The sequence below is a fragment of the Cellulomonas aerilata genome (genome assembly GCF_007991755.1).
GTDB classification, from domain to species: domain Bacteria; phylum Actinomycetota; class Actinomycetes; order Actinomycetales; family Cellulomonadaceae; genus Pengzhenrongella; species Pengzhenrongella aerilata.
The window spans coordinates 1-57,671 of record NZ_BJYY01000022.1 but is presented as its reverse complement, the minus strand read 5'-3'; the positions used below and the strand labels follow the sequence as shown (position 1 = coordinate 57,671).

Below are 57,671 nucleotides of genomic sequence, written 5' to 3'. Positions count from 1 at the left end.
CCGGGGATCGACAGGATGCCCGCGATGTAGATCAGCAGGGCCGACGGGATGCCCTGCCAGGCGGTGACGAACACGATCGTCAGCCAGGCGAGGTCGGGGTTGGCGAGCAGGCTCGAGGCGAGGGGCTCGATGCCGATCCACGCCCCGAGCTGCGGCAGGGAGTTGGCGAAGAGGAAGCTGAAGACGTACGCGATGATGATTCCCGAGATCACCATGGGCAGCACGAAGATCGCTCGCAGCACGACCTTTCCGCGGATCTTGGAGGTCAGCAGGACCGCGAGCAGGAACGCGACGACGTTCACGACCAGGACCGTGACGAGCGCGAACCCGATCGTGAAGGTGTACGCGCTGAGGATCGCCGGGTCCGAGAACATCGCGACGTAGTTGGTCAGCCCGACCCAGGAGAACTCACCGAACCCGACCGAGTCGGTGAAGCTGAGCGTGATCCCCATGATCGCCGGCACGGTGATCGCGAGGGTGAAGAGCACCAGCGAAGGCACGAGCATGAGCCAGAACGTCCCGTTGACCCGGGAGCGACCGGCCCTGACGTTCCTCGGCGCCGCGTCCGCGCGGGACCGGGCACCGGTGGTGGGTGCTGTGGCTGTGGCCATGAGAGATCTCCGGTGTGAGCAGGGGTCCGAGGGTCATTCAGGGACGGGAGCACGGAAGGCCAGACGCGCCCAGTCGGCGTCGAGCCTTCGCAGGATCGGCTCCGGCTGGTCGCCGGTGGCCAGGGACTGCGTGTAGTTCTGCAGCGGGATCGACTGCGGGACGAGCTGGGACGCACCGAGGTAGAAGTCCGCGCGGTCGTAGTACTCCTTGAGCTCCACGAGGGTCGTGTTCGTGACCGGTGCCGCGTCCTCGGTGACCCCGAAGCCGAGCGCCTCGGCGTTGTAGGCGTCGATGACGTCGGGCCGCATGAGGAACGACAGGAACTCCCGCGCCGCCTCCTTCTTGGCCGACCCCTCGGGGATCCACAGCGCGAGGTCGATGTTCACCCGGACCTTGCGGTCGTCGGGGTCCTCGGTCACCGGCAGCGGGAACGCACCGACGTTGATGTCGGGGTTGGACTTGGCGATCTCGGTCAGCGCCCAGGGCCCCTGCAGGTACATGGCGGCCTCGCCGTTGGCGAAGGCGAGGTTGCCGTCGCCGTAGCCCCGGCTCTCGGCGTCCTCGTTGGTGTACTGGACCAGCTGCTTCATCCGCTCGACCGGCTCGACGAACTGCTTCTGGAAGGCGACCGGGGAGTCGACCCCCACGTCGGCGCCCTGCTGCTTGAGCTCGGTGAAGAACTCCGTGGTGTCGACCATGCCGCCGACCGAGTAGTCGAAGTGGCCCTGCGCGATCGTCCACGGGTCCCGGAACGTGCTGTAGATCGGGGTGACGCCGGCGGCGGTGAGCGTGTCGCACACGGCGACGAACTCCGACCACGTCGTCGGTGGCTCGACACCGACCTGCTCGAAGATGTCCCGGTTGTACAGGACGGCTGCCGCCATCAGGGAGTACGGGATGACGCTGGTGCGCCCGGGGTACGTTGCGGTCACGTCGATCAGCGGCTGCAGCTCGTCGAGGATCCGGTCGGCCTCCGGCATGTCGCCGAGGTCGCTCAGGACCCCGCGCTCGACGTAGCGCGAGACCTCGAAGTTGTAGTTGAGGCAGCCCAGGTCCGGCGGGGTCTCGCGGACGAACGACCCGGCGATGTTCGAGGTGGCGTCGTGGCGCACCCGGACGCTGGACTGCTCCTGGTGGAACCGCTCGATGAGCTGGTCGAAGTAGCCGATCACCTCCGGCTTCGACTGGTAGAAGACGATCTCGGTGACGCCCGAGCCCGGGTTCGGCGCACACGAGGCCAGGGCCGCGGTGGCGCCGGCGGCACCGACGCCCCGGAGGAACGATCGACGGGTCAGCTCCCGTGATCCGAGTGGTAGCGAGGAAGGCACGTCGTCGTCTCCTCCGTAGGACTGTCGTGCGGCGCCTGCGGCGACGGAGCGGCGCGGCGACCGTGGGGCTGGGCGGTGCTGGGCGGTGCCGACGTCGTCGGGCTCGACCGGGACCCGGGGCGAGCGGGCAGCGGCTGTGCTGCCCGACGCCACGGGCGTCGCGCCGGGAGCGTGCTAGTCGCGAGTCCCGGGCCCCGCCGCGTCCTGCGCTGGACGTGTGATCGACCGCGACGACTGTAACCGCTTCCACTACGATGTGTCGAGCGTCACAGCGTCGCCGCCGACCGCCCGTTCCTGAGGGCGCGGCGCTGACTGGGTGCCGCTGGAAGCGCTTCCAATCGACGTGGGGCCAGCAGCCCCGGAGGAGGCCAGGTGGCCAGCATCAAGGACGTCGCAGCGCTCGCGCAGGTCTCCACCGCCACGGCCTCCCGCGCCCTGAGCGGCCGCGGACCGGTGTCCCCCGACGCGCGCGAGCGCGTCCTGCGCGCGAGCGCCCAGCTCAAGTTCGTCCCGTCGGCCAACGCCGCCGGCCTCGCCTCCGGCCGCAGCCGGAACATCGGCGTCATCGTCCCCGGGGTCGACCGGTGGTTCTTCGCCAAGGTCGTCCGCGGCATCTCCGAGGAGCTGCTGGACCGGGGGTACGACCTCTCGCTCTACACCACCGGTGGCAGCCACGACCACCAGGAGAAGGTGCTCGAGGACTACCTGCTCCGGCAGCGGCTCGACGCCGTCGTCCCGGTGGCACTGGAGCTGACCCGGCGCGAGCGTGCCCACCTGCTGTCGATCGGCCGGCCGGTCGTCGGGGTCGGAGGGGCGATGGCCGGCGTCTGCACGGTCGGCATCGACCAGGAGGCGGCCGGCGCGCTGGCCACCGGGCACCTCATCGGTCTGGGGCACCGCTCCATCGCCCACATCACCGCTGGTACGGACCCGAACCGCGACTTCGCGCTCACCGGCACCCGTCGCAGCGGCTTCGAGCACGCGATGGCGCGTGCGGGGCTCGAGGTCCGGCCGTCGTGGCTGGTCGTCTCGGACTTCACCCTCAACGACGCCTACGCACGGTCGAAGCTGCTGCTCGCGAGCCCGGAGCGCCCGACCGCCGTGTTCGCCGCGTCGGACGAGATGGCCGCCGGGACGATCCTCGCGGCCCGCGACCTCGGGCTGCGGGTCCCGGCCGACCTGTCCGTGGTGGGGGTCGACGGCCACGAGCTCGGGGAGGTGTTCGGGCTCACGACGGTGCAGCAGTTCCCCGAGCGCCAGGGGGCACGCGCGGCCGCGCTGCTGATGCAGCAGCTGGGTCCCGAGGGCGCGGTCGGGGACCCGCACCACGAGACCGTCCCCACCGAGTTCGTGGTCCGGTCGAGCACCGCCGCCCCGGTGCGGCCGGGACCGGCGTGACGCGACACCGGCGCCACGGCCGGTCGCCGTGCCGTGCGGCGTCGTCGTCGGTGCCCGGTGCGGGCGTCAGCCGGCCACGCGGTGGACCCGGGCCTCCCAGGGCCGCAGCGGCGCGTCCGGAGCGGGGCTCCCGTCCAGGTTCCCCAGGAGGAGCCCGGCACCCATCCACCGGTCGGCGCCGGGAAGGTCGAGGGCCTGCTCCTCCCCCGAGACGTTGACCAGCACGAGGAGGGACGTGCGCCCCAGGCGACGGGTGAACGCGTACACCTGCTCGTGCTGCGGCAGGAGCATGGTGAAGTCCCCGAGCGCCACGGCGGGCTCGGTGTGCCGCAGCTCGATCAACCGGCGGTAGTGCGCGAGCACCGACCGGGGGTCGTCGAGCTGCGCGGCGGCGTTGATCTCCCGGTGGTTGGCGTTGACCTCGATCCAGGGCTCGCCGGTGGTGAAGCCCGCGTGCGGCGAGTCGTCCCACTGCACCGGGGTGCGCGCGTTGTCCCGGCTCATCGCCGCGAGGGACGCCAGGATCTCGTCCTCCGTGGCCCACCCGTACTCGAGCGCCTCCCGGTGGTGGTTCACCGACTCGATGTCCCGGTACTGCTCGATCCGGGTGAAGCCCGCGTTCGTCATCCCGAGCTCCTCGCCCTGGTAGACGTACGGCGTCCCCCGGTGCAGGTGGAGCAGCGTGGCGAGCGCCGTCGCGGACGCGACCCGGAAGGCGTCGTCGTCCCCGAAGCGGGACACGACGCGCGGCTGGTCATGGTTGTTCCAGTACAGGCTGTTCCAGCCGACCTCGGCGAGGCCGGCCTGCCACCGGCCGAACGTCGCCTTGAGGTCGGTCAGCCGCAGCGGGCGCACGTCCCACTTCGAGGCGCCCTGGTCCAGCGACACGTGCTCGAAGGTGAACACCATGTCGACCTCCGCGCGCCGGGGATCGGTGAACCTGACCGCCTGCTCGACGGTGGCGCCCGGCATCTCCCCCACGGTGAGCAGCCGGCCCGGCCGGCCTGCGAACACCTCGCGGTGCATCTCGGCCAGGTACTCGTGCAGGCGCGGGCCGTACCCGTAGTGCGGGTGCCCGTCGCCGTACACCCGACCCTCGCGGACGACGCCGTCGGGCAGGGCGGGGTCCTTGGAGATGAAGTTGACGACGTCCATGCGGAAGCCGTCGACCCCGCGGTCCAACCACCAGCGCATCATCGCGTGCACGGCCGCACGGACCTCGGGGTTCTCCCAGTTGAGGTCCGGCTGCTTGCGGGAGAACAGGTGGAGGTAGTACTCGCCGGTGGCCTCGTCCAGGTCCCAGGCAGGTCCGGAGAACGCCGCACCCCAGTTGTTCGGCTCGGCGCCGGGCGCGCCCGGCTCCATCCCCGCCCGCGGGCGGCGCCACCAGTACCAGTCGCGCTTGGGGTTGTCGGTCGAGCTGCGGCTCTCGACGAACCAGGGGTGCTCGTCGGAGGTGTGGTTGACGACCAGGTCCATCACGAGCTTCATCCCCCGGGCATGGATGCCCTCCACCAGCGCGTCGAAGTCCTCGAGCGAGCCGAAGGTGGGGTCGATGTCCTGGTAGTCGCTGATGTCGTAGCCGTTGTCGTCCTGCGGCGAGCGGTAGACCGGCGACAGCCACACGACGTCCACCCCCAGGTGCTGCAGGTGGTCCAGGCGGCTCGCGATGCCGCGCAGGTCGCCGACGCCGTCACCGTCGGAGTCGGCGAAGCTGCGCGGGTAGATCTGGTAGACGACTGCGCTCGTCCACCAGGGCGGGCCGTCCGGCCAGGCGCCGCCGGGGGCGTCCGGGTCGGCCGTGGGCCGTGGGGTGTCGGACAGGGGCGAGTCGGTCACGGGATGGCTCCTCGGGTGGGCCGGCGACGCGGCGGGACGGGACGGGACGGCGACGACGGCACATCGTCCTCGGATGTGGGTGGATGCTCAGTCGGTCGAGAAAGCGGCAGGTGCCGGCTGAGAGCGTGCCGAGCCAGCCCAGCGACAGCTCGGGCGGCGACGTGACCGGGACCGGCGCGTCGGTCGACCTCGGGCTCAGCGGCGACACTCGTCGCGCGCAGCGCCCGCACCGTCGGCGCACCCACCTCCCCCAGGTCGGCGCCCTGGTGCAGGACGCGGGGCAGCGGGTCGCCCGAGCAGTCCGGGACGACGCTGACGCCCGCGGCACGAGGGTGCAGGTGGACGTGAGGGTGGGCGCGCATGGTCAGACTTCCGTGTCCGCTGGGCCGGGGCGCCGGATCACGCGCCGCTCCACTTAGTGTTGTGGCGAAAGTCAGCCGACGTCAACACCGCGGCGCGGGACGCCACGACGACACTAGGCGCGGCTACTTCCATCCGGTTCGAAACTAAGAAGCCGGTGCACGAGGTCCCCACTCGGTCACCGGGGCCCGTGCCAAGATGTGGCCGCACCGCCGGAGGGAGACCCGTGACGATCGTCGAAGCCTGGAGCCCGTCCAGCGGGTCGGCGCACGGGGTGGCGCTGGAGGTGCTGCTGCACGGGCCGCTCTCGCGGGCCGAGCTCGCGCGGCGGCTCGGGCTGTCGCAGGCCAGCCTGTCGCGGCTGACCAAGCCGCTGCTCGCCTCCGGCCTGCTGGTGGAGTCCCCCACGCGGCCCGACCCGGCCACCGGCCGCCCCGCGCAGCCGCTCGACGTCGTGCCCACGTCGCACCACTTCGTGGGCGTCAAGCTCACCGGCGAGGTCGCCGCCGCGGTGCTGGTCGACCTGCGCGGCACGGTGCTCCGGGTGGTCGAGGTGCCCGTCCACGATCACGGCGTCGAGCAGGTGGTCACGGTCCTGGCCGGCGTCGTCGCGCAGGTCGCCGCCGGCACGCCGGTGACGGGTGTGGGGATCGGGCTCGGGGGACACTCCCCCGACCACCGTGAGGTGACCGCCGCGCCGTTCCTCGACTGGTCCGAGGTGCCGCTCGCTGATCTCGTGGAGCCTGCCACCGGGCTGCCCACCGTCGTCGAGAACGACGTCGCGGCGCTGACCGCCGCCGAGCACTGGTTCGGCGAGGGCCGCGGGCGCCCGAGCCTGGCGGTGATCACCATCGGCGCCGGCGTGGGCTACGGCCTCGTGCAGCACGACCAGCAGGTCGTGCACAGGGACATGGGGATCGGGCTGATCGGGCACCACCCGTTGTCCGCCCATGGTGCGGTGTGCGCCGAGGGGCACCGCGGCTGCGCGACCGCGATGCTGACGATCCCCTCCCTGACCGGCCAGGCGTCGCTCGCCCTGGGCCGTCCGGTGGGCTACGACGAGATGCTGTCCCTCGCGCACGACGGCGACGCGGCGTGCGCCCGCCTGGTCGACGACGCCGCCCGCGCGCTGGGCCGGCTCCTCGCCGCCGTGGGCAACCTGACGATGCCGGAGCGGATCGTGGTGACCGGCGAGGGGGTCGCCCTCGCCGACGCCGCGTGGGCCACGGTGCAGGCGGCGATCCGCGCCGACCGCGACCCCCGTGCCTCGGCCCTGGACGTGGTGACGCGGCCCGGCGACTCCACGCAGTGGGCGCGCGGGGCCGGGGTCGTGGCCATCCAGGACTTCGTGCTGCGGGTGCGGTGACGCGTTGCCCGACGGCCGGAACGCACCAGGGACGACGCTGCGCCCCGGCCGCTCGGGCGACCGGGGCGCAGCGGGATCGTGCGGGGCCGTGCTCGGATCAGCACGGCGCTCAGATCAGCACGGCGCTCAGATCAGCACGGCGCCCTTCGACGCGGACTGCACGAGCTTGGCGTACTTGGCCAGCACGCCTCGCGTGTAGACGGGGGGCAGCGGCTCCCAGCCCCCGGCGCGGGCGGCCAGCTCGGCCGGCTCGACGAGCAGGTCGAGGGTCGCGTTGGCGACGTCCAGCCGGATCCGGTCACCGTCGCGCACGAACGCGATCGGGCCCGCGTCGACGGCCTCGGGTGCGACGTGGCCCACGCACAGGCCGGTCGTGCCGCCGGAGAACCGGCCGTCGGTGAGCAGCAGGACGTCCTTGCCGAGGCCTGCGCCCTTGATCGCGCCGGTGATGGCGAGCATCTCGCGCATGCCCGGCCCACCCTTGGGGCCCTCGTACCGGATCACGACGACGTCGCCGGCCTGGATGGTGCCGTCCTCGAGCGCGTCCATCGCGGCGCGCTCGCGCTCGAACACCCGGGCGGTGCCCTCGAACACGTCGGAGTCGAAGCCCGCCGACTTCACCACGGCGCCCTCGGGGGCCAGGGACCCGCTGAGGATCGTGATGCCGCCGGTGCGGTGGATCGGGTTGTCCAGGGCGCGCAGGATCTTGCCGTCCGGGTCCGGCGGCTCGATGTCCGCGAGGTTCTCCGCGACGGTCTTGCCGGTCACCGTCAGGCAGTCGCCGTGCAGCAGACCCGCATCCAGCAGCGCCTTCATGACCACCGGCACACCGCCGATGCGGTCGACGTCGTTCATGACGTAGCGGCCGAACGGCTTGAGGTCGCCCAGGTGCGGGACGCGCTTCGCGACACGGGAGAAGTCCGCGAGCGTCAGGTCGACCTCGGCCTCGTGGGCGATCGCGAGCAGGTGCAGCACCGCGTTCGTCGACCCGCCGAACGCCATGACCACGGCGATGGCGTTCTCGAACGCCTCCTTGGTCATGATCTGCCGCGCCGTGATGCCCTTGCGCAGCAGCTCCACGACGGCCTCGCCGGACTTGGCGGCGTACATGTCGCGGCGGCGGTCCGCCGACGGCGGCGCGGCGGAGCCGGGCAGGGACATGCCCATGGCCTCGGCGACGGACGCCATGGTGTTGGCGGTGTACATCCCGCCGCACGCGCCCTCGCCGGGACAGATGGCGCGCTCGATGCGGCCGAGGTCCTCGGTGCTCATCAGGCCACGTGCGCACGCGCCGACGGCCTCGAAGGCGTCGATGATCGTGACGTCCTTCTCCGTGCCGTCGGAGAGCTTGACCCAGCCCGGCGCGATCGACCCGGCGTAGAGGAACACCGAGGCCAGGTCCAGGCGGGCGGCGGCCATGAGCATGCCCGGGAGCGACTTGTCGCAGCCGGCCAGCAGGACCGAGCCGTCCAGGCGCTCGGCCATCATGACCGTCTCGACGCTGTCGGCGATGATGTCGCGGGAGACCAGCGAGTAGTGCATCCCCTCGTGGCCCATCGAGATCCCGTCGGAGACGGAGATCGTCCCGAACTCCATCGGGAAGCCGCCCCCGGCGTGCACGCCGTTCTTCGCGGCGGACGCCAGGCGCTGCAGCGACAGGTTGCAGGGCGTGATCTCGTTCCACGAGCTCGCGACGCCGATCTGCGGCTTGACCCAGTCGTCGTCGCCCATGCCGACCGCGCGCAGCATGCCGCGCGAGGCGGTGGCCTCGATCCCGTCGGTGACCTGACGGCTACGGGGCTTGATGTCCACCGCCGGGTCGGTGGCGCTGCCGCGGGTGAACTGGCCGCCGGCGGACGTGCTGCTCTCGGTGGTGCTGGTCATGCGCGCGAGTCTAGGTCGGCCGCCGACGGGCGCCGGTCGCTGTTCGAACCTCGGACGGCGCTCACTCGGGCTGCCGGCCCTGCCAGGTGCAGACGCACACCTCGTTGCCCTCCGCGTCGGCCAGGATCCGGAAGGCCGGGTACCTCGCGTCGGACACCAGGTGTCCTCCGGCGGCCAGCGCGGCCTCGACCCGCGCGTCGGCGACGTCGTGCGGGACCGTCACGTCGACGTGGATGCGGTTGCGCTGCGGGCGGGGCGCGTCCATCTGCTGGAACCACACGGTCGGGCCGATGCCGGCGGGGTCGACGACCTCCTCCGCGTCCCCGCCGTCCTGGTAGCCCAGGACCGCCCGCCAGAACGGCAGCACCGCGAGGATGTCGAGCGCGTCGATCGCGATCTCCAGCGCCTGCGGTGCGGCCGGCTCCCCCTCGATCCCGAGCTCGTCGGCGATCGACGAGATGACGCCGGCGAGCGCCGTGTCGCGCTCCGTCAGCCCGCCGGCGTCGTGGCTGGTGAGCACCACGTGCACGCGCCCGTACCGCAGGTCGACGTCGGGGTGGTGGTTCGCGGCGTCGGCCGCCTCGCCGATCCGGGCGACGAGCTCGACGCCCCGCGCGAAGGACCCCGTGCGGAAGGTGGCCCGCAGGGTCCTCAGCAGGACGCGCCAGTGCCGGGCGTCGACGGACTCCTGGACGGTGCGGTGCAGCGGCAGCTCGGTCATGGGCCCACTGTGGCAGGGGCCACCGACACGGCCCAGCGCCGGCTGCGAACGGGGCCGACCGCACCCGGGCCGCGCCCCCACGCCCCGCTGTCGTGGTCCGGCTCACCGATCTGCCGTCCGGACGCGTCGGTGAACACCCACCGGTCCCGCCGTCGCTGGATCCTCACGCCTCGCGTGTGGGAGTCGACGCGGCCCACCGCGGATGAACGCCGGGCCCGTGCCGCACGGCAGCCGCCGTATCGCGTACGGCGCTCCGGCCCAGGGCCACAGCGCCCCGCAATGCACGTGGTTGCGGTTGACGTAGCGTCAACTCCTAGCGTCGTGGGCGACGGCGGAACGGCCGCCGTCGGAGCGCACGACACGGACGAGAGGGCGGGCCATGGAGGCGATCGTGCAGGCCGCGTCGGACCGGACGCCCCTGCGAGGCGGGGGCCGCCGCGACGCCTGGACGATCGGCGAGGTCGCCCGGCTCGCGGGCGTCACCACCCGCACCCTGCGGCACTACGACGCCGTCGGGCTGCTGCGACCCACCGGGGTCGCCGCGGGCGGACGGCGGCTGTACGGCCGGACGGAGCTGCTGCACCTGCAGCAGGTCCTCGTCCTGCGCGAGCTCGGCGTGGACCTGGCGACGGTCGCCGAGATCCTCGCCGACGGGGACGACGTCGTCCGACGTCGCCGGCTGCGCGAGCACCACGCCCGCCTGCTGGCCGAGCGGGACCGGTTCGACCGGCTCGCGCGCACCGTGGAGAGCACGCTCCGCTCACTGGAAGGAGGGATCGAGATGGCAGCGAAGGACCTGTACGCCGGGTTCGACAACAGCCAGTACGACGCCGAGGCGCGCGAGCGATGGGGCGACGAGGCGGTCGACCGCAGCAACGCCTCGTGGGAGAGCCTCGGCAAGGAGGGCCGCGCGGCGTTCGGGGAGGAGAGCACCGCGATCGGCCGCGGGCTCGCCGAGAGGATGGCGGAGGGCGCCGACGTCGCCGACCCGCGGGTCCAGGCACTGGTGGCGCGCCACCACCGCCAGATCGCGACGTTCTGGACGCCGGACCGGGAGGCGTACATCGGCCTGGGTCAGATGTACGTCGACGACGAGCGGTTCACCGCCACCTACGACGCGTTCGCCCCCGGCCTGGCGCCGTACCTGCGCGACGCGATGCGGGTGTTCGCCGAGTCCCACCTGGAGTGACGCGGGCGGGTGGCGCAGCCCGGCGAGCCCGGCACGACGACGGCGCGGACCTGGCCTCGGCCGGGTCCGCGCCGCCTGGCAGCCGCCGCCGGACCCTCAGGTCCGCGCGACGACGTTCTCCAGCTCGCGGCCGGCGGCGAGGCGCTCGAGCTGGTCCTGGACGAGCGTGGTCATCCGGCGCGGCGTCGCGGTGGTGTTGCCTCCCTCGTGCGGCGTGAGGATCAGCCCGGGCGCCGACCACAGCGGGTGCTCGGCCGGCAGCGGCTCGGGGTCGGTGACGTCCAGCGCCGCGCGCAGCCGGCCGGACCGCAGCTCCGCCAGGAGCGCACCGGTGTCGACGACCTTCCCGCGCGCGACGTTGACCAGCAGCGCGCCGTCGGGCATCCGTGCCAGGAAGCCGGCGTCCACGAGCCCGTCGGTCTCGTCGGTCAGCGGGACGGTGAGGATCACGACCTCCGCACCGGGCAGCAGGTCGGGCAGCTCGTCGACGCCGTGGACCTGCACGCCGTCCTCCTCGCGCGCGGTGCTGGCGACCCGGACGACGTCGACGACGAACGCCTCCAGGCGCCGCGCGACGGCGGCGCCGATCGCCCCGTGCCCGATGACGAGCGCCCGCCGGTCCGCCAGCGAGGGACGGGTCCGGGAGGTCCACTCGTGACGGTCCTGCGCCCGCAGGTAGTCGTCGAGCCCCCGCAGCGACGCGAGGGTCAGCGCGAGCGCGAGCTCGGCGGTCTCGTCGTCGTGCACGCCCCGGCCGTTGCACAGCGTGACGCCGGGCGGCAGGTGCGGCATCACGTGCTCGAAGCCGGCGCTGGGCAGCTGCACGACGGCGAGGTGCGGCACGTCCCGCAGGCGCCGCAGCGTCTCGCCGACGACGCCGTGCGGGACGACGACGACGTCGACGGTCGCCGCGACCTCGGCCGGCAGGTCCCTCGTCAGGTCCCACAGCTCCAGCTGCACGCCGTCGGGGACCGTGAGCGCGTCGCGGGAGGCGTCGTCCGGCACCGTGACGGTGACGAGCCGGCCGCCCTGGTCCTCGCGGCGCCCGACGGGCACGGCACGGTCGTCGGGCGTCCCGGGGTCGGGCCTCCGGGGCTCGGGCGTCCCGGGGTCGGGCTGGCTGGGGGCGGTCGCGGTGTCGTGGCTCATCGCGGCCATCGTGCCGGACGACGAGCCCCGGGGTCGGCGGGAGCGCGCCAGGGTTGGGCCGGAGTGCGCCGACGTCGCGGCAGCGCGCCGGCGCCGGGCACGACGACGCCCTCCCGGGTCGCGGCCCGGGAGGGCGTCGTCGTCACGGCCGGCCTAGCGGGCGCCGGCGGGGATCAGCCCCGCCACACCTGGACGACGGACGGACGCGGCCCGGCGAACTGCCCGGGACGGTTGGTGTCCGTGTAGTCGGGGAAGTGCGAGCGCTGGGCGCCCCAGGTGCCGTCCTCCCCCGGGTGCTGCACGTTGACGTAGACCATGGACTCGGCCTCGTCGATCACCGGACCGCAGGTCTCGGCGTCGATCGGCACGGCCAGGAACTGCTCGACCAGGCCGCGCTGCGCTCCCTCCAGCCGCACGCGGAACAGGGCGTCGTTGTACCCGATGGTGCCGGGCTGGCCGTCGGTGGAGATCCACAGGTTGCCGGACTCGTCGAAGGCGAGGTTGTCCGGGCAGGCGATCGGCGAGACCCGGTCACGCGGGAAGCCGGCGAAGTAGGCCGAGGCGTCCTTCGACGGGTCGCCGCAGACCAGCAGCAGCGACCAGGTGAAGGTGGTCGCCGTCGGGTCGTCGCCGGTCTCGCGCAGCTCCACCACGTGGCCGTCGCGGTTCCGGTTGCGCGGGTTGGGCTCGGTCGCGCCCTCGACCGTCGCGGAGACTCCGCGGTTGGTGTTGTTCGTGCACGCGACGTACACCCGTCCGGTCACCGGGCTCGCCTCGACGTCCTCGGGACGGTCCATCTTCGTCGCACCGACCGTGTCCGCGGCGAGGCGCGTGTACACCGCCACCTCGGCGGCGGAGAAGCCGGCGACCCGGCTCTGGCCGTCGACGAGCAGCGGGACCCACTCGCCGGTGCCGTCGAAGGCGCCGTCGGAGGGCAGCTTGCCCGTGCCGTCGATCTCCGCGACCGGGGAGTCGCCGGTGAACCGCGCGACGTACAGCGAGCCGTTCGAGAGCAGCGTCTTGTTGTGCGCGCGGTCGGCCTGCCGCGTCCCGGTGCGGATGGTGTCGGCGGACACGAACTTGTACAGGTAGTCGAAGCGCTCGTCGTCGCCCGAGTAGGCCGCCACGTGACCGGACGGCGCGACGACGATGTTGGCGGCCTCGTGCTTGAACCGGCCCAGCGCGGTGTGCTTGACCGGCGGGGCGTCGGGCTCGAACGGGTCGAGCTCGACCACCCAGCCGAAGCGGTGCGGCTCGTTCTCGTAGCCGGGGTTGGTGGCGTCGAACCGGGGGTCCTCCTGCTCCCAGCCGCGCGAGGTCGGCCGGTTCGTCAGGCCGTAGCGGGCGTCGCCACGTCCGGTGCCCGTCGTGCGGAAGTACTGGTTGAAGTTCTCCTCGCCGGACAGCACGGTGCCCCAGGGCGTCGTGCCGCCGGCGCAGTTGTTGAGCGTGCCGAGCACGACGGTGCCGGACGGGTCCGCGACCGTGCGCAGGAGTGCCGAGCCCGCCGCCGGGCCGTCCACCGTGAACGGCGTCGACACGGTGATCCGGCGGTTGTGCGCGCTGCGCCGCTGGTACTCCCACGGCTGCCCGGCACCCCGGCGGCGGACCTCGACCACGGACATGCCGTGCGCGGCCATCGCGATGCGGCGCTGCTCGGAGATCGTCGCCGGGTCGGCCGAGGGCGGGAACATGATGTTCTCGTTGGTGTACTCGTGGTTCGACACGAGCAGCGCCTTGGTGTCGCGGGTGCGCGGCGCGGTGCCGGTGTGGTGCGGGCCGCCGGTGACGCCGCGCGACCGGTTCATCGAGATGATGTCCAGGTAGTCGTTGTTGTACCCGAACTGGCCCGCCTGGGCCTGCGCCGTCTGGTTGTCCGGGTCGAACTCCGGTGCCCCGCGCAGGATCGGGTCGCCCCAGCGGATGATCGGTGCCCACCGGTACCCGGCCGGGACGGTCATCGCGTCGACCGTGGTCGGCACGGGCGGGATGACGCCGAACGCGAGGCCCTGGCCGGCGGCGGCCCGCGAGCCGGCCGCGGCCGCCGGGAGCGCCGAGGTCGCCGGGTTCACGAGCAGGGCCAGCGCGCTCAGCCCGACGCCGCCGAGGACGGCGCGACGCGTCAGCGCGGCGCCGGCGATCTCGGCGAAGTAGCCGTTCTCGCTGGTGTTCGGCACGGGCTGGGAGCAGGCGTCGCCGCACTTGAGGTGGCAGGTCACGGCGCTGCGCTTGCCGCGGGTGTGCCCGAACATGGGCAGGAGGCGACGGGAATCGGGAGCGATGGTCACAGGGAGACCTTCCACACGGGGGCGGGCGGGATCGACGCCTGCGACCGTAGGAACCCTCCGTGTCCTCCCGCCGACCGGCAGGTGACCGTGGGTTGAACACTCGCCCGACGTCACCGGTCGGCCCTCCGCCCGGCCCCGCCCTGCCCGCCCCGCCCGGCCCGGCTGGTCCGGCCCCGGCTGGTCGAACCCGGCCCGGCCGGGCCCGGCGACGCTGCCCGCGCCGGTCCGTCAGCCGCGGTCGGAGCCGCCGCGGAACTCGTCCTCGAGGATCCCCATGACGACGGCGTCCGACCAGCGGTCGCCGTCGCGGTAGGCGTCCCGCATCCGGCCCTCCACCCGGAAGCCGACGCCCTCGTACAGCGCCTGGGCACGCGGGTTGATGGCGAGCACGTCCAGGCCCACGCGGTGCAGCCCCAGCCCGTCGAACGCCAGCCCGAGCACCAGCCCGATCGCCTCGGTCCCGTACCCGCGCCCCCGCATCGCCGGACGCATCGACAGCCGCAGCGACGCCGAGCCGTTCTGCTCGTCGATGTCGTTGAGCACGATCTCGCCGAGGTAGTCGTCCGACCCGCCGGCCGTCACCGCCCAGTCGATGCGGCCGTCCGCGGCGGCGACCTCCGCGCACCACCGGTTGATCTGCGCGCGCGTGAAGGTCGCCGTCGTGCCGGTGACCCGGCGGCTCTGCGGGTCCGTGACGATCTCCCACATGCCGTCGGCGTCCCGGGCCGCGAGCGGGCGGAGCCGGACGAGCTCACCCTCCAGGGTGGGCTTGTCGGCCACCCTCCGGCGCGCGGGCATCAGCCCTCGACGCCGAGCCGGGACAGGATGAGCTCACGCACGCGGCCCGCGTCGGCCTGCCCGCGGGTCGCCTTCATGACGCCGCCGACGATCGCGCCCACGGCCTGCACGCGCCCGCCGCGGATGCGGTCGGCGACGTCCGGCTGGGCAGCCAGGACCTCGTCGATCGCCGCGAGCAGGGCGCCGTCGTCCGACACGACCCCCAGCCCGCGCGCCACGAGGACCTCCTCCGGCGACCCCTCGCCGGCGAGGACGCCGTCGAGCACCTGGCGGGCCAGCTTGTCGTTGATCCGGCCGGAGTCGACGAGCGCCTGCAGCTCGCCGACCTGCGCCGGGGTGACCGGCAGCTCCGCGAGCTCGACCTCGCGCTGCTTGGCGGTGCGGGCGAGCTCGCCCATCCACCACTTGCGCGCGGCCGCCGGGCTCGCGCCCGCGGCGACGGTCGCCTCGATGAGGTCGAGCGCGCCGGCGTTGAGCACGTCGCGCATCTCGGGCTCGGCGTAGCCCCACTCGTCGGTGAGCCGGCGGCGGCGGGCGCCGGGCAGCTCGGGCAGCGACGCGCGGATCTTCTCGACCCACTCGCGGGAGGGCGCGACCGGGACGAGGTCCGGCTCGGGGAAGTAGCGGTAGTCCTCGGCGTCGGACTTCACGCGGCCCGGGGTCGTGACGCCGGTGTCCTCGTGCCAGTGCCGGGTCTCCTGCACGACCGTCCCGCCGGCGGCGAGGATCGCGGCCTGCCGGGAGACCTCGTAGCGCACGGCCCGCTCGACCGAGCGGAAAGAGTTGACGTTCTTGGTCTCCGTCCGTGTGCCCAGCGGGGACTCCGGGGTCGGCCGGAGCGAGAGGTTGACGTCCGCCCGGACGTTGCCGCGCTCCATCCGCGCCTCGGAGACACCCAGGGTGCGGAAGATGTCCCGCAGCGCCTGCACGTACGCGCGGGCGACCTCCGGGGCGCGGGCGCCCGCGCCGGTGATCGGCTTGGTGACGATCTCCACGAGGGGGATGCCGGCGCGGTTGTAGTCGACCAGGGAGTACTCCGCGCCGTGGATCCGCCCGGTGGAGCCGCCGACGTGGGTGTTCTTGCCCGCGTCCTCCTCCATGTGGGCGCGCTCGATCTCGACCCGGAAGACCGTGCCGTCCTCCAGCTCGACGTCCAGGTACCCCTCGAAGGCGATCGGCTCGTCGTACTGCGACGTCTGGAAGTTCTTCGGGACGTCGGGGTAGAAGTAGTTCTTCCGCGCGAACCGGCAGCGCTCGGCGATCTGGCAGTTCAGCGCGAGCCCGATCCGGATCGCGTACTCCACCGCGGTGCCGTTGACGACCGGTAGCGCCCCGGGCAGCCCGAGGGACACCGGGGACACCGCGGTGTTCGGCTCGGCGCCGAACGTCTGCGGGGCGGGGTCGAACATCTTGGTGCGGGTGCCGAGCTCGACGTGCACCTCGATGCCGATCACCGGGTCGAAGCGGTCGATCGCCTCGTCGTAGTCGACGAGCTCGACGGCAGTGGTGCTCACGGTGCTCACGTGACGACCTCCAGCTCCGGCGCGCGCGACAGCAGCGGCGCACCCCAGGTGTTCTCGAGCAGGGACTCCAGCGCGGCGCCGACCCGGTACAGCCGGTCGTCGGCCTTGGCCGGGGCGAGGATCTGCAGGCCCACGGGCAGGCCGTCGTCGGACAGGCCGTTCGGCACGGACATGCCCGGGACGCCGGCGAGGTTCGCCGGGATGGTCGCGACGTCGTTGAGGTACATCGCCAGCGGGTCGTCGAGCTTCTCCCCCAGGCGGAACGCGGTGGTCGGCGCCGTCGGCGAGACGAGCACGTCGGCCCGCTCGAACGCGGCGGCGAAGTCGCGCTGGATGAGGGTGCGGACCTTCTGCGCGCTGCCGTAGTACGCGTCGTAGTACCCGGCGGACAGCGCGTAGGTTCCCAGGATGATGCGGCGCTTGACCTCGTCGCCGAACCCGGCGCCGCGGGTGGCGCCCATGACGCGCTCCGCGGTGACCGGACCCTCGGTGGGCTCCACGCGCAGGCCGAAGCGCATGCCGTCGAACTTCGCCAGGTTGCTGGACGCCTCGCTCGGCAGGATCAGGTAGTACGCGCCGAGCGCGTAGGTGAAGTGCGGGCAGGAGACCTCGACGATCTCGGCCCCGGCCCCGCGCAGCAGCTCCAGCGACTCCTCGAAGCGGGCGCGGACGCCGGCCTGGTAGCCCTCGCCGCCCAGCTCGGTGACGACGCCCACCCGGACGCCGCTCAGGTCGCCGGTCGCGCCGCGGCGGGCGGCGTCGACCAGGGCCGGCAGCGGCTCGGGGATGGAGGTGGAGTCGCGCGGGTCGTGCCCGCCGATGAGCTCGTGCAGCAGCGCCGAGTCCAGCACCGTGCGGGTCACCGGGCCGGCCTGGTCGAGGCTGGACGCGAGCGCGATCAGCCCGTAGCGCGAGACGCCGCCGTAGGTCGGCTTGACCCCGACGGTGCCGGTGACGGCGCCGGGCTGGCGGATGGAGCCGCCGGTGTCGGTGCCGATCGCCAGCGGCGCCTCGTAGGCGGCGACCGCCGCGGCCGACCCGCCGCCGGACCCGCCGGGGATCCGGTCGAGGTCCCACGGGTTGTGGGTGTTGCCGTAGGCCGAGTGCTCCGTGCTGGACCCCATGGCGAACTCGTCCATGTTGGTCTTGCCGAGGATCGGCAGGCCTGCCTCGCGCAGGCGGGTGGTGATGGTCGCGTCGTACGGCGGGACCCACCCCTCGAGGATCCGCGAGCCGGCGGTGGTCGGCATGCCGCGCGTGACGACGATGTCCTTGACCGCGATCGGCACGCCGGCCAGCACGTGCAGGTCCTCGCCCGCGGCCCGGCGGGCGTCCACGTCGCGGGCCGTCGCGAGCGCGTCCTCGCCGTTGACGTGCAGGAACGCGTGGACCGCGGGCTCGACGGCGGCGATCCGGTCCAGGTGCGCCTGGGTGGCCTCGACGCTCGACACCTCGCCGGTGGCGAGCCGGCCGGCCAGGTCGGCTGCGGACAGCCGGGTCAGGTCGGTCATCAGTCCTCCTCCAGGATCTGCGGGACGAGGAACCGGCCCTGCTCCGCGGCGGGGGCGCCGGCGAGGATCTCGTCCACGTCGAGCGTCGGCTCGGGGACGTCCTCGCGGAACACGTTCGTCATCGGCAGGGGGTGGCTGGTGGCCGGCACGTCGGGGGTGGCGACCTCGCTGACGCGTGCGACGGCGTCCACGATGTGGTCGAGCTCGCCGGCGAGGCGGTCCAGCTCGGCGGGCGTGAGGTCGATGCGGGCCAGCCCGGCCACGCGCGCGACCTCGTCACGGGAGATGGTGGACATGCGGGCGAGTCTAGTGGCGCCCGTGTGACCGCCAGGTGACGGGCCGTGACCGGTCACGTGACGCCGGGCGCCGGTCAGGTGGCGGGCCGGTCCAGGGCGAGCCCGACGAGCGCGAGGACCGCGCGCGCGTACGCGTCCGCCGCCGAGTCGTCCCGGGACGCGACGGCGTCGTCCACGCCGGGGGGCCGGGCCAGGACGACGAACCCGCCGGACGGGTCGGCCTGCAGCGCGACGAACGTGCCGCGGAGCAGCTCGCGGAGCTGGTCCTCCCGCGGCAGCCACAGCGCGTCGTCCTGCGCGACCGAGTCCAGGGCCCACTCCGTGGTCCCGTTGAAGCCCAGGACGGTGCCGGTGGAGAACTCGTGCGCCTCGATCATCATGTCGCTGATCGTGAAGACGTCGCCGGTCATCTCCGGCTGGAGGATCGCGAACTGGTCGCCCGTGCGCGGGTGCCACACGACGCCGGCGTCGCGGAGCTCCAGGGCGAGGCTGAGGGAGATCATCGGGTCAGTATCGGCTCCCGTCCACAGGGGTGCACGGGGGGTGCACGGGCGCGCACGCGGGTGCGGGGTCGTGCACGACGGGCGCCCCGGCGTGGGGACGCCCCCGCCGCACCTCGGGAGGCACGGCGGGGGCGTCCGGTCGCGCAGGTGTGCCCCAGCGGGCGGTCAGTCCGAGCAGGTGAGGAACCGGAAGCTGTCCCGCGCGAACTCGGCGGTCGCCGGCGCGCCGTCGCGCTCGACGACGTACAGCTTCACGTAGCCCTTGGCGGCCGCCAGGATCGGCTCCCAGTCGAGCTCGCCCTCGCCGACGTCGGTGGGCGTCCCGCGGCTGGCGCCCTCGACGCCGGGCCCGTTGAGGAAGCCGTCCTTGATGTGCAGCAGCTCGATGCGCCGGCCGTACCGCTCGAGCAGGTCGACGACGTCGACGCCGGCGTCCGCGGCCCAGAAGACGTCGAGCTGGAACGTGACGTACCGGGGGTCGGTGTGCTCGGCGATCACCTCCCAGGCGGTCTTCGTCTCCCCCGTCGCGGGGTCGACGACGGTGGTGAGGAACTCCTGCTGGTGGTTGTGGCCGAACACCTTGCCGGTGCCGTTGCGCACCGAGCGCTCGCCGAGCCGGTCCAGGGACTGCGCGACCGCGACGACCTCGTCGTAGGTCATGCCGGCCCGGATGCCGCCCAGGGCGAACCCGCCCGACCCCACGTACCGCTGCCCGACGTCCTTCGCGTACGCCAGCGAGGCGTCGAACGTGGCCTCGTCCGTGCCCCCGTGCGAGCTGGGGACCTTGAGCCCGTGCGACCGCGCGAGGTCGCGCAGCTCCTCGCCGGACAGCCCGCCCCACCCGGTCGGGCCGAACGCGAACGGCTCGATGTTGCGGTAGCCGATCTCCTCGAGCTCGGCCAGCACCGGCTCGATGCCGACCTGGTTCGTCCAGCCGAAGTAGCTGAACATCTGGATGGAGATCTTCCCGACCGGGACGCGGCCGGCGCAGTCGTCGCCGTGCGGCCCCCGGTCGTGGCCGGGGTGGGCGCTCGCCGGACCGGCGAGCAGGCCGGTGCCGGCCAGGGCGACGGCGGCACCGGCGACCAGGCCGGTGCGGACGACGCGACGACCTGTGGACGTGAGTCGGTTCACTGCTCCTCCTTCGACGTGCGCGACTGCGGTGTCGCGTCACGGTCGTGCCCCGCGCGTGACCGTCGGTGGGCAGGCGCGGCCCCCTGCGGGCCCACGCGCCGCGGCGCGCCGCCATGGTCGACATGGTCGGCGCCCCGCGGCGCGCGGCGCAGGCGTCAGCGGGTGCTGAACGCGGCGTCGAAGGACGCCGCCGGCGGGTCGAAGGCGAGTCGCCGCACGAAAGCCAGGGCGTCGGGGGCGCCGACCAGGCGGTCCATGCCGGCGTCCTCCCACTCCACGGAGATCGGCCCGTCGTACCCGATCGTGTTGAGCATCCGGAAGCAGTCCTCCCACGGCACGTCGCCGTGGCCGGTGGACACGAAGTCCCAGCCGCGCCGCGGGTCGCCCCACGGCAGGTGGGACCCGAGCCGGCCGTTGCGGCCGTTGCCCACCCGGCGCTTCGCGTCCTTGCAGTCCACGTGGTAGATCCGGTCGCGGAAGTCCCACAGGAAGCCGACCGGGTCCAGGTCCTGCCACACGAAGTGGCTGGGGTCCCAGTCCAGGCCGAACGCCTCGCGGTGCCCGATCGCCTCCATCGCCCGGACGGTCGTCCAGTAGTCGTAGGCGATCTCGCTGGGGTGGACCTCGTTCGCGAACCGGACGCCGACCTCGTCGAACACGTCGAGGATCGGGTTCCACCGGTCGGCGAAGTCGCGGAACCCGGCGTCCACCATCTCGGCCGACGCCGGCGGGAACATCGCGACGTACTTCCAGATCGACGACCCGGTGAACCCGACGACGGTCTTGACCCCGAGCCGCGCCGCGGTGCGGGCGGTCAGCTTCATCTCCTCCGCGGCCCGCTGCCGGACGCCCTCGGGCTCGCCGTCGCCCCAGACCCGGTCCGGGAGGATGTCGCGGTGCCGGGCGTCGATCGGGTCGTCGCAGACGGCCTGGCCCTTGAGGTGGTTGGAGATCGCGAACAGCTGCAGGTCGTACTTCTCGAGGATGTCCAGGCGGCCCTTGATGTAGGCGTCGTCCTCGGCGCCGCGCCAGACGTCCAGGTGGTCGCCCCAGCACGCCACCTCCAGGCCGTCGTAGCCCCACTCGGAGGCGAGCCGCGCCACCTCCTCGAACGGCAGGTCGGCCCACTGGCCCGTGAACAGGGTGATCGGTCGTGCCATGTCAGCGTCCGTTCCTCTCGACGTGCCGGTCCACGCCCGTCTCGACGGGTGTCCAGGTGCTGCTGTCCGCGGCGCTGCGCTCGACGGCGGCCAGCACGCGCTGGACCTGCAGCCCGTCCGCGAACGACGGATCGGGCTGGCGCCCGGCCGCCAGGGCCTCCACCAGGTCGACGACCTGGTGGACGAAGCCGTGCTCGTAGCCGAGCCCGTGCCCGGCCGGCCACCACGCGCCGACGTAGGGGTGCTCCGGCTCGGTGACCACGATGCGACGGAACCCGGCGACCCGGGCGTCCTCCGTCGCGTCGTACAGGTGCAGCACGTTCATGTCCTCGAAGTCGAAGGCCAGCGACCCGCGCGAGCCGTTGATCTCCAGGCGGATGGCGTTCTTGCGCCCCCAGGCGAACCGGGTCGCCTCGAACGTCGCGAGCCCGCCGCCGCTGAGGCGACCGGTGAAGATCGCGGCGTCGTCCACCGTGACGGGTCCGCGTCCGGCGCCGGCGGTGCCGTGCAGCCCGGCGAACTCGCCGGCCACGGGGCGCTCGTGCACGAACGTCTCCAGGACACCGCTCACCCCGGTGAGCAGCTCGCCGGTGACGTGCTGGGCGAGGTCGACGACGTGGGCGCCGATGTCCCCCAGGGCGCCGGACCCGGCCTGCGCCTTGTCCAGCCGCCAGGACAGCGGCGCCTCCTCGTCGGCGATCCAGTCCTGCAGGTACTGCGCACGCACGTGCCGGACCGTCCCGATGCGCCCCTCGGCGACCAGCTCGCGGGCGAGCGCGATCGCCGGGACGCGGCGGTAGGTGAACCCGACCATCGCCCGCACGCCGGACGCCGCGGCGGCGTCGGCGGCGGCGACCATCGCCTCCGCCTCCGCCACCGTGTTCGCCAGCGGCTTCTCGCACAGCACGTGCTTGCCGGCCTCGAGCGCCGCGATCGCGATCTCGGCGTGCGTGCTGCCCGGCGTGCAGATGTCGATGAGCTGCACGTCGTCGCGCACCAGCAGCTTGCGCCAGTCCGTCTCCGTGTGCTCCCAGCCGAGCTTGCGCGCCGCGGCCTCGACACCCGCCGCGGTGCGCCCGGCGACGACCGTCATCCGCGGCTGCAGCGGCAGGTCGAAGAACCGCGGCGCCACGCGCCACGCCTGGGAGTGGGCGGCCCCCATGAAGGCGTAGCCGACCATCCCGACACCGAGACCGGTGCCCCCTGCCCCGTCCATCCCTGTCCCGTCCACGGTGCGTCCGGTCCGCGGGTCAGGACTCGAACGCGGTCGGCAGGTACTGCTCGACGTTGTCCGCGGTGACGACGGGGGCGTACAGCTGGATGGTGCGGGGCACCTCGACCTCGACCAGGTCGCCGAGGGCCTTCTGCTGCACGAGCAGGCGGGCCAGGCGGACGCCGTCCGCGGCCTGCGTGGACGGGTAGACGACCGTGGCCTTGAGCACGGAGTCACCGGCCTGGATGTCCTCCATGACGTTCTTCGAGCCGGCGCCGCCGACCATGAGGAACTCGTCCCGGCCGGCCTCCTCGATGGCCGCCATGACGCCGACGCCCTGGTCGTCGTCGTGGTTCCACAGCGCGTCGATCTTCGGCGCCGCCTGCAGCAGGTTGGCGGCCGCCTGCTGGCCGCCCTGCACGGTGAAGTCGGCGGCGACGCGGTTGCTGACCTCGAGCCCGCAGTCGTCGAGCGCGTCGGCGAAGCCCTGGCTGCGGTCCTGCGTCAGGGGCAGGGAGTCGATGCCGGCGATCTCGGCGACGACGGCGTCGGGGTTGTCGCCCAGCTGCTCGCAGATGTAGGTGCCGGCCGAGACGCCCATGCCGTAGTTGTCGCCGAGGATCGTGGTGCGCGCCGCGAACGGGCTGGAGAACTCGCGGTCGACGTTCACCACGGTGATCCCGGCCTCCATGGCCTGGGTGGCGACCTCGGTCAGCGCGGCGCCGTCGAACGGCAGCAGCACGATGGCGTCGACGCCGTCGTTGATGAACTGCTCGACCTGGGAGATCTGCAGGTTCACGTCGTTGGTGCCCTCGGCGACACGCAGGTCGACGTCCTCGTACTTCTCCGCCTCGGCGCGGGCGGCGGCCGTGATCGCGCCCATCCAGCCGTGGTCGGCGGCGGGGGCCGAGAACCCGATGACGACCTCGTCGCCGGGCTCGTCGTTGGCGCCGACGGCGATCTGCTCACCGGCGTCCTGCGGGGCGTCGGCCTCGGGCTCGGGGGTGTTGGACGTGCAGCCGGCGACCAGCAGGGCGCCGACGGCGAGGCCGGCGGTCATCCACCGGCGACGGCTCATCGTGGTGCGTGCGGACATGGGGATCCTCCTTGACGGCGAGCGTGGGCTCGGTGGGGCTGTGACGTGGGACGGGTGCGCGGCGCGGCGGCGCCGCGGGAGCGAGGTCAGGTCCGGCGGGACCGGGCCGCGAACTGCTGCTGCAGCAGGACGGCGACGACGATGATCAGGCCCTTGGCCACCGACTGGGCCGAGGTCGACAGGTCGTTCTGGACGAAGACGTTGGTCAGCGTGGAGAAGATCAGGACGCCGAAGACGGTGCCGACGATCGTGCCCCGCCCGCCGGCGAGCAGCGTCCCGCCGACCACGACGGCGGCGATGGCGTCGAGCTCGTAGAGCTGGCCGTGGGTGGAGGCCCCGGACGTGGTGCGCACGAGCATCATGAGCCCGCCGATCCCGGCCGCAAGACCGGACAGCGCGTACAGGTACATGGTGTGGCGCTTCACCCGGATGCCCGCGAGCCGGGCCGCCTCGGGGTTGCCGCCGACGGCGACCGTGCGGCGCCCGAACGTGGTGCGGTTGAGCAGGACCCAGCCCGCGACCGCGACCAGCGCGAAGATCCACACGGACACCGAGATCCCGAGGATCTCCGTGCGGAAGGCGTCCAGGAACGCGTCCACCTCCACCAGCTGCGTCCGCCGGTTGGCGATGATCTCGGCCAGGCCCCGGGCGCCGACCATCATCGCCAGCGTCGCGATGAAGGCGACCACCTTGCCGTAGGCGATCAGCACGCCGTTGACCACCCCGCAGACCGTCCCCACCGCCAGGGCGGTGAACACCATGACGATCCAGTGGGTGTCCTCGGCCATGGTCTGGGTGGCCAGGGTGCTGGCCCACACCGAGGACAGGCCGATCACCGACCCGACCGACAGGTCGATGCCGCCGCCGGTGATGACGAACGTCATGCCGATGGCCACCACGCCGTAGACGGCGGCCAGGCGCAGGATGGTCATGGCGTTGTCGAGGCTGGCGAAGCGCTCGCCCGCGGTGGCCACGCCCACGACGCACAGGACGACGAGCGCGATCACCAGACCCACGTTGCGGCCGGCGCCGCCCCCCAGCCGGCTGCGCGCCTGGTCGGACGGTGTCGCGACGCCGCCGTGCGAGGTCGCGGCCGTGCGGGCGAGCGGGGTGGGGTGGTCGGGGTCCGGCGGGACGCTGCCGGCCGCGGCCAGCGAGGGGGGCAGTTGGTCGCTCACGCGGCACTTCCTTCCATGACGAGGTCGAGCACGCGGTGCTCGTCGATCTGGTCCGCGGGACCGCTGTGCAGGACGCGGCCCTCCGCGATGACGAGGACGCGGTCGGCGAGGCCGAGGACCTCGTCGATCTCGCTGGAGACGACGACGACGGCGTTGCCGGCCTCGGCGAGGGCGTGGATGAGCCCGTAGATCTCCGCGCGCGCGCCGACGTCCACGCCGCGGGTCGGCTCGTCCAGCAGCAGCACACGGCAGCCGTGCACGAGCCAGCGCGCGAGCATGAGCTTCTGCTGGTTGCCGCCCGACAGCGTCCGGGCGGAGCGCTCGGGGTCGGCGGGCCGCAGCTCCAGGGCCTCCAGCTGGTCCCGGGCGACGGACCGCTCGGCGCGCTCGTCCAGCATGGGTCCCTTGGCGAAGCGGCCGAAGGTCGACAGGGTCACGTTGCGGTAGACGGGCTCGTCGAGCAGCAGGCCCTGGCTCTTGCGCTCCTCCGGCGCCAGGCCGATGCCGGCCTGCACGGCGGCGGTCACCGACCCCGGCCGCAGCGGCGTGCCGGCGACCTCGACCCGGCCGGCGGTGGCGCGGCGGGCTCCGTAGATCGTCTCCAGGATCTCCGAGCGGCCGGAGCCGACCAGCCCGGCCAGACCGACGACCTCGCCGGCACGGACGGTCAGCGACACGTCCGCGAACACCCCGCGCAGGCCCAGGCCCTCGACGTGCAGCAGCGGCTGGGCGTCGGCCGCGACGGTCCGGCGGGGCGGGAACACCTGCTCGACCGTCCGGCCGGTCATCAGCCGGATCAGGTCCGGCGTCGACGTCGTCGCCACCGGCAGGCCCGTGGCGACGGTCCTGCCGTCCTTGAGGACCGTGATGCGGTCGCCGATCTGCCGGATCTCCTCCAGCCGGTGGGAGATGTACAGCACCGCGACGCCGGCGGCGGTGAGCTGGCGCACGACCCGGAAGAGGTTGGCGACCTCCTCCGAGTCCAGGACCGCGGACGGCTCGTCCATGATGATCAGGCGGGCGTCGTGGGACAGCGCGCGCGCCATGCTCACCACCTGCTTGCCGGCGGCCGACAGGTTCCCCACCTCGCGGTGCGGGGGCAGCTCGTCGTGGCCGAGCCGGGCGAGCAGCTCGCGGGTGCGGGTGTGGGCCGCCCGGCGCCGCGTGAGGCCGCCGGCCGCCAGCTCGTGACCGAGGTACACGTTCTCCGCGATGGTGAGCCCGTCGACGACGTCGAGCTCCTGGTACATCGTGGCGATGCCGGTCGCCAGGGCGGCGACGGGGTTCGACAGGTTCGCGGTCCGGCCGTTCCACTCCACCGTGCCGGCGTCGGGCCGGTGGGCGCCGGCGAGGACCTTGATGAGGGTGGACTTCCCCGCGCCGTTCTGGCCGAGCAGGCAGTGCACCTCGCCGGGGCGGACGTCGAGGTCCACGCCGTCCAGGGCTCGCACGCCGGAGAAGTGCTTGACGATGCCGCGCATCTGCAGCAGCGGCGCCGCGTCGGTGGAGGGCTCGACCGGCGGCTGGGGGTCCACGGTGACCATGCCGGAACACTGACAGGAGTTCTGCCGACGGTCAATCAAAAGTTGCTGCTGAATCGCGACGTTACGTGAACGTGACCGCAGCAAGTCCAGGTGCTTGACTGACCGCATGACCGAGGAGCTGACCCGCGGCGTCCCCCGACCCACGGGCGCGGGTGAGCTCTTCCAGCTCCTCCGGGACGGTCGCCCGCGCACCCGGGCCGACCTGGCTGCGGTCACCGGGCAGGCCCGGTCCACTGTCGCGGCGCGCGTCGACCTGCTGCTCTCCTCCGGGCTCGTGGCGCCCGCCGGGGAGGCGGCCTCGACCGGCGGGCGTCCGCCGGTCACGTTCGCCTTCAACCCCCGGGCCCGCGCGGTGCTCGCGGTCGACCTCGGGGCGACGCACGCGCGGCTGGCCGTCACGGACCTCGCCGGGCAGGTGCTCGTGGAGCACCACCAGCCGCTGGCGATCGCCGAGGGGCCCGACGTCGTGCTGGACCGCGTGGCCCGCGTCGGCACGGAGCTGGTGCGCGAGGCCGGCCGGGAGCCGACCGACCTCGTCAGCGTCGGGGTGGGGCTTCCCGGCCCGGTCGACCACGGCACCGGCCGCCCCACGAACCCGCCGATCATGCCGGGCTGGGACGACGCCGACGTGCCCGGTCACCTCGGGCGGCTGCTCGGGGTCCCGGTGCTGGTCGACAACGACGTCAACGTCATGGCCCTGGGCGAGCACGCGTCGACCTACCCGGAGGTCGACCACCTGCTGTTCATCAAGGTCGCCACCGGCATCGGCGCCGGGATCATCAGCGACGGCCAGATCCGCCGCGGGGCGCAGGGGGCGGCGGGCGACCTCGGCCACATCGCGGTCCCGGGCGGCCGGGACCTGCCGTGCCGGTGCGGCAACACCGGGTGCCTGGAGGCGGTGGCGAGCGGCTCGGCGATCGCCACCGCCCTGCGGTCGGAGGGCCTGGAGGTCGCGTCCAGCAGCGAGGTCGTCGCGCTCGTGCGCGCGGGCAACCTCGCCGCGAGCCGCGCGGTGCGCGAGGCGGGCCGGGACATCGGCGGTGTGCTGGCGGCCTGCGTCAGCCTGCTGAACCCGTCGCTGATCGTCGTCGGGGGCGTGGTGGCCGAGGCGGGTGAGCACCTGCTCGCCGGCATCCGCGAGGTGGTCTACCGGCGGTCGCTGCCGCTCGCGACGCAGCACCTGCGGATCGTCACCACCCGGACCAAGGGCCGGGCCGGGGTGCTCGGCGCGAGTGCGATGGCCGCCGAGCACGTGCTGTCCTCGGCCGCGATCGACGCCTCGCTGGGCTGACCGGAGGGGGCTGACCCGCGCGGGCTGACCCGCGGGGGCCGACCCTCCTCGGCCCGAGCGGTCAGCGCTGGCGGTAGTGGTAGCGCTCCGCCGGGGTGAAGCCGAGGTCGGCGTACATCTCGATGGCGACCTGGTTGGACTCCTCCACCTGCAGGAACGCCTGCCGGGCGCCGCGCCGGACCGCCTCGTGCAGCGCGGCGCGCGTCAGCGCGCGGCCGATCCCCCGCCGCCGGGACCGCGAGTCGACCGCCAGGCACGACAGCGCCACCCAGTCCTCGACCAGCGCGGCCCGGATGACCGCGACCGGCCCGTAGCCGTCCCGGGCCGTGAGGTACAGCGCCGGTGAGCCGGTGACCAGCGCGGCGGCGACCCCGTGGTCGACCGGGGCGCTGGACTTGACGTCGAGCCAGCGCGAGAGCCACGCCTCGTCGGGCGTCTCGCTCACGCCCACCTCGAGCCCCGCGGAGTCGAACGGTGCCGCGACCTGGTCCAGCCCGGAGCGGACCATGACGAGGGTCGGGGCGACCTGGCGGTACCCGCGGGTCGCGAGCACGTCGTCGAGGTCCCACGGCTCGCTCTGGGCGCACACCCGGAACACCGCCGGCTGACCCGCCCGGGCGTAGATCCGCTCGACCTCGCCGACCGCGGCCTCGACGTCCCTCGGCTCGGCGAGCGCCAGGACGCTGTTGGCGCGCCGGGTGAACCCGCCGGACAGGCCGACCCGCCAGCCGTCGACGTCGTGCACCTCGCGCGGCCGCCACACCGCCACCTCCGCCCGGGCGCCCGGTCCCGGTGGCACGTCCCACGTGTAGACGCGCAGGGAGACGTCCTCGTGGTGCCAGTCCCGGTCCGGGACGCGGGTGAAGCACAGCCGGTCGTAGAGCCGGTGCGCCGCGGACATCTGCTCCAGCGTGGACAGCACCACGCGCCGGGCGCGCAGCGTCACCGCCTCGCGCATCGCAGCCCGCACCAGCGCCTCCGCGATCCCCCGCCGGCGGGCCCACGGGGCGACGGCGAGCATCCGCAGCTCGACCTCCCCCGGCTCGGCGATCTCGGCGTACGACGTGCCGGCCGGGGCGATCGTCAGGGTCCCGACCAGGGCCGGGACGTCCTCGTCCTCGCCGCCGACGTCCTCGGAGCCGTCGGTCGGGGTGAGCGCCACCAGCAGGCTCGCCTCCCGGGCCCGTCGGACGGCGTCCATGAGCTCGTCGACGTAGTCGTCGCCGTCGGTCACCAGGCCGTCGGTGTGGTACGCCTGCGCGGTGAGCGCACCGGCCGCCGCCACGTCGTCGTCCGTGGCCACGCGGATCATCAGGTCCGGCATCGCTGGTCTCCCTCGGTCGTCCGCCCATCGTCCTACCGGTCCCCCCGGACGCGCGACCGAGGCGCCCTCAGGACGCGCCGTCGCCCGACGGCTCCGCCCCGGCAGCGCCGTCGTCCGCCCCGGTGACGGCGGGCACGACGGCCTCCTCGTCGGCGTCGACGCCCGCCTCGGCGCCGGACCCGGTGGCCCGGACCGCCGCGGGGCCCTGGTCGAGCAGCAGCGCGAACCCGGCCTCGTCGAGGATCGGGACCCCGAGCTCGCGCGCCCGTGCCTCCTTGGTGCCGGCGTTCTCCCCGACGACGACGAAGTCGGTCTTCTTGGACACGCTGCCTGCCGCCTTGCCGCCGCGGGCGAGGATCGCCTCCCGGGCACCGTCGCGGGACCAGCCCTCGAGCGACCCGGTCACCACGACCGTGACGCCCTCCAGCGTCCGCGGCACGGACTCGTCGCGGACGTCGGCCATGCGCACCCCCGCCGCGGTCCACTTGCGGACCATCTCGGCGTGCCACCTGTCGTCCTCCCCCGGCTGCTCGAACCAGGCGCGCACCGCCGCGGCGATCGTGGGGCCGACGCCCGGCACGGACGCCAGCCGCTCCCCCTCGCCCTCGCGTGCCGCCTGCTCGATGGCCTCCATGGAGCCGAACTCCTGCGCCAGCGCGCGTGCCGCGGTGGGGCCGACGTGGCGGATCGACAGCGCGACCAGCACCCGCCACAGCGCGGTGTCCTTGGCCTGCTCGAGGTTGGCGAGCAGGCTCTCGCCGACCGCGTTGAGGTCGCCCGCCTCGCGCGCGCGGCCCTTCACCTTGGACCGGGTGGACAGCACGAACTGCGGGACCCGGCGCAGCGCGTCGGCGTCGAGCGCGAACAGGTCCCCCTCGTCCCGGACGACGCCGGCGTCCAGCAGGCTCGACGCCGCCTCGAAGCCGAGCGCCTCGATGTCGAACGCGCCGCGCGAGGCGACGTGGAACAGCCGCTCGCGCAGCTGGGACGGGCAGGACCGGCTGTTGGGGCAGCGGATGTCGGCGTCGCCCTCCTTCGCCGGCGCCAGCGGCGTGCCGCACGAGGGGCAGCGGTCCGGCATGACGAACTCGCGCTCCGTGCCGTCCCGCAGCTCGACCACCGGCCCGACGATCTCCGGGATGACGTCACCGGCCTTGCGCAGGACCACCGTGTCGCCGATGAGCACGCCCTTGCGCCGGACCTCGCTCGCGTTGTGCAGCGTCGCCATGGACACCGTCGACCCCGCGACCTGCGCGGGCACCATGACGCCGAACGGGGTCACCCGGCCCGTGCGCCCCACGTTGACCTGGATGTCCAGGAGCCTGGTGTTGACCTCCTCCGGCGGGTACTTGAACGCGATGGCCCACCGCGGGGCCCGGCTCGTCGCCCCCAGCCGTCGCTGCAGCGCCACCTCGTCGACCTTGACGACGATGCCGTCGATCTCGTGCTCGACGTCGTGCCGGTGCTCCCCGTAGTGGTCGATCATCGCCTGCACCTCGGCGAGGTCGTCGACCACGCGGCTGTGACCGGAGACCGGCAGCCCCCACCCGGCCATGAGGCCGTAGGCCTGCGACTGCCGGTCGACGACGTCCCCGCGGCCGGCCCACCGCAGGGCGCCGATGCCGTGGCAGTACATCCGCAGCGGGCGGCTGGCGGTGACCCGGGGGTCCTTCTGCCGCAGCGACCCGGCGGCCGTGTTGCGCGGGTTGGCGAACGGCGGCTTGCCGGCGGCCACCTGCGCCTCGTTCACCGCACGGAACCCCTCCACGGGCAGGAACACCTCGCCGCGGACCTCGATGAGCTGGGGGTGGTCGTCCCCGGCGAGCCGGTGCGGGATCCCCTCGATCGTCCGGACGTTGAGGGTGACGTCCTCGCCGGTCCGGCCGTCGCCGCGGGTCGCGGCACGCACCAGGCGGCCGTTCTCGTACAGCAGGGCGACCGCGAGCCCGTCGATCTTCAGCTCGCACAGCAGGTGCATCCCGGCCGAGGCGCCGTCGAGGTCGCGCCGCAGCCGCTCGTACCAGGTCCCCAGGTCGTCCGCGGAGAACGCGTTGTCCAGGGAGAGCATCCGCTCCACGTGCTCGACGGCGGCGAACTCGGTGGAGAACGTGCCGCCGACCCGCTGCGTCGGGGAGTCCGGCGTGCGCAGCCCGAGTGCGGCGTAGCGGTCCTCGAGCGCCTCGAGGCGGCGCAGCAGCCGGTCGTACTCGCCGTCGCTGACCGAGGGTGCGTCGCGCACGTAGTAGGCGAACTGGTGGTCGCGGATCTCGCCGGCCAGCTCCTCCCAGCGGTGCCGGGCCGCGACCTCGTCCAGGTCGGCGTCGGCGGGGTCCAGTACGGGTTCGCTCACCGGGTCATCATGGCCTGGACCACCCACGCGTCGCGTGGTAGGCCGGGGGCACGGCACGTCGCCGTCCACGCCCTTCGCCACCGACGCCGGAGCAGGCTCATGACACAGACGGAGAACCGACCCACCCCCCGCACCGACCCGCGCACCGCGAGCACCACGGGCGCGCTCGCCGGGCTGCTGCCGCTGTCCGCGGTCGCCGGGGCGCCCCCGACGACCGAGGCGGCCCTCCTCGCCGGGTCCCCGCCGCCCACGGCGCCGGGCGAGGCCGGACCGCCCGCCGCGGCGCTCGCCGCCGGCGACGCGGCCTGGTCCACCCGCTTCGGCGCCACGAACGTCGGCATGCGGCCGCTCGCGGTCGCCGTCACCGGGACGAGCACCGGCACCGGCACCGGCACCGGCCCGACCGTCTACGTGGGCGGGGACTTCGCCGGGCCGATGGCCGGCATGCCGGAGGGCACCTACCAGCGCATCGCCGCCTGGGACGGCGTCGCGTGGGACCGCCTGGGCGAGGGCCTGGACGGCCCCGTGCACGCCGTCACCGTCGTGGGCGACCACGTCTACGTCGGCGGGGAGTTCACCGTGGCCGGCGGGAAGGTCGTCGCCAACCGGCTCGCCCGGTGGGACGGCGCGGCGTGGTCCGCGGTGTCCGGCGGGGTCGCCAACAGCTCGGTGCCGTCGCTGGCCGCGGTGCGGGCGCTCGCCTCGGACGGGGAGCGGCTGTACGTGGCGGGCGTCTTCGACTCCGTCGGGACCGGGACCGCCGCGGTGCCGGCCCGGGGGTTCGCCGTCCTGGACCTGGCGAGCGGGGCGTGGTCATCCCCCGACGGCGGGCTGGGCTTCCTCGGCGGACCGGGCGAGGGTCGCGCCGTCGCGGTGCTCGGCGGCCGGGTCCACGTGGGTGGCTACTTCGACACCGCGGGGACTGTGCCGGCGTCGTCGTTCGCCGCGCTCGACCCGGTCACGGCGACGTGGACCGCGTTCGGCGACGGGATCCGCAGCGGCGAGTTCGTCGGCTCGGTGAACAGCCTGACCGTGGACGACGCGTCCGGGACCGTGTTCGTCGGCGGTGCCTTCACCGCGGCGGGGACCGTCGCGACGTCCGGGGTGGCGACCCTGACCGGCGACACCTGGGGGACGCTGGGTGCGTTCACCCGCTTCGGCGACGCCGGCACCGCCGGCGTCCTGGCCCTCGCGTTCGCCGGTGGCCGGCTCTACGCGGGCGGGGAGTTCACCACGGCCGGCAACGCGGCCGCGTCGTGGTGGGCGGTGCACGACGGCGCCGAGTGGTCGGTCCCCGGGGACGGGGTGGACAACGCGGTCCGCGCGATGGCGGCGCTGGGCGACGACGTGGTGGTCGTCGGGGACTTCCAGTACTCCGGGTCCCTGCGCATGACCTACGGCGGCGTGTGGACCGCCGACGGCTGGCAGACGTTCGGGCAGGGCCTGTCCTACGACCCCTACGCCGACGGGAACGTCTTCGCGGTCCTGCCGACGCCGGCGGGGCTGGTCGCCGGCGGCTACTTCGACCAGGCCGGACCCGTGCCGGTCGGGTCTGTGGCGACCTGGACCGGGGACCGCTGGGACCCGATGGCCGGCGGCCTGCGCGGGGTCAACGCGCTGGCCACGGTCTACGCCGTGGCCCGCCTCGGGGACGACGTGTACGTCACCGGGTCGTTCTCCACGGCCGGCGGCGGGACGGCGGCGAACATCGCCCGCTGGGACGGCACCTCGTGGTCCGCCCTGGGCAGCGGGCTCAACGGCACGGGCTACGCCCTCGCCGTGCTCGGCGGCCGGCTGTACGTGGGCGGGCGGTTCTCGGCGGCCGGGACGACGTCGGCGAACGGCGTCGCCGCCTGGGACCCGGCGACGTCGACGTGGAGCGCCGTGGGCAACGCCCCCGCCTACGACGACGCCGTCCTGGGCCTGGCCGTGATCGGGGACCGCCACCTCGTGATCGGCGGGAGGTTCCACGCGCTGCGCGCCGGCGGGCGGGACCTGGTGCGCGGGCTCAACGGGCTCACCGCCTTCGACACCCAGGCCGAGATCACGCCCGGCGGCCTGCTGGACGGGTACCTGATCGTGGCCGGCGTCCAGCAGTCCAGCGGCACCGGCACCGTCCGGGCGCTGCACGTGCAGGACGGCGACCTCGTGGTGGGCGGCACGTTCGACACCGCGGGCGTCGTGCAGCTCGCCGACCCGCCCGAGCTCGGCTTCTCCGCCCGCAACCTCGCGGTCTGGCACTTCGGGGGCGACGGGCGCTGGGAGACGCCGGGCGGCACGGACGAGCCGGTGATGGCGCTGACCACGGTGGACGGCACGCAGGTCGTGGTGGGCGGCTGGTTCGGCGCAGCCGGCCCGGTCGCCGCCTCCGGCGTCGCCGCGTTCGAGCCCGCCACCGGCGCGTGGAGCGCGTTCGGCAGCGGGGTGGGGCCGGGTGAGCGGGGCGTGCGGCACGTCGAGGCGCTGGCCCAGGACCCTGCGCACGGGCTGTGGGTCGGCGGCACCTTCGACACCGCCGGCGGCGCGCCGAGCTGCGCGCTCGCGCTCTGGACGGCGACCGCCGCCGAGCGGCCGGGCGGCGGTCCGGAGCGACCTGCGGAGGTCGACCCGGGCACCTGACCGCTGCCGGACGCCCGGCCGCGTCCGCCGAGCAGCGGTCGCCGGCCGGGCGGCGGTCAGCCCCCCGCGGCCGCCTCGGCGACGACCTCGGCCGCCCGGACGACGTCCGCGAGCGCCCGGCGGGCGCCGTCCGGGGTCGAGGACGTGCCCGCCGGGACCAGGACGACGTCGTCGAGGCGGGCCACCGGCAGCCCCACCCGGCGCCACGGCCGCAGCAGGGTGTCGGCCTGGCCGCGCACGTCCGGGCCGGCGCACTGCGACGACGCGACCGGTGGCAGGGCGGACCAGACGTCCACCCCGCTCTCCACCGTCTGCGCGACGTGCTCCCACGCGCGCTCGTCCAGGGTCCCCACCGCCAGGCCGACGGCGTCGACCCCGGCGCGGGCGACCGCGGGCAGCGACGCCCACGCCTCGCCGAGGTGCACCACGACGCGCGACGCCCCCGCGCCCCGGACGGCGTCGGCGACCGTGCGGAGGCGCTCGGCGACGACCGGACCGGGCACGGGCCGGATCGCGGAGTACCCCGAGAACGTGGGGACTGCCCCCACCAGCACCGCGGCGAGCAGGGGCTCGTGCAGCAGCACGAGCGGCTCGGCCCCGGGGACGGCGACCCGCAGCCGGCCGATCTCCTCGGCGAGGCCGGTGCCCAAGGACTCGGCGAGGTCGCGCACCGCACCGGCGTCGGCCAGCGCCCGGTCGCCGCGGGCCAGGTACAGCGACGCGGCCAGGCTGAGCGGCCCCTGGACCGCGGTGACCAGCGGCCCGGCGTAGCCCAGCGCCGCGATCGCCAGCGCGTCGAGCTCCTGCCGGGCCGACGCACGGGCTCGCGCCTCGTCGCGCCCGGGGTGGTCGGCCAGCTTCCAGCCGTGGACGCCGACCTCGACCGGCAGGTCCACGAGCAGCGCCGCCGCGCGTCCGGTGGCGTCCAGCGCGCCGCCGCCCGAGCCCGTCCCCGGGGCGGGCTGCACCCGGAACGGCAGGCCGTCGATCCCGGCGGGCGTGCTGGTGAGGTCGCCTAGCACGACGGTCTGCGCCTCCAGCGCGTCCGTCCCCGGCCACGGGCCCAGGCCCGAGACGGCCGTCACGAGCTCAGCCGGGCGTGCAGGAACCCGATGCTGCGGGACCGCGCCACCTCGGCGGCCGCCGGGTCACCGAGCCGCACGTCGAGGTTGGCGAAGGAGTGGACGGTGCCCGGGTAGGTGAAGGTGTCGACCGGGGTGCCGGCCTGCTCCAGCGCGGTGACGTACGCCTCGACGTCCTCGGGCGCCTCGAACTCGTCGGTCTCGGCCAGGTGCAGCTGCACCGGGCACCCGGTGGTCGCCGCGTCGGACGCGGGCCGGGTGGCGTAGTAGCCGACGACGGCGTCGACGTCCCCGCGGGCTGCCGCCCCGAGCACGACCGAGCCCCCGAGCGAGAACCCGACGGCGCCGACGGCAGGCGCACCGGCGTCCCGCAGGCGCCGACCGGCGTCGGCGACCGCGGCCCGGGCGGCCGCCCCGTCCAGCGCGTCGGCCAGCCGCTCCGCCCGGTCGGGATCCGTCGCCGTCGCGCCGTCGTACAGGTCGACCACCTCGACGGCGAACCCGGCCGCCTCGAGCTCCGCGGCGTAGTCGTGCACGTGCGGGTGGAGCCCGTACCAGTCGTGCACCACGACCACCCCGACAGCGCTCATGCCCGTTCCGTCCCCTCGACCGTCGCCTGACCCAGCACCCTCGTCCCTGCGTACAGCACCAGCGACTGCCCGGGCGCCACGCCGCGCAGGTCGCCGTGGACCTCCACGCGCACGCCGCCGTGCGGGGTGCGCCGGGCTCGCGCGGGCACGGGGTCGCCGTGCGCGCGCACCTGGGCCTGGCACGCGAACCAGTCGGCGCCGCCGGCGCGCCCCGCCGGCTCGGCCCCCACGACGTCGTCCGCCAGCCACACCGCGTCCCCGCCGAGGACCGCACCGACCGCGAGCGCGTCCGCCGGCCCGACCACCACGGTGTTCGACACCGGGCGGACCTCCAGGACGTAGCGGGGCCTGCCGTCCGGCGCCGGACGCCCGATCGACAGGCCCTTGCGCTGCCCGACGGTGTACGCGTAGGCGCCGTCGTGCGCGCCGACCACCCGCCCGTCGACGTCGACGACGTCGCCCGGCAGGGAGCCCAGCCGCTCGCGCAGGAAGCCCTGGGTGTCGCCGTCGGCCACGAAGCAGATGTCGTACGAGTCCGGCTTGGCGGACACGCTCAGCCCCCGGGCGGCCGCCTCCGCGCGCACCTGGGCCTTGGACGCGGCGTCCCCCAGCGGGAACATGGACCGCGCCAGCCGGTCGGGGCCCATCACGGCCAGCACGTAGGACTGGTCCTTGGCCAGGTCCGCGGCGCGGTGCAGCTCGCGGACCGGCGCCGACCCGTCGGGACCCGGACGGGTCACCACCCGCGCGTAGTGCCCGGTGCAGACGGCGTCGAAGCCCAGCGCGACCGCCTTGTCCAGCAGCGCCTCGAACTTGATGTGCTCGTTGCACCGCACGCACGGGTTGGGTGTGCGCCCGGCGGCGTACTCCGCGAGGAAGTCCGCGACCACGGTGTCCTCGAAGCGCTCGGACAGGTCCCACACGTAGTACGGGATGCCCAGGACGTCGGCCGCCCGGCGCGCGTCCCCGGCGTCCTCGATCGAGCAGCACCCCCGCGAGCCGGTGCGGAACTGGTCGCGGTTGCGCGACAGCGCCATGTGGACGCCGACCACGTCGTGGCCGGCGTCGACGGCGCGCGCCGCCGCGACCGCCGAGTCCACGCCTCCGGACAGCGCCGCCAGGACCCTCACCGGGCACCCCCGCGTCCGGCACCCGCACCCGCGCCGGCACCGTGACCGGTCGGGCCGGCGCGACCGGCCGGGCCGGCCGACGCCAGGCCGGCGGCCCGCGCCCGCTCCACCACGCCCGGCAGCACGTCGAGCAGCGCGTCGACGTCCGCGGCGGTGGACGTGTGTCCGAGGCTGAAGCGCAGCGCGCCGCGTGCGTCGTGCTCCTCGACGCCCATCGCGAGCAGGACGTGGCTCGGCTGCGGCACGCCGGCCTGGCAGGCCGAGCCGGTCGAGCACTGCACGCCGGCGGAGTCCAGCCCGAACAGCAGCGAGTCCCCCTCGCAGCCCGGGAAGGTGAAGTGCGCGTTGCCGGGCAGGCGGGCGGGCGGGTCGCCGTGCCGGGCGGCGTCCCGGCCGGTCGCGGGGACCGGGTCCGGCCCGCGCAGCACCGCACCCGGGACCGCCTCGCGCACGCGCCGGACGAGGTCGTCGCGCAGGTCCGTCACCCGGGCGGCGGTCTGCGGCCGGGCCCGGACCGCGGTGTCGACCGCCACCGCGAAAGCCCTGCTCGCCGGGGTGTCCAGGGTCCCCGAGCGCACGCCGCGCTCCTGCCCGCCGCCGTGCAGCACGGGGGTCAGGTCCAGCCCGCGGCGGGCCAGCAGCGCCCCGATGCCCAGCGGCCCGCCGACCTTGTGGCCGCTAACCGTCAGGGCGTCCAGGCCGGAGGCGGCGAAGTCGACGGGCACCTGGCCGACCGCCTGCACCGCGTCCGAGTGCACCGGGACCCCGTACCGGTGCGCGAGCGCGACCACCTCGCGCAGCGGCTGCAGCGTGCCGACCTCGTTGTTCGCCCACATGACGGAGACCAGCGCGGTGCGGGGACCGGCCGCCTCCAGCTCGGCGGCGAGCGCGTCCAGGTCGAGGCGTCCGGTGCCGTCGACCGGCAGCAGGACGGTCTCCGCCCCGGCGTGCCGGGCCAGCCAGGACGCGGGGTCCAGGACGGCGTGGTGCTCCACCGCGGACACCAGGATCCGGCGGCGCGCGGAGTCCTGCCCGGCGCGCGACCAGAACAGGCCCTTGACGGCCAGGTTGTCGGCCTCGGTGCCCCCCGCCGTGAGCACGACCTCCCCGGGCCGTGCGCCGAGGGCGGCGGCGAGCTGCTCGCGCGCCTCCTCCACGGTCCGGCGTGCGGAGCGCCCCGCGGAGTGCAGCGACGACGCGTTGCCGGTCCGGCCGAGCTCGGCGGTCAGCACGTCGATGGCCCCGGGCAGCATCGGCGTGGTCGCCGCATGGTCGAGGTAGGCCGTCACGAGGGTCCAGTCTACGAACCCCGTGACACCCCGCTCGCGGCTGGCACCATGGGCGCGTGACTGCTCCGGATCCCGACGAGACACCGGTCGCCTTCTCGGGGTCCCGCCTCGGCTGGCAGGACCTCCCGCGCCACGTCCGGGCGCGCATCGCGCAGCAGGCCGGTGCCGAGGTGATCGCGGAGACCGGCGCGACCAGCGGGTTCAGCCCGGGCTTCGCCTCGGTCCTGGAGCTCGGCGACGGACGCGAGGTCTTCGTCAAGGCGGTGTCCGCCGAGCAGAACCCGCACTCGCCCGACCTCGCCCGCCGCGAGGTCGCCGTCGCCGCGGCGCTGCCGGACGACGTGCCCGCGCCGCGGCTGCTGTGGTCCCACGACGACGGCACCTGGGTGCTGCTGGGCTTCCAGGCCGTGCACGGTCGCTCCCCGGTGCTGCCCTGGCGTGCGGACGACCTCGTCCGGGTGCTGTCGGCCCTGGACCGCCTGGCCGGCACCGCCCCGCGCGAGCCGCACGCCCTGCGGCCGGTCACCGAGACCCTCGCCGACGTCATGTCGGGCTGGGCGTCCCTGGCCGCCGAGCCCGAGGCCTACCGGCGCGGTGTCGCCGATGCCGGCGGCGAGCTCGGCGCCTGGACGCTGGCGCACCTGGACGAGCTGGTCGACGCGGAGGCGCGGTGGGCCCAGGCCGCGGCGGGCGACGCCCTCGTGCACGGTGACCTGCGCGCGGACAACGTGATCCTCGACTCCACGACCTGCTGGCTCGTGGACTGGCCGCACGCCGCCCTGGGCGCGCCGTGGCTCGACGTCGCGCTCATGCTGCCCAGCGTCGCGATGCAGGGGGGCGGGGAGCCGAACGCGATCTTCCGCTCGCAGCGGGTCTCCGAGGGCGTCGGCGACGACCGGCTGCGGCCCGTGCTGGCCGGGCTCGCCGGGTACTTCGCGCACGGGGCGCTGCAGCCCGCCCCGACCGGCATCCCCAACCTGCGCCGGTTCCAGGGCGCCCAGGCGGTCCAGACCCTGCGCTGGCTGCGCAGCCTGGGCTGAGGCGCGACGCCCGCTGCCCGCGCCCGCCGAGCGGACGAGCGCGCCGCTCAGCCCCGCAGTCGCCTGATCTCCTCCGCCGCCTGCGGCAGCACGGTGAACAGGTCGCCGACGATCCCGAAGTCGGCGATCTCGAAGATGGGCGACTCGGGGTCGGTGTTGACGGCCACGATCGTGCCGGACGCCTGCATGCCGCCGCGGTGGTGCACCGCCCCGGAGATACCCGCACCGATGTAGAGCTGGGGCGAGATGGTCACCCCGGTCTGGCCGATCTGGGACTCGTGCCCGATCCAGCCCTCGTCGGTCGCGACCCGCGTCGCCCCCACCGCACCGCCCAGCACGTCCGCGAGCTCCTCGACCGGCGAGAAGTCGCCGTCGGTGCCCCGGCCGCCGGCCACCACGGTCTGCGCCTCGGCGAGCTCGGGACGCCCCGACGCCGCCCGCTCGGTCCGCCGGACCAGCGTCGCCCGCAGCGCGGACGGGCTGACCGTGACCTCGTGCGGCTCGACCTGGGGCGTGGTCGGGTCGGCCACGGTCTCGGCCGGCACGGCGTTGGCCTTCACGAGCACCACGGCCAGCGGCGTGGTGATCGCGCACCGGGTGGTCCAGGTGCCGGCGAACACCGTCTTGGACACCACGACGACGCCGTCCTCCTGCGTCACGCCGGTCGCGTCGCTGACGACCCCCGCACCGGTGAGCACCGCCAGGCGCGCGGCGACCTCCTTGTTCTCGAACGTCGAGGCGAGCAGGACGGCCGAGGCGTCGTCGGTCCGCACCACCGCGGTGAGCGCCTCGGCGACCACGGGCGTCAGGTGCGGGTCGGCGCCCGGCAGGACGACGTCGTGCACCCGCGCGACCCCGTACCGGCCCAGCTCCTCGGCGGCCGCCTGCGCCAGCCCCGGCTCGACGGCCACCGCGTGCACGGGCGACCCGGTCGACGCGGCAAGCCCCCGGGCGAGCGTCAGGAGCTCGAGCACGGGCGGACGCAGCCGGGGTGCGCCGTCGACCGTGTGGTGGTCGAGCAGGACGACGACGGGTCCGGTCGGCACGTCGGTCGCAGGGTCGGTCACGGGCTCGGTCACGGGGCTCCCTCTCTCGGGGACGCAGGGGTGCGGCGGTGGGACCGGACGGGTCAGACGAGCTTGCGGTCGACGAGATACCGCGCGAGCTGCGTGCCGGCGGTCCCGTCGTCGGTGATCAGGACGCGGTCCTCGCGGGGCGGGCGCGGGGCGGCCTCGACGATGCGGGTCCGGGAGCCGGCGGCGCCCACGGTCGCCGGGTCGACGCCGAGGTCCGCCAGGCCCAGCACGGTCACCGGCTTGGCGCGGGCGGCCATGATCCCCTTGAAGTTCGGGTACCGGGGCGAGTTGGCCTGGTCGGTCACGCTGACCAGCGCGGGCAGCGGCGCGGTGAGCTCCTCGCTGGCGCTGTCCAGCTCGCGCCGCACGCGCACGACGGCGTCCTCCACCGCCACCTCGGCGACCATCGTCAGCTGCGGCAGGTCGAGCTCGGCGGCGAGCGCGGCCGGCAGCAGGGACGTCAGCCCGTCCAGCGCCGCCATGCCGGTCAGCACCAGGTCGACGTGGCCCTGCGCGTCGAGGTGCCGGACCGCGGCGGCCAGGACGGCCGTCGTCCCGAAGACGTCCGAGCCGGCGACCGCGTCGTCGAGCACGTGCACCGCGCCGTCGGCGCCCATCTGCAGGGCCCGGCGCACGGCGTCGGCCGCCTCGGCGGGGCCGACGGTGAGCGCGACGACCTCGGACTCCCCCGCGGCCGCGGCGAGCACCAGCGCGGCCTCCACGGCGTTCTCGTCCAGCTCGTTGAGCGTGCCGTCACCACCGTCGCGGACGACCCGCCCGTCCGGGCCCAGGCTCCGGTCGGACTGGATGTCGGGCACGTGCTTGACGCACACCACGATCTTCACGTCGGCGTCCCTCTCCGGCGACCGACCGGGTCACCCGTTCGGCGCCCGGCGCGGGCTCTGCGCACCGCGGGACGAGGCTACCGTCGCCCGCGCCAGCGAGTTCACCCGCACCGGCGGGCCCGGCCCGGTGACAATGCACGGGTGACGTCACGAGCCCCGGTCCCCTCCTACCGCCCCACGCCCCCGCTGGGCGTGCACCTGGCCGGGGACGGGGTCGACGTCGCGGTGCTGGCCGCACGCGCCACCGGGGTGGACCTGTGCCTGCTCGACCGGGACGACGCGTCGGGTCTGGGCTGGCACGAGCGCCGGGTCCCGCTGGAGGGCCCGGTCCACGGCATCTGGCACGCGCACGTGCCCGGCGTGCACGCCGGGCAGCACTACGGCTTCCGGACGCACGGCGCCTGGGACCCCACCCGCGGCCTGCGCCACAACCCGGCCAAGCTGCTCGTGGACCCCTACGCGCGCGGGCTGTCCGGGGCGCTGGGCTACGGGCCGGAGACGTACGGGCACGTCACCGACGACGCCGGGGCCGGGGCCCACGACGGCCCGCCGGACCCGCGCGACTCGGTGCGATCGGTCCCCCACGGCGTCGTCGTCGACCCGGCCTACCGCGGCGAGCGCATCCCGCGGCCCGGCGTCCCGTGGGAGTCCACGGTGGTCTACGAGGCGCACGTTCGCGGCCTGACCCACTCCCTGCCCGGCGTCCCGGAGGACCTGCGCGGCACCTACGCCGGGCTGGCGCACCCCGCGACGATCGACCACCTGCTCTCCCTCGGCGTCACCACGCTGGAGCTGCTGCCGATCCACGCGTTCGCGTCGGAGCCGCACCTGATCGACAAGGGCCTGACCAACTACTGGGGCTACAACACGCTCGGCTTCTTCGCCCCGCACGCCGCCTACGCCACCGCCGACGCGCAGGCGGCAGGCGCCGGCGCCGTGCTGGCCGAGATCACCGGCGCCGTCCAGCTGCTGCACGCGGCCGGGCTCGAGGTGCTGCTCGACGTCGTCTACAACCACACCTGCGAGGGCGGGGACGGCGGCCAGCACGTGTCGTGGCGCGGGCTGGACACGACGGGCTACTACCTGCACGACGGCGGCATCCCGGCCCGGTTCGCGGACGTCACCGGGTGCGGGAACTCCCTGGACTTCCGCCGGCCCCGCGTCGTGCAGCTCGCGCTGGACTCGCTGCGCTACTGGGTCACCCAGGTCGGGGTGGACGGGTTCCGGTTCGACCTCGCGGTGACGCTGGGCCGGACCGACGAGGGGTTCGACCCCGACCACCCGTTCCTCGTCGGCCTGCAGACCGACCCGGTCCTGCGGGACGTCAAGCTCGTCGCCGAGCCGTGGGACGTCGGTCCTGGCGGCTGGCGAACCGGCAGCTTCCCGCCGCCGATGGGCGAGTGGAACGACCGGTTCCGCAACGCGGCGCGCCAGTTCTGGCTGAGCGACGCCGCGCAGGCCGCCCACGGCCGCCCGGGGCAGGGCGTCGCCGAGCTGGCCACCCGGCTCGCCGGGTCCGTCGACCTGTTCGGCCACGGCGACCCGCCGCTGGTGCGCGGGCCGGTGGCGTCCGTGAACTACGTGACCGCGCACGACGGGTTCACCCTGGCGGACCTGGTCGCCTACGAGCACAAGCACAACGAGGCCAACGGCGAGCACGGCCGCGACGGCAGCGACGACAACCGGTCGTGGAACCACGGCGTCGAGGGGCCGGTGCGGGCCGACTCGCCCGGTGTGGACATCCTGCCGCTGCGCCGCCGGTCCATCCGCAACCTTCTGGGCACGCTGCTGCTGTCCGCCGGGACGCCGATGATCACGGCCGGGGACGAGATCGGCCGGACCCAGCACGGCAACAACAACGCCTACTGCCAGGACGGCCCGATCTCCTGGGTGGACTGGACGCTGTCCGAGTGGCGCCGGGACCTGCTCGCGACCACCCGGTACCTGCTGCTGCTGCGGCGCGAGAACGCGGCGATGCAGGTGCCCACGTTCTTCCGCGGCCGGCCCGCGGTGGAGGGCGCCCGCCCGGACCTCGCCTGGTTCGCGGCCGACGGCGGCCCGCTGGACCACGACGCCTGGCACGACCCGGCCGTGCGCAGCCTGCAGATGCTGCGTGCCGTGGCGGGCTCCACGGTGCTGCTGGCGATCAACGGCGCCCTGGACCCCGTGCGGGTCGTGCTCGCGGACGACCGGCCCACGCACTGGGAGCTCGCGTGGGACAGCGCCTGGGAGCACCCCGGCGAGCGCTCGTCGGCGGCCATCGGCGGCGGGCTGCACCCCGACGCGGGCGACGGCGTCGTGCTCGAGCCGCTGTCCATGCGGCTCTACCTCGAGCGCCGCTCCGAGCCGACCGGCCCCGACCGCACGCCGTTCAACCGGCGTTGACGACCAGCCCGAGGTCCGCCACCGACACCAGGGCCGGGTGCCGCGGCACCACCCGGACCGTGTAGCCGAACGGCCCCGAGGCCGCGAGCGTCAGGTCGCCGCCGAACGCGCACCGCCCCGCCTCGTACTCCTCGACCAGCCCGAGGTCGGCAGCGGCGAACGTGGTCAGGTCGTCCTCCTCGTCGACGCGGCCGTGCAGCACCTGCACCGCGACGTCGTCCGGCCGCAGGTCGCCGAGGGAGACGTAGGCCCGGACCCGCAGCGAGTCGCCGACCTGCGGGGAGTCGCCGACGCCGCCGGACTCCACGTGGTCGACGTGCACGCGCCCCCACTGCTCGCGCACCCGGGCCTTCCACGCGGCCAGCTCGACGGCCGGGCGGTGCCGGTCGACGTGCCGGTCGGCGTCGTCGGGGGCGCCGGTCAGCGCGCGGCTCGCGAGCGCCGCGGGCGCGTACAGCGACCGCACGTACTCGGCCACCATGCGGGTCGCCTGGACCTTGGGGCCCAGGGTGGCCAGCGTGTGCCGGACCATCCCGAGCCACGTGACCGGCAGCCCGCGCTCGTCGCGGTCGTAGAAGCGGGGCGCGACCGCGTTCTCCACCAGGTCGTACAGCGCGGCCGCCTCCAGGTCGTCGCGCCGGTCGGGGTCGTCGACCCCGTCCGCGGTCGGGATCGCCCACCCGTTCTCGCCGTCGAACCACTCGTCCCACCAGCCGTCGAGGATGGACAGGTTGAGGCCGCCGTTGAGCGCGGACTTCATCCCGGACGTGCCGGACGCCTCCAGCGGGCGCAGCGGGTTGTTCAGCCACACGTCGCAGCCGGGCAGGAGGGTCTGGGCCATCGCGATGTCGTAGTTCGGCAGGAAGACGATGCGGTGCCGCACGTCGTGCGCGTCGGCGAACCGGACGAGCTGCTGGATGAGGCTCTTGCCCTGGTCGTCCGCCGGGTGCGACTTGCCGGCGATGACCAGCTGGACCGGGCGCTGCGGGTGCAGCAGCAGCCGCCGCAGCCGCTCGGGGTCGCGCAGCATGAGGGTGAGCCGCTTGTAGGTCGGCACCCGCCGGGCGAACCCGATCGTCAGGACGTCCGGGGACAGCGCGTCGTCGACCCAGCCGAGCTCGGCGGGCGTCGCCCCGCGCAGCCGGCACGACGCCCGCAGCCGCGTGCGCGCGTCGGCGACGAGCTGGGCCCGCAGGGTGCGGCGCAGCTCCCAGAGCTCGGCGTCCCCGACGGCGTCGGCGCGCAGCCAGCCGGCACCCGACTCGAGCTCGGCCGGGTCGAGCCGGGTCTCGGCCAGACCCTGGAGCCGCCGGTCGACCCAGGTCGGGGCGTGCACGCCGTTGGTCACCGAGCCGATCGGCACCTCGGACCGGTCGAAGCCGGGCCACAGCGCGGCGAACATGTCGCGCGAGACGTGGCCGTGCAGCACCGAGACGCCGTTGGCCCGGCCGCCCAGGCGCAGCCCCATGACGGCCATGTTGAACAGGGTCGGGTCCCCGCCGTGGTAGCGCTCGGCGCCCAGGTCCAGCACGTCGGCGACCGGCACACCGGGCACCGCGCCGCCCTCCCCCAGGTACGCCGCCACCAGGTCCCGCGGGAACCGGTCGATGCCGGCCGGGACCGGGGTGTGGGTGGTGAACACGGTGGCGGCCCGGACCGCCTCCAGCGCCGCCCCGAAGGGAAGTCCCGCACCGCGGACGAGCTCGCCGATCCGCTCGACGCCCTGGAAGCCGGCGTGGCCCTCGTTGGTGTGGTAGACCTCCGGCGCCGGCGCCCCGGTCAGCCGCGACCAGGCGCGCAGGGCCCGCACGCCCCCGACGCCGAGCAGCAGCTCCTGCTGCAGGCGCTGCTCGCCCCCGCCGCCGTAGAGCCGGTCGGTCACCCGCCGGGCGGCGTCGTCGTTCTCCGGGACGTCGGAGTCCAGCAGCAGCAGCGGGACCCGGCCCACCGCCGCGGTCCACAGGTGCGCGTGCAGGGTCCGGCCCTGGGGCAGGCCGACCGAGATCTCCACCGGCCGGCCGTCCTCCTCGCGCAGGAGGGTCAGCGGCAGCCCGTCCGGGTCGATCACCGGGTAGGTCTCGACCTGCCAGCCGTCGCGGTTCAGCGACTGGCGGAAGTACCCCGAGCCGTACAGCAGGCCGACGCCGACGACGGGCACGCCCAGGTCCGAGGCGCTCTTGAGGTGGTCGCCGGCGAGGATCCCCAGCCCGCCGGAGTACTGCGGGAGCACGGAGGTGATCCCGAACTCCGGGGAGAAGTACGCGATCGACCGCGGCAGGTCCGCGCCGGCCGCCTGGTACCAGCGCGGGTCCAAGAGGTAGCGGTCCAGGTCCGCCCGGGCGGCCCGCACCCGGGCGACGAACTCCTCGTCCGCCGCCAGGACGTCGAGCCGGTCGGGCCCGAGGGACCCGAGCAGCGCCACCGGGTCCCCGCCGCCGGAGACCCACCGGTCGGCGTCGATCGACGCGAACAGGTCCCGGGTCGGCGCGTGCCACGACCAGCGCAGGTTCCGCGCCAGCTCGTCGAGGTCCGCCAGGGCGGACGGCAGCAGCGTGCGGACGGTGAAGCGGCGGATGGCTCTCACGCGGCGACCCTACAAGCGTCGGCGCGGCGCTCGAGCCCGCGCGCTGCCCGGTCGCGCCGGCCGGCCGCCCACGCACGGCGTCGGGACCGCGCGGCGGCCTACCTCCCGCTCGCCGCCGTCACCACGTCGGCCGCACCGGGGCCCGCGGCGTGACCGCTCGACCCGACCGGCGGAGCGGTGTGCGAGAGCGCGACCGCGAGCGCCATCCCGCACGCCATGACGACGAGCTCGCCGGTCGCGAGGGCGACGAAGGCCCGCGGGCGACCCTGGGCGGCCGCGGCGATGGTGCGCACCCGGTGCCGGTGGCCCATCGCGCCGAGCCCGACCAGGGCGACGACCTTCGCGAGCAGCAGCTGCCCGTAGGGCGTGGACCACAGCTGGTCGACGCGGTCGACCGTCCCGACGCCGGTCAGCGCACCGGACACCGCCACGAGGGCGAAGCAGCCCAGGGCGACGGCGCTGTACCGACGCAGGACCGCGTTCAGGGTCGCCGCCGTGCCGCGCAGGTGCACCACCAGGGCCCCCAGTCCGCCGACCCACACCGCGGCGGCCCCGACGTGCACCGCCCCTCCGGTCGCAGCCAGTGCCCCGGATCCACCGTGCCCGGCGTGACCGGTCAGCACCGGCAGGACGAGTGCCCACCCGGCCCCCAGCAGGAGCAGCGCGCCCCGGGCCGGGGTGGGCGACCCGCGGGAACCCGCGCCCACCAGCAGGGCCAGCCACGCCGTCGCGAGCAGGGCCCGCGTGGGCTCCAGGTCGAGTGCCAGCGGCAGCAGGCCCGAGGCGACGACCGACGCGAGCGGGATGCCGGCGACCGTGGACAGCGTCAGGAGAGCGGCCAGGACGGCGGTCGCGCACCACACCGCTGACCACCACGTCGCGGCCCGGAGCAGACGTGCCCCGTCCGCACGCATCGCGCCCGACGTGGACGCGAGCAGGAGGACCGCGACCAGGAGTACCCCGATCGTGCCGATCGCGGACAGGTCGCAGGCGAGGCGGAGGGCGAGGAGCCCCCAGCGGGTCAGCGGGCCCGGATCCGACAGCGCCTCCGGCGCCGCCGCGCCGCCGAGCAGGGCAGCCGCCACGAGCACCGCGCCGACCAGGAGCGCACCCGCTGGCACGACGTAGCCGACGACGCGCCGCCGTCCCGCGCGCCGGACCGCGGCCGGAGCGGCGCCGGCGACCGGGCGGCCCACAATGAGCTGATCCATCGTCGTCCTCCTCGTCGAGCGGGTCCGGGCACGGGTCACGTCGCGGGGCGGCCTACCCCAGGTGCGGGAGGACGGCCACGACGCGACCGGTGACGGCGTCGAGCGGGACGGCCCCGTAGGACCGGGAGTCGATCGAGAGCGCCCGGGAGTCGCCCAGGACGAACACGCCGCCCTCCGGGACGGCGACCGGGCCGAACCAGGTCCCGTCGATCCGGCTCAGGTCGACCTGGGGCTCGTCGGCCGCGACGCCGTCCACGTGCAGGACGGCGTCGCGCAGGGCGACCGTCTGCCCCTCGACGGCGACGACGCGCTTGACCGCCTCGCCGCCGTCGTCCGGGCTGGTGAACACGACCAGGTCACCCGTCCGGACCTCGCGCCAGCGGCCGGTGAGCCTGTCGACCAGGACGGTGCTGCCGACGTGCAGCGTCGGCTCCATGCTGGGTGAGGTCACCGTGAGGGGCTCCAGGACGGTTCCCCGGAGCACCAGGACCGTGCCGGCGATCGCCACGGCGGCGAGCAGGGTCGTGCGGCGGGCCATGGCGTCGGGCCCGGTCGGTCAGGCGGCGTCGGCGTAGGCGCCGCTGTCCGGCTGGGGTACCGCGGCGGCGATGGGGTCGTTGACGGTGGGGTCGCCCACCGCGAACTGGGTCATCATGTCGTGGTCCTCGTGCGGCAGGTTGTGGCAGTGCACCATGTACCGGCCGCCGGCGTTGCCCCCGCTGGTCCCACCACCCGGGTTCAGGGTGAACTTCATCAGCACCTTGACCGTCTCGCCCTCGCCGACGTACACGACGTCCTTGGGGCCCTTCTCGTAGGCGAACGGCGCGACGCCGTTGCGGCTGACGATCTGGAAGTCGATCAGGTGGATGTGCAGCGGGTGGAACCAGCCGCCGCTGCTGTTCTCGATCGTCCACAGGCCGACCTCGTCGGGCCTGGGGTTGGTCAGCAGGCTGGTGAACCCGCTGGCCTCGATGTCGTGCCAGGTCCTGCCGTTGATCGCGAACTGGCCGTTGGTGCGCTCCAGGCGCATGTACGCCTTGTTCGTCGCCATGGCCGGGGTCAGGCCCATCGCCTCGCTGGCGACCAGCGTCGTGGGGACGGTGCTGGGTGTCCAGCTGCCCGGCTGGTCGGCCGGCAGCGTCGCGGGGTCGCTGACCACGAAGCGCATCACCTTGTTGGTGTGGTCGTAGTCGACGTTGTTCGGGTTGGACAGGTTGGTCAGGTCGATGGTCGTGCCGACCGGGTACTTGCTGAAGTCGATGAGGACCTCGTACCGCTCCGCGCCGGCATGCCGGTAGGAGGTGACCGGCTGGGTCCTGGGCATCAGGCCCCCGTCGGTGGCCACGACGTTCAGCGGGGCCCCGTTGCTCAGCTTGAACCGGTACGACCGCGAGATCGACGCGTTCAGCACCCGGAAGCGGTAGATCTTCGGCTTGACCTTCAGCACCGGCCACGGCTGACCGTTGACCAGCACCACGTCACCCCACAGACCCGAGTGGCTGTTGTCCTCGTACGCCAGCTTGCCGTCCGCGGCGAACATCGCGTCCGAGACGGTCATCGCCACGTCGTAGCTGCCCTGCGGCAGCAGCGCACGCTCCGCCTCGTCGCTCAGGTGGTACTGGGCGGCCAGGCCCGAGTAGGCGTTCTGCGCCGTGGTCATCACGTTGTGGTCGTGGTACCAGAGCGTCCGCGCCGGCTGCCAGTTCGGGTACAGGTAGTCCTTGTACTCCCCCGGCTCGGTGACGTCGTTGGCGTACCCGTCGTACTGCGGCAGCGACGCCGAGCCGTGCAGGTGGGTCGAGGTGTTGAACGCCTGACCGCTGAGCGGGTTGCCCGTCGCCGGCAGCTGGTTGCGCACCCGCAGCCTGGCCCGGGTGCCCTGGGGCACCTTCACGATCGGCCCCGGGACGCTCCCGTTGTACCCGTACACCGGCGTGGTCAGCCCCGGCAGGATGTTCGCCACCGACTGCCGCTCGCTCACCGTGAACAACCGGTACGGACCGTTCGCGTCCTGCACGGTCGTGTACGGCAGCACCGGCGGGTGCACGAACCCCGCCGCGTACGGCTTGGGCATGTTCCGGGCCGCCAGCGTGCTGATCGACTTCGCCTGCACACCCGAGCCTCCGAACGGGACAGTCAGACCAGCAACACCGAGCACGCTCAACGCGCCCAGCCCGAGCGCCTCGCGGCGACTCACGTTCATGAGGACTCCCGACATCTCGTGCACGCAGGCCGCCCCGTCGGCGGCCACCACCAGCGTGGGCGCCCCACCACCGCCCTGCCGCGCCGGCAGCGGAAGCTGGCACACGTGTGCCAGCACACCTGCGGCCTGTTGCGAAGCACCGTCCGGGCGGTACAACGGCACCGGGCGGTCGGGCGTGGCGCCACGGCGGTCGGCCCCGACCCGCGCCCGGTGGTGCGCGACCGTCCGTGGCGGCGGGGGCTGCGCCTGCCGGCCGGCGCGGCCCACCACGCGCGGACCGGCCGCTCTCGGTAGGTTCGACCCCGTGGAGAGCTCCAGCACGCCCCCTGTCCGTACCGCGCCCGCCGGCGTCGGCCGCATCCCCGTCACCGACGTCGGCCCGTCCAGCCAGGAAGGCCGGTGGCCCGCCAAGGCCGTGGTCGGCGAGGCCGTCCCGATCCGGGCGACCGTGTTCCGCGAGGGCCACGACGCCGTGGGCGCGACCGCCGTCCTGGTGGACCCCCAGGGCCGGGACCACTCCCGCGCCCGGATGGTCGACATCGCCCCCGGGCTGGACCGGTTCGAGGCCCGGCTGGTGCCGGACGCGCTGGGCACGTGGGGCTTCCGCGTCGAGGGGTGGTCCGACCCGTACGGCACCTGGAGCCACGACGCGTCCATCAAGGTCGCGGCGGGCATCGACGTCGAGCTGATGCTCGCCGAGGGCGTCGTCGTGCTGAACCGCGCCGCCGGCCGCAAGGGCCTGCCTCGCGCCGCCGCCGCCACCCTCCAGGACGCCGCCAAGGCCCTGGCCGACACCGAGCGCCCCGCGCCCGTGCGCCTGGCCGCCGCGCACTACGAGGAGGTCCGGGCCGTCCTGGCCGCCGACCCGCTGCGGGACTTCGTCACGGTCTCCCCCACCTACCCGCTGGTGGTGGACCGCCCGCTGGCGCTGACCGGGGCCTGGTACGAGATGTTCCCCCGCTCGGAGGGCGCGACCTTCGACCCCGACACCAAGCAGTGGCGCTCGGGCACCCTGCGCACCGCGGCCCGCCGGCTGCCGGCGATCGCGGCCATGGGGTTCGACGTCGTCTACCTCATCCCGATCCACCCGATCGGCACCACGTTCCGCAAGGGCCGCAACAACTCGCTCGAGCCGGTCCCGGGCGACCCGGGCTCGCCGTACGCCATCGGCTCGCCCGACGGCGGGCACGACGCCATCCACCCCGAGCTGGGCACGTTCGCCGACTTCGACGCCTTCGTCGCCGACGCGCGGGCGAACGGCATGGAGGTGGCGCTGGACCTCGCGCTGCAGTGCTCCCCCGACCACCCGTGGGTCGCCGAGCACCCGGAGTGGTTCACGACGCGGGTCGACGGCTCCATCGCGTACGCCGAGAACCCGCCGAAGAAGTACCAGGACATCTACCCGCTGAACTTCGACAACGACCCGGCGGGCATCTACGCCGAGGTGCGCCGGGTGCTGCAGGTGTGGATCGACCACGGCGTGACGCTGTTCCGCGTCGACAACCCGCACACCAAGCCGCTGAACTTCTGGGAGTGGCTGCTCGCCGACGTCCGCAAGGACCACCCCGAGGTCATCTTCCTGTCCGAGGCGTTCACCCGGCCGGCCATGATGCAGACGCTGGCCCGGATCGGGTTCCACCAGTCGTACACGTACTTCACCTGGCGGAACACCAAGAAGGAGCTGGCCACCTACCTCAAGGAGGTCTCGGGCGAGGACGGCTCGTTCCTGCGCCCGAGCTTCTGGCCGACGACGCACGACATCCTGCCGCCCTACCTGCAGGACGGCGGCGTCGCCGGGTTCGCGGTCCGCGCCGTGCTGGCCGCCACCGGCTCGCCGACGTGGGGCATCTACTCCGGGTACGAGCTCGTGGAGAACGTGCCCCGGCCCGGTGTCGAGGAGCAGATCGACAACGAGAAGTACGAGCTCAAGCCGCGCGACTGGTCGCAGGCGGACGCCATCGGCATCTCGACGCTCCTGACCCGCCTCAACGAGATCCGCCGCGCCCACCCCGCGCTGCAGCAGCTGCGCAACCTCACCGTGCACCCGACGTCCGACGACGCCCTGCTGTGCTTCTCCAAGCACCTGGACGCCGCGCACTCCCCGACGGGCGAGGCCGACACGGTCATCGTCGTGGTCAACCTGGACCCGCACTCCACGCGGGCCGGCGTCGTGGACCTGGACCTCGCGGCGCTCGGCCTGGCCACGTCCGGCACGGCCGGCACGTCCGGTGAGGCGGGCGACGCCGGCGAGGTGACCTTCGCCGCGCACGACCTGCTGTCCGGGGCGACCTACCCGTGGGGCGCCAGCCCGTACGTCCAGCTCGACCCGCACACGCAGGTCGCGCACCTGATCCACGTGAGGACCTCGTGACGACGGCTCGCCCGACGCCGCTGCCCGGCTCCTCCGCCGCGCCCTCGACCGGCCAGATCGCGCTGTCGGCGCTGCCGGCCCGGTCGCAGCCGGTCGTGCCGGTACCGGCTGCGACCGGGCTCCGGGAGGACCCGGGCTGGCACCGGACCGCGGTGTTCTACGAGGTCATGATCCGGTCGTTCTCCGACTCCACCGGGGCGGGGACCGGGGACCTGCGCGGGCTGATCGACCGGCTCGACTACCTGCAGTGGCTGGGCATCGACTGCCTGTGGCTGCCGCCGTTCTTCCCCTCGCCCATGCGCGACGGCGGCTACGACGTCTCGGACTACACGGCCATCGCGCCGCAGTACGGGACGACGGCGGACTTCGCCGAGCTGGTCGAGCAGGCGCACGCGCGGGGGATCCGGATCGTCATCGACCTGGTGATGAACCACACCAGCGACCAGCACCCGTGGTTCCAGGCGTCCCGCTCGGACCCGGAGGGGCCGTACGGCGACTTCTACGTGTGGAGCGACGACAACACCCGGTACGGGGACGCGCGCATCATCTTCGTGGACACCGAGACGTCGAACTGGACGTTCGACCCGGTGCGCCGGCAGTACTTCTGGCACCGGTTCTTCAGCCACCAGCCGGACCTGAACTTCGAGAACCCGCGCGTCGTCGACGCCATGTTCGACGTCGCCCGGTTCTGGCTGCGGATGGGGATCGACGGGTTCCGCCTCGACGCCGTGCCGTACCTGTTCGAGGCCGAGGGCACCAACTGCGAGAACCTGCCCGAGACGCACGCCTTCCTGCGGGGCCTGCGCCGGATGATCGACACCGAGTTCCCGGGCCGCATCATGCTCGCCGAGGCGAACCAGTGGCCCGAGGACGTCGTGGAGTACTTCGGCACCGAGGAGGAGCCGGAGCACCACATGTGCTTCCACTTCCCGGTCATGCCGCGCATCTACTACGCGATCAAGGACCAGCGGTCCCGGCAGATCCTGGACATCCTCGCCGACACCCCGGCGATCCCCCGCGGCGCGCAGTGGAGCACGTTCCTGCGCAACCACGACGAGCTCACCCTGGAGATGGTCTCCACCGAGGAGCGCGCCTCCATGTACGGCTGGTTCGCCCCCGACCCGCGCATGCGCGCGAACATCGGGATCCGCCGCCGCCTGGCCCCGCTGCTGGACAACTCCCGCAAGGAGATCGAGCTCGCGCACGCGCTGCTGCTGTCGCTGCCGGGCAGCCCGTGCCTGTACTACGGCGACGAGATCGGCATGGGCGACAACATCTGGCTGAACGACCGTGACGCGGTCCGCACGCCGATGCAGTGGACCCCGGACCGCAACGCCGGGTTCTCCACGTCGGACCCGGGCAAGCTCTACCTGCCCGTGATCCAGTCGCTGGTGAGCAACTACAACCACGTCAACGTCGAGGCACAGCTCGCGCAGCCGACATCCCTGCTGCACTGGGTCCACGGCATGCTCACGGTCCGCAAGAAGCACCCGGCCCTGGGGATCGGGGAGTTCCAGGCGGTCCCGTGCGACAACGAGTCGGTGCTCGCGTTCCTGCGCCGCACGCCGGACGAGACCATCCTGGTCGTGGCGAACATGGCGTCCACGGCACGCTCCGCGACCCTCCGGCTGCCCGAGTGGGCGGAGGCGAACGTGAGCGACGTGTTCGGCGGGGCACCGTTCCCGCCGGTGAGCGCCCAGGGCACCTGCGTGGTCACATTGGGCTCGCGCGAGTTCTACTGGCTGGCGATCACCCGGTAGCACCCGCTCCCCGGCGCGCGGCAGGTCCGCGCGCCGGGGCCCGACCACGCCCGATCACGCGTGACGACATGGAGGGCGACGATGCCGACGCAGGGAGCCGGACCGATGAACCCGCAGGTGGACGAGACCGGCGTGACCGACGACGAGCTGCTCGAGGCGGTCCGGTCGTGGCTGCCGGAACGCCGGTGGTTCCCCGCCAAGGGGTCGGACGCCGACGTGACGCTCGCCGGCGGCTTCCCGCTCACCGACCCGCAGGGGGCAGCCCCGGTCCGGGTGCTGCTCGTGCGCGTGCGCACCGCGACGGTCGACGCCGTCCTGCAGGTGCCGCTCACGCTGCACGACGCCGGCACGGGCGACGCCGGTGACCGTCCTGATGGCGGCGACGGCGGCGCGTCCACCGCCGGCTCGACCCTCGGGACGGTCGGGGACGGCCTGCAGGTCCGCGACGGCAGCGGCGACCCCGCCTTCCTGCGCGCCTGGCTCGCCGCGGCGCAGGGCCCCGGCACGGCGCCGAGCGAGCTGGGCCTCGACGTCGACCACCCGCGGGTCATCACCGGCGAGCAGTCGAACACCTCCGTGATCCTGCCCAGCACGGAGGCCGGCGCCGACGGCGGCGCGATCCTCAAAGTCTTCCGTGCGCTGACGCCCGGGGAGAACCCGGACGTCGACGTCCCCCGGCGCCTCGCCGCCCAGGGCTGGACGCACGTGCCCGCCCCCCTCGGGTGGCTCGACGGCGCCTGGACCACGGACGACGGCGAGGTCACCGGCAGCCTCGGCGTGCTGAGCCAGTTCGTCGCGGGCGCGTCGGACGGCTTCGAGATGGCGTGCGACATGGCGTCCCGGCACGAGTCCTTCGGCCGGCTGGCCGAGGACCTGGGCCGGGTCGTGGCCGGCATGCACCGGGCCCTCCTCGCGGCCCTGCCGGTGGACGACGCCGCCGCCGGTGTCCAGCCGGGCGAGGCGGTCGAGGGGGCCGACGTCTCCAGCACCCGCGGTCAAGACGTCGCCGCGGCGATCGAGGAGCGCTTCGGCTGGGCCGTCGGCTCGGTCCCCGACCTCGAGCAGTGGTCAGGGGCGGTGACGGACCGGCTGGCCCGGATCCGCGAGCGGGAGTCGGTCCCGCCGCGCCAGCGCGTGCACGGCGACCTGCACCTGGGTCAGGTGCTGCGGGCCCGTGACCAGTGGTACGTCATGGACTTCGAGGGCGAGCCGCTCAGCGGGCTGGAGGCGCGCACGCGCCCGGACCTGGCCCTGCGCGACGTCGCCGGCATGCTGCGGTCGTTCGACTACGCCGCGGCGCTGAACGACGCCCAGCCCGGCTGGGCGGACGAGGCGCGGGCCGAGTTCCTGCGCGGGTACGCGGCCGAGTCGGGGGAGGAGCCCGACGCGGACCTGGTCGACCTCCTGGAGCTCGACAAGGCGCTGTACGAGGCGGTCTACGAGGCGCGCAACCGGCCGCAGTGGCGGCACATCCCCGCGGCGGCCCTCCAGCGCCTCCTCGGTGCGTAGGCACGTGACCTGCGGGGACGCCGCGCACACATCACGACGCAGTGAAAGGCTGGACCCATGGACAGCGATCTGACGACATCGACCGAGCCGCCGCAGCGGTCACCCGAGCTGGCAGCCGTCGCCGGCGGCACGCACGGCGACCCTCACCGCATCCTCGGACCGCACCTGCAGGACGGCGGCGTCGTCGTCCGCGTCGTACGGCCGATGGCCGACCGCGTCACCATCGTGACCCAGAGCGCCTCGACCGACGCGGTGCACGTGCAGGACGGGGTCTGGGAGGCCCGCCTCGACGTGGCGGAGGTGCCCGACTACCGCGTGCAGGTCACGTACGGGGACCACACCCAGACCGTCGACGACCCCTACCGGTTCCTGCCGACGGTCGGCGACCTGGACCTGCACCTGGTCTCCGAGGGACGCCACGAGGAGCTGTGGACGGTCCTGGGCGCGAACGTGCGCACCTACCCCAGCGTGCTGGGCGAGGTCCACGGCACGTCGTTCGCGGTGTGGGCGCCCAACGCCCGCGCCGTGCGCGTGGTCGGCGACTTCAACGTCTGGCAGGGCGCGACGCACGCGCTGCGCACGCTGGGCAGCTCCGGGGTGTGGGAGCTCTTCGTGCCGGGCGTCCGCGCGGGCGACCGGTACAAGTTCCAGATCCTGGGCCGCGACGGCGTCTGGCGCGAGAAGGCCGACCCGATGGCCAAGGGCACCGAGCTGCCGCCGGCGACGGCGTCGGTCGTGGTGGAGTCCACGCACGAGTGGTCGGACGCCCAGTGGCTGGCGGCGCGGGCGGCGACCGACCCGCACTCGGGGCCGATGAGCGTCTACGAGGTGCACCTCGGATCGTGGCGGCAGGGCCTGAGCTACCGCGACCTGGCGACCGAGCTCACCGAGTACGTCACGCAGCTGGGGTTCACGCACGTGGAGCTGCTCCCGGTCGCCGAGCACCCGTTCGGCGGGTCGTGGGGCTACCAGGTGTCCTCCTACTACGCGCCCACCTCGCGGTTCGGGCACCCGGACGACTTCCGCTACCTCGTCGACCGGCTCCACCAGGCCGGGATCGGCGTGATCCTGGACTGGGTGCCGGCGCACTTCCCCAAGGACGAGTGGGCACTGGGCCGGTTCGACGGCACGCCGCTGTACGAGCACCCGGACCCGCACCGCGGCGAGCACCAGGACTGGGGCACGTACGTCTTCGACTTCGGCCGGCGTGAGGTGCGCAACTTCCTCGTGGCCAACGCGACGTACTGGCTCGAGGAGTTCCACATCGACGCCCTGCGCGTGGACGCGGTGGCCTCGATGCTCTACCTCGACTACTCGCGCAACCACGGCGAGTGGAGCCCGAACAAGTACGGCGGCCGGGAGAACCTCGAGGCGATCGAGTTCATGCAGGAGGCGAACGCGACGGCGTACCGGCGCACCCCCGGCGTCATGATGATCGCCGAGGAGTCCACCGCGTTCCCCGGCGTCACGGCGCCCACCAGCGCCGGCGGACTGGGGTACGGCCTGAAGTGGAACATGGGCTGGATGAACGACACCCTGCGCTACGTCGCGGAGGAGCCGATCAACCGGCGCTACCACCACCACGAGATCACGTTCTCGCTCGTGTACGCGTTCTCCGAGCAGTTCGTGCTGCCGATCAGCCACGACGAGGTCGTGCACGGCAAGGGCTCGCTGCTGGGCAAGATGCCCGGGGACCGCTGGCAGAAGCTGGCCGGCGTGCGCGCCCTCATGGCCTACCAGTGGTCCCACCCGGGCAAGCAGCTGCTGTTCATGGGCAGCGAGTGGGCGCAGGTGGGCGAGTGGGCCGAGGGCCGCAGCTTGAGCTGGCACGAGCTCGACGACCCCGGCCACGCCGGCGTCCAGCGCATGCTGCGCGACCTCAACGCCATCTACAAGGCGCACCCGGCCCTGTGGGCCAAGGACCACTCGCCCGAGGGCTTCGAGTGGGTCGTCGGTGACGACGCGGGTCACAACCTGCTCGCGTACCAGCGCCGCGACGACCACGGCAACGTCGTCATCGCGGTGGTGAACTTCGCCGGCACGCCGCACGAGGGCTACCGCCTCCCGCTCCCCCACGGTGGCCGGTGGCGCGAGCTGCTCAACACCGACGCGGAGATCTACGGCGGCTCGGGCGTCGGGAACCTCGGCGTGGTGCACGCCGAGCCGGTCCCGTGGGGCGGGCGGCCGTTCTCCGTACGGCTCCGGGTGCCCCCGCTGGGTGTCCTGTACCTGACCCCCGAAGAGGTCACCGGGACGCCCGGGCCCTGAGTCCCGCGCCCTCACCGGCTCGCCGGTGGGAGGCAGCAGTCCCCCCGATCGCCGGGTGCGCAACGTCGCACCCGGCGATCGGCGTCCGGGACCAGGACAGCCGGCGCTCCAGGTCGCGCCGGGTGGACGACGAGGGCGTCGGACACGGGCTGGCCGAAGCCGGCCGGCCGGCCGGACGGGACCACGGGTGTGCGAATACAGCGCAGCGGGCGGCGTCGATGCCGCCACGAGGCAGGGTGGAGGCGGCACGCTCCTCGGTCGGCGACCGGGAGGCCCGTCCGGCTCCGCGGCTGCGAGGCACGGACTGCCGCTACCTTCTCTCGCCAGTCCCGCACCAGCAATCGTCCCGCACCCGCACCCGCACCCGCACCGTCGGGATCGACGCCAGCCGGCCTGCGCCGCACGCGTGCCGTTCGAGCAGCAAGGCGGCGCCTCGATCCCAGCCGACTGTCGCCGGCGGAGCGATGCCGATGGCGTTCACCCGCGACCGTTCTCGGTCTCGCGCCGCCGGCACGCACACGCGTCCGACCGTTCTCAGTCTCCCGACGCCGGCACGGAGACGTCCTGTCCACGCGCATGCTCGTTCGTCGCCGCCTCTCTTGGACGACGAAGAGCCACCCCGGGTCGGGGTGGCTCATGGTCCGTCACGGGTCC

General features: G+C 74.3%; 41 protein-coding genes (1 of these 41 running past the window's edge). 11 read left to right on the top strand and 30 right to left on the bottom strand.

What is annotated here, in order from left to right:
• Both CAE01nite_RS17180 and CAE01nite_RS17175 read right to left on the bottom strand, forming a co-directional pair.
• Positions 1–611, bottom strand: the 5' portion of a protein-coding gene (locus CAE01nite_RS17180) for a carbohydrate ABC transporter permease (RefSeq protein ID WP_146906762.1). The gene continues 322 nt to the left of window position 1, outside the view; only the first 611 of its 933 coding nucleotides appear in the window; it begins with the start codon at positions 609–611; its stop codon lies beyond the left edge, outside the window.
• 33 nt (positions 612–644) lie between these two features.
• Positions 645–1,940 (bottom strand): ABC transporter substrate-binding protein, encoded by a 1,296-nt coding sequence (locus CAE01nite_RS17175; protein WP_146906761.1) that lies wholly within the window; start codon positions 1,938–1,940, stop codon positions 645–647.
• A gap of 372 nt (positions 1,941–2,312) precedes the next feature.
• Here CAE01nite_RS17175 and CAE01nite_RS17170 point away from each other — a divergent pair, with 372 nt between their 5' ends.
• Positions 2,313–3,338, top strand: a complete 1,026-nt coding sequence (locus tag CAE01nite_RS17170) for a LacI family DNA-binding transcriptional regulator (protein WP_146906760.1) — start codon at positions 2,313–2,315, stop codon at positions 3,336–3,338.
• Between the two features lie 66 nt (positions 3,339–3,404).
• Here CAE01nite_RS17170 and CAE01nite_RS17165 read toward each other — a convergent pair whose 3' ends face one another.
• Positions 3,405–5,177 carry a glycoside hydrolase family 13 protein gene (locus CAE01nite_RS17165; protein ID WP_281285617.1) on the bottom strand — a complete coding sequence of 591 codons (1,773 nt, stop codon included), beginning with the start codon at positions 5,175–5,177 and terminating at the stop codon, positions 3,405–3,407.
• 586 nt (positions 5,178–5,763) lie between these two features.
• Between CAE01nite_RS17165 and CAE01nite_RS17160 the strand changes: the two genes are divergently transcribed.
• Positions 5,764–6,903 (top strand): ROK family transcriptional regulator, encoded by a 1,140-nt coding sequence (locus CAE01nite_RS17160; protein WP_222595977.1) that lies wholly within the window; start codon positions 5,764–5,766, stop codon positions 6,901–6,903.
• Positions 6,904–7,029: 126 nt separating this feature from the next.
• Here the strand turns inward: CAE01nite_RS17160 and ilvD are convergent, their stop codons facing one another.
• A complete protein-coding gene (ilvD, locus tag CAE01nite_RS17155; protein WP_246131308.1) occupies positions 7,030–8,787 on the bottom strand; it encodes a dihydroxy-acid dehydratase in 1,758 nt (585 codons plus the stop codon).
• Positions 8,788–8,848: 61 nt separating this feature from the next.
• On the bottom strand, positions 8,849–9,508 hold the full coding sequence (locus tag CAE01nite_RS17150) for a 4a-hydroxytetrahydrobiopterin dehydratase (RefSeq protein ID WP_146906759.1): 660 nt from the start codon (positions 9,506–9,508) through the stop codon (positions 8,849–8,851).
• Positions 9,509–9,887: 379 nt separating this feature from the next.
• On the opposite strand from CAE01nite_RS17150, the gene CAE01nite_RS17145 reads away from it, so the two are divergent.
• A complete protein-coding gene (locus CAE01nite_RS17145) occupies positions 9,888–10,697 on the top strand; it encodes a MerR family transcriptional regulator (RefSeq protein WP_146906758.1) in 810 nt (269 codons plus the stop codon).
• A gap of 96 nt (positions 10,698–10,793) precedes the next feature.
• Here the strand turns inward: CAE01nite_RS17145 and CAE01nite_RS17140 are convergent, their stop codons facing one another.
• From CAE01nite_RS17140 to CAE01nite_RS17080, 13 genes are all read right to left on the bottom strand, one after another.
• Entirely contained in the window at positions 10,794–11,846 is a 1,053-nt protein-coding gene (locus CAE01nite_RS17140; protein ID WP_146906757.1) for a 2-hydroxyacid dehydrogenase, read from the bottom strand.
• Between the two features lie 173 nt (positions 11,847–12,019).
• Entirely contained in the window at positions 12,020–14,098 is a 2,079-nt protein-coding gene (locus CAE01nite_RS17135; RefSeq protein WP_146906834.1) for a PhoX family protein, read from the bottom strand.
• A 264-nt stretch (positions 14,099–14,362) separates the two neighbouring features.
• Positions 14,363–14,932, bottom strand: a complete 570-nt coding sequence (locus CAE01nite_RS17130) for a GNAT family N-acetyltransferase (RefSeq protein WP_146906756.1) — start codon at positions 14,930–14,932, stop codon at positions 14,363–14,365.
• Positions 14,932–16,446, bottom strand: coding sequence for an Asp-tRNA(Asn)/Glu-tRNA(Gln) amidotransferase subunit GatB (gene gatB, locus CAE01nite_RS17125; RefSeq protein ID WP_146906755.1), 1,515 nt, complete (start codon positions 16,444–16,446; stop codon positions 14,932–14,934). Before gatB ends, CAE01nite_RS17130 begins: the two co-directional genes overlap by 1 nt.
• A 5-nt stretch (positions 16,447–16,451) precedes the next feature.
• Positions 16,452–17,966: an Asp-tRNA(Asn)/Glu-tRNA(Gln) amidotransferase subunit GatA gene (gatA, locus tag CAE01nite_RS17120; protein WP_146906754.1), complete on the bottom strand. Its 1,515-nt coding sequence runs from the start codon at positions 17,964–17,966 to the stop codon at positions 16,452–16,454.
• Positions 17,966–18,262, bottom strand: a complete 297-nt coding sequence (gene gatC / locus CAE01nite_RS17115; RefSeq protein WP_146906753.1) for an Asp-tRNA(Asn)/Glu-tRNA(Gln) amidotransferase subunit GatC — start codon at positions 18,260–18,262, stop codon at positions 17,966–17,968. The genes gatA and gatC overlap by 1 nt, the downstream gene beginning before the upstream one ends.
• 74 nt (positions 18,263–18,336) lie before the next feature.
• Positions 18,337–18,765 (bottom strand): pilus assembly protein CpaE, encoded by a 429-nt coding sequence (locus CAE01nite_RS17110; RefSeq protein WP_146906752.1) that lies wholly within the window; start codon positions 18,763–18,765, stop codon positions 18,337–18,339.
• Between the two features lie 165 nt (positions 18,766–18,930).
• The gene (locus CAE01nite_RS17105; RefSeq protein WP_146906751.1) at positions 18,931–19,899 is read right to left on the bottom strand and encodes a sugar phosphate isomerase/epimerase family protein; all 969 of its coding nucleotides are present in this window, start codon (positions 19,897–19,899) and stop codon (positions 18,931–18,933) included.
• A gap of 155 nt (positions 19,900–20,054) precedes the next feature.
• Positions 20,055–21,059 (bottom strand): sugar phosphate isomerase/epimerase family protein, encoded by a 1,005-nt coding sequence (locus tag CAE01nite_RS17100; RefSeq protein ID WP_146906750.1) that lies wholly within the window; start codon positions 21,057–21,059, stop codon positions 20,055–20,057.
• Between the two features lies 1 nt (position 21,060).
• Entirely contained in the window at positions 21,061–22,275 is a 1,215-nt protein-coding gene (locus tag CAE01nite_RS17095; RefSeq protein ID WP_146906749.1) for a Gfo/Idh/MocA family protein, read from the bottom strand.
• Positions 22,276–22,309: 34 nt separating this feature from the next.
• Entirely contained in the window at positions 22,310–23,368 is a 1,059-nt protein-coding gene (locus CAE01nite_RS17090) for a substrate-binding domain-containing protein (RefSeq protein ID WP_146906748.1), read from the bottom strand.
• Between the two features lie 86 nt (positions 23,369–23,454).
• The gene (locus CAE01nite_RS17085; protein ID WP_146906747.1) at positions 23,455–24,546 is read right to left on the bottom strand and encodes an ABC transporter permease; all 1,092 of its coding nucleotides are present in this window, start codon (positions 24,544–24,546) and stop codon (positions 23,455–23,457) included.
• Entirely contained in the window at positions 24,543–26,027 is a 1,485-nt protein-coding gene (locus CAE01nite_RS17080) for a sugar ABC transporter ATP-binding protein (protein ID WP_246131318.1), read from the bottom strand. Before CAE01nite_RS17080 ends, CAE01nite_RS17085 begins: the two co-directional genes overlap by 4 nt.
• 169 nt (positions 26,028–26,196) lie before the next feature.
• Here CAE01nite_RS17080 and CAE01nite_RS17075 point away from each other — a divergent pair, with 169 nt between their 5' ends.
• Positions 26,197–27,381: an ROK family transcriptional regulator gene (locus CAE01nite_RS17075; protein ID WP_146906746.1), complete on the top strand. Its 1,185-nt coding sequence runs from the start codon at positions 26,197–26,199 to the stop codon at positions 27,379–27,381.
• Between the two features lie 61 nt (positions 27,382–27,442).
• Here the strand turns inward: CAE01nite_RS17075 and CAE01nite_RS17070 are convergent, their stop codons facing one another.
• Together CAE01nite_RS17070 and ligA are read right to left on the bottom strand one after the other, a co-directional pair.
• The gene (locus tag CAE01nite_RS17070; RefSeq protein WP_146906745.1) at positions 27,443–28,705 is read right to left on the bottom strand and encodes a GNAT family N-acetyltransferase; all 1,263 of its coding nucleotides are present in this window, start codon (positions 28,703–28,705) and stop codon (positions 27,443–27,445) included.
• A gap of 67 nt (positions 28,706–28,772) precedes the next feature.
• Entirely contained in the window at positions 28,773–31,055 is a 2,283-nt protein-coding gene (gene ligA / locus CAE01nite_RS17065; protein WP_222595976.1) for an NAD-dependent DNA ligase LigA, read from the bottom strand.
• Between the two features lie 99 nt (positions 31,056–31,154).
• Between ligA and CAE01nite_RS17060 the strand changes: the two genes are divergently transcribed.
• Positions 31,155–33,674, top strand: a complete 2,520-nt coding sequence (locus tag CAE01nite_RS17060) for a Kelch domain-containing protein (protein ID WP_146906744.1) — start codon at positions 31,155–31,157, stop codon at positions 33,672–33,674.
• Between the two features lie 56 nt (positions 33,675–33,730).
• Here the strand turns inward: CAE01nite_RS17060 and CAE01nite_RS17055 are convergent, their stop codons facing one another.
• From CAE01nite_RS17055 to CAE01nite_RS17040, 4 genes are read right to left on the bottom strand one after another with little or no spacing between them, the layout of a single operon-like run.
• The gene (locus tag CAE01nite_RS17055; protein WP_146906743.1) at positions 33,731–34,759 is read right to left on the bottom strand and encodes a uroporphyrinogen decarboxylase/cobalamine-independent methonine synthase family protein; all 1,029 of its coding nucleotides are present in this window, start codon (positions 34,757–34,759) and stop codon (positions 33,731–33,733) included.
• Positions 34,756–35,346: a dienelactone hydrolase family protein gene (locus tag CAE01nite_RS17050; protein WP_146906742.1), complete on the bottom strand. Its 591-nt coding sequence runs from the start codon at positions 35,344–35,346 to the stop codon at positions 34,756–34,758. The genes CAE01nite_RS17055 and CAE01nite_RS17050 overlap by 4 nt, the downstream gene beginning before the upstream one ends.
• Positions 35,343–36,476 carry a tRNA 2-thiouridine(34) synthase MnmA gene (gene mnmA, locus CAE01nite_RS17045; RefSeq protein WP_146906741.1) on the bottom strand — a complete coding sequence of 378 codons (1,134 nt, stop codon included), beginning with the start codon at positions 36,474–36,476 and terminating at the stop codon, positions 35,343–35,345. The genes CAE01nite_RS17050 and mnmA overlap by 4 nt, the downstream gene beginning before the upstream one ends.
• On the bottom strand, positions 36,473–37,765 hold the full coding sequence (locus CAE01nite_RS17040; RefSeq protein ID WP_146906740.1) for a cysteine desulfurase family protein: 1,293 nt from the start codon (positions 37,763–37,765) through the stop codon (positions 36,473–36,475). The genes mnmA and CAE01nite_RS17040 overlap by 4 nt, the downstream gene beginning before the upstream one ends.
• A gap of 56 nt (positions 37,766–37,821) precedes the next feature.
• Between CAE01nite_RS17040 and CAE01nite_RS17035 the strand changes: the two genes are divergently transcribed.
• Positions 37,822–38,805: a phosphotransferase family protein gene (locus tag CAE01nite_RS17035; RefSeq protein WP_146906739.1), complete on the top strand. Its 984-nt coding sequence runs from the start codon at positions 37,822–37,824 to the stop codon at positions 38,803–38,805.
• Between the two features lie 47 nt (positions 38,806–38,852).
• Here CAE01nite_RS17035 and CAE01nite_RS17030 read toward each other — a convergent pair whose 3' ends face one another.
• The gene (locus CAE01nite_RS17030) at positions 38,853–39,884 is read right to left on the bottom strand and encodes an electron transfer flavoprotein subunit alpha/FixB family protein (RefSeq protein WP_246131307.1); all 1,032 of its coding nucleotides are present in this window, start codon (positions 39,882–39,884) and stop codon (positions 38,853–38,855) included.
• A gap of 50 nt (positions 39,885–39,934) precedes the next feature.
• Entirely contained in the window at positions 39,935–40,726 is a 792-nt protein-coding gene (locus CAE01nite_RS17025) for an electron transfer flavoprotein subunit beta/FixA family protein (protein ID WP_146906738.1), read from the bottom strand.
• Positions 40,727–40,867: 141 nt separating this feature from the next.
• Between CAE01nite_RS17025 and glgX the strand changes: the two genes are divergently transcribed.
• A complete protein-coding gene (gene glgX / locus CAE01nite_RS17020; protein WP_246131306.1) occupies positions 40,868–43,111 on the top strand; it encodes a glycogen debranching protein GlgX in 2,244 nt (747 codons plus the stop codon).
• Here glgX and glgP read toward each other — a convergent pair.
• The 4 genes from glgP to CAE01nite_RS17000 all read right to left on the bottom strand — a co-directional run bounded on the left by glgP (position 43,098) and on the right by CAE01nite_RS17000 (position 49,214).
• Positions 43,098–45,695: an alpha-glucan family phosphorylase gene (glgP, locus tag CAE01nite_RS17015; protein ID WP_146906737.1), complete on the bottom strand. Its 2,598-nt coding sequence runs from the start codon at positions 45,693–45,695 to the stop codon at positions 43,098–43,100. The two genes, glgX and glgP, sit on opposite strands and share 14 nt — an antisense overlap.
• A 98-nt stretch (positions 45,696–45,793) precedes the next feature.
• Entirely contained in the window at positions 45,794–46,906 is a 1,113-nt protein-coding gene (locus tag CAE01nite_RS17010; protein WP_146906736.1) for a CopD family protein, read from the bottom strand.
• A 52-nt stretch (positions 46,907–46,958) separates the two neighbouring features.
• The gene (lepB, locus tag CAE01nite_RS17005) at positions 46,959–47,444 is read right to left on the bottom strand and encodes a signal peptidase I (RefSeq protein WP_146906735.1); all 486 of its coding nucleotides are present in this window, start codon (positions 47,442–47,444) and stop codon (positions 46,959–46,961) included.
• Positions 47,445–47,462: 18 nt separating this feature from the next.
• The gene (locus tag CAE01nite_RS17000) at positions 47,463–49,214 is read right to left on the bottom strand and encodes a multicopper oxidase family protein (protein WP_246131305.1); all 1,752 of its coding nucleotides are present in this window, start codon (positions 49,212–49,214) and stop codon (positions 47,463–47,465) included.
• A gap of 199 nt (positions 49,215–49,413) precedes the next feature.
• Here CAE01nite_RS17000 and CAE01nite_RS16995 point away from each other — a divergent pair, with 199 nt between their 5' ends.
• The 4 genes from CAE01nite_RS16995 (at position 49,414) to glgB (ending at position 57,017) form a co-directional block, all read left to right on the top strand.
• Entirely contained in the window at positions 49,414–51,480 is a 2,067-nt protein-coding gene (locus CAE01nite_RS16995; RefSeq protein WP_222595975.1) for an alpha-1,4-glucan--maltose-1-phosphate maltosyltransferase, read from the top strand.
• Positions 51,477–53,240, top strand: a complete 1,764-nt coding sequence (gene treS, locus CAE01nite_RS16990; RefSeq protein WP_146906732.1) for a maltose alpha-D-glucosyltransferase — start codon at positions 51,477–51,479, stop codon at positions 53,238–53,240. The genes CAE01nite_RS16995 and treS overlap by 4 nt, the downstream gene beginning before the upstream one ends.
• 81 nt (positions 53,241–53,321) lie before the next feature.
• Positions 53,322–54,749, top strand: coding sequence for a maltokinase N-terminal cap-like domain-containing protein (locus CAE01nite_RS16985; protein ID WP_246131304.1), 1,428 nt, complete (start codon positions 53,322–53,324; stop codon positions 54,747–54,749).
• Positions 54,750–54,806: 57 nt separating this feature from the next.
• Positions 54,807–57,017, top strand: coding sequence for a 1,4-alpha-glucan branching protein GlgB (gene glgB / locus CAE01nite_RS16980; protein ID WP_146906731.1), 2,211 nt, complete (start codon positions 54,807–54,809; stop codon positions 57,015–57,017).
• Positions 57,018–57,671: the final 654 nt, after the last annotated feature.

Excerpts from the sequence above, each read along its gene's own strand:
- CAE01nite_RS17070 (WP_146906745.1), bottom strand. The coding sequence starts at position 28,705 with ATGCCGGACCTGATGATCCGCGTGGCCACGGACGACGACGTGGCGGCG.
- CAE01nite_RS17110 (WP_146906752.1), bottom strand. The coding sequence starts at position 18,765 with ATGATCTCCCTCAGCCTCGCCCTGGAGCTCCGCGACGCCGGCGTCGTG.
- CAE01nite_RS17075 (WP_146906746.1), top strand. The coding sequence starts at position 26,197 with ATGACCGAGGAGCTGACCCGCGGCGTCCCCCGACCCACGGGCGCGGGT.
- CAE01nite_RS17095 (WP_146906749.1), bottom strand. The coding sequence starts at position 22,275 with ATGGACGGGGCAGGGGGCACCGGTCTCGGTGTCGGGATGGTCGGCTAC.
- gatC (WP_146906753.1), bottom strand. The coding sequence starts at position 18,262 with ATGTCCACCATCTCCCGTGACGAGGTCGCGCGCGTGGCCGGGCTGGCC.
- CAE01nite_RS17010 (WP_146906736.1), bottom strand. The coding sequence starts at position 46,906 with ATGGATCAGCTCATTGTGGGCCGCCCGGTCGCCGGCGCCGCTCCGGCC.
- CAE01nite_RS17145 (WP_146906758.1), top strand. The coding sequence starts at position 9,888 with ATGGAGGCGATCGTGCAGGCCGCGTCGGACCGGACGCCCCTGCGAGGC.
- CAE01nite_RS17100 (WP_146906750.1), bottom strand. The coding sequence starts at position 21,059 with ATGGCACGACCGATCACCCTGTTCACGGGCCAGTGGGCCGACCTGCCG.
- CAE01nite_RS17135 (WP_146906834.1), bottom strand. The coding sequence starts at position 14,098 with ATGTTCGGGCACACCCGCGGCAAGCGCAGCGCCGTGACCTGCCACCTC.
- CAE01nite_RS17130 (WP_146906756.1), bottom strand. The coding sequence starts at position 14,932 with ATGCCCGCGCGCCGGAGGGTGGCCGACAAGCCCACCCTGGAGGGTGAG.
- lepB (WP_146906735.1), bottom strand. The coding sequence starts at position 47,444 with ATGGCCCGCCGCACGACCCTGCTCGCCGCCGTGGCGATCGCCGGCACG.
- CAE01nite_RS17150 (WP_146906759.1), bottom strand. The coding sequence starts at position 9,508 with ATGACCGAGCTGCCGCTGCACCGCACCGTCCAGGAGTCCGTCGACGCC.
- CAE01nite_RS17090 (WP_146906748.1), bottom strand. The coding sequence starts at position 23,368 with ATGTCCGCACGCACCACGATGAGCCGTCGCCGGTGGATGACCGCCGGC.
- CAE01nite_RS17140 (WP_146906757.1), bottom strand. The coding sequence starts at position 11,846 with ATGAGCCACGACACCGCGACCGCCCCCAGCCAGCCCGACCCCGGGACG.
- CAE01nite_RS17050 (WP_146906742.1), bottom strand. The coding sequence starts at position 35,346 with ATGAGCGCTGTCGGGGTGGTCGTGGTGCACGACTGGTACGGGCTCCAC.
- CAE01nite_RS17080 (WP_246131318.1), bottom strand. The coding sequence starts at position 26,027 with ATGCGCGGCATCGTCAAGCACTTCTCCGGCGTGCGAGCCCTGGACGGC.
- CAE01nite_RS17060 (WP_146906744.1), top strand. The coding sequence starts at position 31,155 with ATGACACAGACGGAGAACCGACCCACCCCCCGCACCGACCCGCGCACC.
- ilvD (WP_246131308.1), bottom strand. The coding sequence starts at position 8,787 with ATGACCAGCACCACCGAGAGCAGCACGTCCGCCGGCGGCCAGTTCACC.
- CAE01nite_RS16985 (WP_246131304.1), top strand. The coding sequence starts at position 53,322 with ATGCCGACGCAGGGAGCCGGACCGATGAACCCGCAGGTGGACGAGACC.
- gatA (WP_146906754.1), bottom strand. The coding sequence starts at position 17,966 with ATGACCGACCTGACCCGGCTGTCCGCAGCCGACCTGGCCGGCCGGCTC.
- glgB (WP_146906731.1), top strand. The coding sequence starts at position 54,807 with ATGGACAGCGATCTGACGACATCGACCGAGCCGCCGCAGCGGTCACCC.